The organism is Aeromonas sp. (assembly GCF_051657805.1).
GTDB lineage: Bacteria > Pseudomonadota > Gammaproteobacteria > Enterobacterales > Aeromonadaceae > Aeromonas.
On record NZ_JBOFLJ010000003.1, the window covers coordinates 225,761 to 282,857 of the forward strand.

Annotated in this window: 54 protein-coding genes and 1 tRNA gene (2 of these 55 cut by a window edge); 26 read left to right on the top strand and 29 right to left on the bottom strand. The window is 62.6% G+C overall.

Annotation, left to right across the window (positions count from 1 at the left end):
* The 18 genes from ACRCYW_RS01400 to nuoN form a co-directional block, all read left to right on the top strand.
* Positions 1-602 carry the 3' portion of a TPM domain-containing protein gene (locus ACRCYW_RS01400; RefSeq protein ID WP_438548393.1) on the top strand. Its footprint begins 16 nt before the window's first position, so the window shows 602 of its 618 coding nt (coding positions 17-618); the start codon falls outside the window, past its left edge; the stop codon is at positions 600-602.
* A 177-nt stretch (positions 603-779) separates the two neighbouring features.
* A tRNA-Ser gene (locus ACRCYW_RS01405) sits at positions 780-867 on the top strand.
* A gap of 287 nt (positions 868-1,154) precedes the next feature.
* The gene (locus ACRCYW_RS01410; protein WP_438548394.1) at positions 1,155-1,847 is read left to right on the top strand and encodes an alpha/beta hydrolase; all 693 of its coding nucleotides are present in this window, start codon (positions 1,155-1,157) and stop codon (positions 1,845-1,847) included.
* 332 nt (positions 1,848-2,179) lie between these two features.
* Positions 2,180-2,938: a flagellar motor protein gene (locus ACRCYW_RS01415; protein ID WP_438548395.1), complete on the top strand. Its 759-nt coding sequence runs from the start codon at positions 2,180-2,182 to the stop codon at positions 2,936-2,938.
* Positions 2,913-3,791 carry a flagellar motor protein MotB gene (locus ACRCYW_RS01420; protein ID WP_438548396.1) on the top strand — a complete coding sequence of 293 codons (879 nt, stop codon included), beginning with the start codon at positions 2,913-2,915 and terminating at the stop codon, positions 3,789-3,791. The genes ACRCYW_RS01415 and ACRCYW_RS01420 overlap by 26 nt, the downstream gene beginning before the upstream one ends.
* A gap of 302 nt (positions 3,792-4,093) precedes the next feature.
* Positions 4,094-4,498, top strand: coding sequence for an NADH-quinone oxidoreductase subunit A (locus ACRCYW_RS01425; RefSeq protein ID WP_438548397.1), 405 nt, complete (start codon positions 4,094-4,096; stop codon positions 4,496-4,498).
* Positions 4,499-4,527: 29 nt separating this feature from the next.
* Positions 4,528-5,202, top strand: coding sequence for a NuoB/complex I 20 kDa subunit family protein (locus tag ACRCYW_RS01430; protein ID WP_042640748.1), 675 nt, complete (start codon positions 4,528-4,530; stop codon positions 5,200-5,202).
* A 2-nt stretch (positions 5,203-5,204) separates the two neighbouring features.
* Positions 5,205-7,010 (top strand): NADH-quinone oxidoreductase subunit C/D, encoded by a 1,806-nt coding sequence (gene nuoC, locus ACRCYW_RS01435; protein WP_438548398.1) that lies wholly within the window; start codon positions 5,205-5,207, stop codon positions 7,008-7,010.
* Positions 7,011-7,071: 61 nt separating this feature from the next.
* A complete protein-coding gene (nuoE, locus tag ACRCYW_RS01440; protein ID WP_438548399.1) occupies positions 7,072-7,638 on the top strand; it encodes an NADH-quinone oxidoreductase subunit NuoE in 567 nt (188 codons plus the stop codon).
* Positions 7,635-9,020 (top strand): NADH-quinone oxidoreductase subunit NuoF, encoded by a 1,386-nt coding sequence (gene nuoF, locus ACRCYW_RS01445; RefSeq protein WP_438548400.1) that lies wholly within the window; start codon positions 7,635-7,637, stop codon positions 9,018-9,020. The genes nuoE and nuoF overlap by 4 nt, the downstream gene beginning before the upstream one ends.
* 64 nt (positions 9,021-9,084) lie before the next feature.
* Positions 9,085-11,814, top strand: coding sequence for an NADH-quinone oxidoreductase subunit NuoG (gene nuoG, locus ACRCYW_RS01450; RefSeq protein ID WP_438548401.1), 2,730 nt, complete (start codon positions 9,085-9,087; stop codon positions 11,812-11,814).
* Positions 11,811-12,776: an NADH-quinone oxidoreductase subunit NuoH gene (gene nuoH, locus ACRCYW_RS01455; RefSeq protein WP_438548402.1), complete on the top strand. Its 966-nt coding sequence runs from the start codon at positions 11,811-11,813 to the stop codon at positions 12,774-12,776. Before nuoG ends, nuoH begins: the two co-directional genes overlap by 4 nt.
* A 90-nt stretch (positions 12,777-12,866) precedes the next feature.
* Positions 12,867-13,409, top strand: a complete 543-nt coding sequence (gene nuoI, locus ACRCYW_RS01460; RefSeq protein ID WP_438548403.1) for an NADH-quinone oxidoreductase subunit NuoI — start codon at positions 12,867-12,869, stop codon at positions 13,407-13,409.
* A gap of 10 nt (positions 13,410-13,419) precedes the next feature.
* The gene (nuoJ, locus tag ACRCYW_RS01465) at positions 13,420-13,971 is read left to right on the top strand and encodes an NADH-quinone oxidoreductase subunit J (RefSeq protein ID WP_438548404.1); all 552 of its coding nucleotides are present in this window, start codon (positions 13,420-13,422) and stop codon (positions 13,969-13,971) included.
* Entirely contained in the window at positions 13,968-14,276 is a 309-nt protein-coding gene (gene nuoK, locus ACRCYW_RS01470; protein WP_010675036.1) for an NADH-quinone oxidoreductase subunit NuoK, read from the top strand. The genes nuoJ and nuoK overlap by 4 nt, the downstream gene beginning before the upstream one ends.
* Entirely contained in the window at positions 14,273-16,120 is a 1,848-nt protein-coding gene (gene nuoL, locus ACRCYW_RS01475; RefSeq protein WP_438548405.1) for an NADH-quinone oxidoreductase subunit L, read from the top strand. Before nuoK ends, nuoL begins: the two co-directional genes overlap by 4 nt.
* Before the next feature lie 82 nt (positions 16,121-16,202).
* Entirely contained in the window at positions 16,203-17,717 is a 1,515-nt protein-coding gene (gene nuoM / locus ACRCYW_RS01480) for an NADH-quinone oxidoreductase subunit M (RefSeq protein ID WP_438548406.1), read from the top strand.
* A 102-nt stretch (positions 17,718-17,819) separates the two neighbouring features.
* Positions 17,820-19,283, top strand: coding sequence for an NADH-quinone oxidoreductase subunit NuoN (gene nuoN / locus ACRCYW_RS01485; RefSeq protein WP_438548407.1), 1,464 nt, complete (start codon positions 17,820-17,822; stop codon positions 19,281-19,283).
* A 352-nt stretch (positions 19,284-19,635) separates the two neighbouring features.
* On the opposite strand, the gene purL is transcribed toward nuoN, so the two are convergent.
* Complete coding sequence (gene purL / locus ACRCYW_RS01490) at positions 19,636-23,529, bottom strand: phosphoribosylformylglycinamidine synthase (protein ID WP_438548408.1); 3,894 nt, start codon at positions 23,527-23,529, stop codon at positions 19,636-19,638.
* A 149-nt stretch (positions 23,530-23,678) separates the two neighbouring features.
* Here purL and mltF point away from each other — a divergent pair, with 149 nt between their 5' ends.
* Positions 23,679-25,190, top strand: coding sequence for a membrane-bound lytic murein transglycosylase MltF (mltF, locus tag ACRCYW_RS01495; protein WP_438548409.1), 1,512 nt, complete (start codon positions 23,679-23,681; stop codon positions 25,188-25,190).
* A gap of 166 nt (positions 25,191-25,356) precedes the next feature.
* Positions 25,357-25,500 (top strand): hypothetical protein, encoded by a 144-nt coding sequence (locus tag ACRCYW_RS01500; RefSeq protein ID WP_438548410.1) that lies wholly within the window; start codon positions 25,357-25,359, stop codon positions 25,498-25,500.
* A 29-nt stretch (positions 25,501-25,529) separates the two neighbouring features.
* Here the strand turns inward: ACRCYW_RS01500 and ACRCYW_RS01505 are convergent, their stop codons facing one another.
* The 20 genes from ACRCYW_RS01505 to trmJ form a co-directional block, all read right to left on the bottom strand.
* Positions 25,530-25,763: a zinc ribbon domain-containing protein gene (locus tag ACRCYW_RS01505; protein ID WP_438548411.1), complete on the bottom strand. Its 234-nt coding sequence runs from the start codon at positions 25,761-25,763 to the stop codon at positions 25,530-25,532.
* Between the two features lie 94 nt (positions 25,764-25,857).
* Positions 25,858-27,366, bottom strand: a complete 1,509-nt coding sequence (gene der / locus ACRCYW_RS01510) for a ribosome biogenesis GTPase Der (RefSeq protein WP_438548412.1) — start codon at positions 27,364-27,366, stop codon at positions 25,858-25,860.
* A 74-nt stretch (positions 27,367-27,440) separates the two neighbouring features.
* Positions 27,441-28,625, bottom strand: coding sequence for an outer membrane protein assembly factor BamB (gene bamB / locus ACRCYW_RS01515; RefSeq protein WP_438548413.1), 1,185 nt, complete (start codon positions 28,623-28,625; stop codon positions 27,441-27,443).
* On the bottom strand, positions 28,618-29,268 hold the full coding sequence (locus ACRCYW_RS01520) for a YfgM family protein (protein WP_438548414.1): 651 nt from the start codon (positions 29,266-29,268) through the stop codon (positions 28,618-28,620). The genes bamB and ACRCYW_RS01520 overlap by 8 nt, the downstream gene beginning before the upstream one ends.
* Before the next feature lie 3 nt (positions 29,269-29,271).
* Positions 29,272-30,549: a histidine--tRNA ligase gene (gene hisS / locus ACRCYW_RS01525; RefSeq protein WP_438548415.1), complete on the bottom strand. Its 1,278-nt coding sequence runs from the start codon at positions 30,547-30,549 to the stop codon at positions 29,272-29,274.
* A 152-nt stretch (positions 30,550-30,701) separates the two neighbouring features.
* The gene (gene ispG, locus ACRCYW_RS01530; RefSeq protein ID WP_438548416.1) at positions 30,702-31,817 is read right to left on the bottom strand and encodes a flavodoxin-dependent (E)-4-hydroxy-3-methylbut-2-enyl-diphosphate synthase; all 1,116 of its coding nucleotides are present in this window, start codon (positions 31,815-31,817) and stop codon (positions 30,702-30,704) included.
* A gap of 10 nt (positions 31,818-31,827) precedes the next feature.
* Positions 31,828-32,778, bottom strand: coding sequence for a cytoskeleton protein RodZ (gene rodZ, locus ACRCYW_RS01535; RefSeq protein WP_438548417.1), 951 nt, complete (start codon positions 32,776-32,778; stop codon positions 31,828-31,830).
* Positions 32,768-33,559: a PilW family type IVa pilus biogenesis/stability lipoprotein TapF gene (gene tapF, locus ACRCYW_RS01540; RefSeq protein ID WP_438548418.1), complete on the bottom strand. Its 792-nt coding sequence runs from the start codon at positions 33,557-33,559 to the stop codon at positions 32,768-32,770. The genes rodZ and tapF overlap by 11 nt, the downstream gene beginning before the upstream one ends.
* Positions 33,560-33,570: 11 nt before the next feature.
* Positions 33,571-34,674, bottom strand: a complete 1,104-nt coding sequence (locus ACRCYW_RS01545; RefSeq protein ID WP_349918081.1) for a bifunctional tRNA (adenosine(37)-C2)-methyltransferase TrmG/ribosomal RNA large subunit methyltransferase RlmN — start codon at positions 34,672-34,674, stop codon at positions 33,571-33,573.
* A 169-nt stretch (positions 34,675-34,843) separates the two neighbouring features.
* A complete protein-coding gene (gene ndk, locus ACRCYW_RS01550) occupies positions 34,844-35,272 on the bottom strand; it encodes a nucleoside-diphosphate kinase (RefSeq protein WP_438548419.1) in 429 nt (142 codons plus the stop codon).
* Positions 35,273-35,551: 279 nt separating this feature from the next.
* The gene (gene pepB, locus ACRCYW_RS01555) at positions 35,552-36,835 is read right to left on the bottom strand and encodes an aminopeptidase PepB (protein WP_438548420.1); all 1,284 of its coding nucleotides are present in this window, start codon (positions 36,833-36,835) and stop codon (positions 35,552-35,554) included.
* On the bottom strand, positions 36,832-38,136 hold the full coding sequence (gene pepB, locus ACRCYW_RS01560) for an aminopeptidase PepB (RefSeq protein ID WP_438548421.1): 1,305 nt from the start codon (positions 38,134-38,136) through the stop codon (positions 36,832-36,834). Before pepB (ACRCYW_RS01560) ends, pepB (ACRCYW_RS01555) begins: the two co-directional genes overlap by 4 nt.
* Before the next feature lie 166 nt (positions 38,137-38,302).
* Complete coding sequence (gene fdx, locus ACRCYW_RS01565) at positions 38,303-38,641, bottom strand: ISC system 2Fe-2S type ferredoxin (protein WP_349918088.1); 339 nt, start codon at positions 38,639-38,641, stop codon at positions 38,303-38,305.
* A gap of 1 nt (position 38,642) precedes the next feature.
* A complete protein-coding gene (gene hscA, locus ACRCYW_RS01570) occupies positions 38,643-40,490 on the bottom strand; it encodes a Fe-S protein assembly chaperone HscA (protein ID WP_438548422.1) in 1,848 nt (615 codons plus the stop codon).
* A 28-nt stretch (positions 40,491-40,518) separates the two neighbouring features.
* The gene (gene hscB, locus ACRCYW_RS01575) at positions 40,519-41,037 is read right to left on the bottom strand and encodes a co-chaperone HscB (RefSeq protein WP_438548423.1); all 519 of its coding nucleotides are present in this window, start codon (positions 41,035-41,037) and stop codon (positions 40,519-40,521) included.
* A gap of 86 nt (positions 41,038-41,123) precedes the next feature.
* Positions 41,124-41,447: an iron-sulfur cluster assembly protein IscA gene (gene iscA / locus ACRCYW_RS01580; protein ID WP_042076614.1), complete on the bottom strand. Its 324-nt coding sequence runs from the start codon at positions 41,445-41,447 to the stop codon at positions 41,124-41,126.
* 15 nt (positions 41,448-41,462) lie between these two features.
* A complete protein-coding gene (gene iscU, locus ACRCYW_RS01585) occupies positions 41,463-41,846 on the bottom strand; it encodes a Fe-S cluster assembly scaffold IscU (RefSeq protein ID WP_005299770.1) in 384 nt (127 codons plus the stop codon).
* Positions 41,847-41,899: 53 nt separating this feature from the next.
* A complete protein-coding gene (locus ACRCYW_RS01590) occupies positions 41,900-43,114 on the bottom strand; it encodes an IscS subfamily cysteine desulfurase (protein ID WP_438548424.1) in 1,215 nt (404 codons plus the stop codon).
* Positions 43,115-43,170: 56 nt separating this feature from the next.
* Positions 43,171-43,674: a Fe-S cluster assembly transcriptional regulator IscR gene (gene iscR / locus ACRCYW_RS01595; protein WP_438548425.1), complete on the bottom strand. Its 504-nt coding sequence runs from the start codon at positions 43,672-43,674 to the stop codon at positions 43,171-43,173.
* A gap of 93 nt (positions 43,675-43,767) precedes the next feature.
* Positions 43,768-44,493, bottom strand: coding sequence for a tRNA (cytosine(32)/uridine(32)-2'-O)-methyltransferase TrmJ (gene trmJ, locus ACRCYW_RS01600; protein WP_438548426.1), 726 nt, complete (start codon positions 44,491-44,493; stop codon positions 43,768-43,770).
* A 182-nt stretch (positions 44,494-44,675) separates the two neighbouring features.
* Between trmJ and ACRCYW_RS01605 the strand changes: the two genes are divergently transcribed.
* The gene (locus ACRCYW_RS01605) at positions 44,676-45,092 is read left to right on the top strand and encodes a hypothetical protein (RefSeq protein ID WP_438548427.1); all 417 of its coding nucleotides are present in this window, start codon (positions 44,676-44,678) and stop codon (positions 45,090-45,092) included.
* On the opposite strand, the gene ubiT is transcribed toward ACRCYW_RS01605, so the two are convergent.
* Positions 45,057-45,572 carry a ubiquinone anaerobic biosynthesis accessory factor UbiT gene (gene ubiT, locus ACRCYW_RS01610; protein WP_438548428.1) on the bottom strand — a complete coding sequence of 172 codons (516 nt, stop codon included), beginning with the start codon at positions 45,570-45,572 and terminating at the stop codon, positions 45,057-45,059. The two genes, ACRCYW_RS01605 and ubiT, sit on opposite strands and share 36 nt — an antisense overlap.
* Positions 45,573-45,760: 188 nt before the next feature.
* Here ubiT and ubiU point away from each other — a divergent pair, with 188 nt between their 5' ends.
* Both ubiU and ACRCYW_RS01620 read left to right on the top strand, forming a co-directional pair.
* Positions 45,761-46,756, top strand: coding sequence for a ubiquinone anaerobic biosynthesis protein UbiU (gene ubiU, locus ACRCYW_RS01615; RefSeq protein ID WP_438548429.1), 996 nt, complete (start codon positions 45,761-45,763; stop codon positions 46,754-46,756).
* A 79-nt stretch (positions 46,757-46,835) separates the two neighbouring features.
* Positions 46,836-47,708 carry a U32 family peptidase gene (locus tag ACRCYW_RS01620; protein ID WP_438548430.1) on the top strand — a complete coding sequence of 291 codons (873 nt, stop codon included), beginning with the start codon at positions 46,836-46,838 and terminating at the stop codon, positions 47,706-47,708.
* Between the two features lie 69 nt (positions 47,709-47,777).
* On the opposite strand, the gene nlpI is transcribed toward ACRCYW_RS01620, so the two are convergent.
* From nlpI to queA, 7 genes are all read right to left on the bottom strand, one after another.
* The gene (nlpI, locus tag ACRCYW_RS01625) at positions 47,778-48,719 is read right to left on the bottom strand and encodes a lipoprotein NlpI (RefSeq protein WP_438548431.1); all 942 of its coding nucleotides are present in this window, start codon (positions 48,717-48,719) and stop codon (positions 47,778-47,780) included.
* Between the two features lie 89 nt (positions 48,720-48,808).
* Positions 48,809-49,177 (bottom strand): rhodanese-like domain-containing protein, encoded by a 369-nt coding sequence (locus ACRCYW_RS01630; protein ID WP_438548432.1) that lies wholly within the window; start codon positions 49,175-49,177, stop codon positions 48,809-48,811.
* Positions 49,178-49,285: 108 nt separating this feature from the next.
* The gene (gene secF / locus ACRCYW_RS01635) at positions 49,286-50,233 is read right to left on the bottom strand and encodes a protein translocase subunit SecF (RefSeq protein ID WP_438548433.1); all 948 of its coding nucleotides are present in this window, start codon (positions 50,231-50,233) and stop codon (positions 49,286-49,288) included.
* A gap of 9 nt (positions 50,234-50,242) precedes the next feature.
* Positions 50,243-52,096 (bottom strand): protein translocase subunit SecD, encoded by a 1,854-nt coding sequence (gene secD, locus ACRCYW_RS01640; RefSeq protein WP_438548434.1) that lies wholly within the window; start codon positions 52,094-52,096, stop codon positions 50,243-50,245.
* A gap of 18 nt (positions 52,097-52,114) precedes the next feature.
* Positions 52,115-52,450, bottom strand: coding sequence for a preprotein translocase subunit YajC (yajC, locus tag ACRCYW_RS01645; protein ID WP_100858982.1), 336 nt, complete (start codon positions 52,448-52,450; stop codon positions 52,115-52,117).
* 51 nt (positions 52,451-52,501) lie between these two features.
* Positions 52,502-53,638 carry a tRNA guanosine(34) transglycosylase Tgt gene (tgt, locus tag ACRCYW_RS01650; protein ID WP_438548435.1) on the bottom strand — a complete coding sequence of 379 codons (1,137 nt, stop codon included), beginning with the start codon at positions 53,636-53,638 and terminating at the stop codon, positions 52,502-52,504.
* Between the two features lie 119 nt (positions 53,639-53,757).
* A complete protein-coding gene (gene queA / locus ACRCYW_RS01655) occupies positions 53,758-54,825 on the bottom strand; it encodes a tRNA preQ1(34) S-adenosylmethionine ribosyltransferase-isomerase QueA (RefSeq protein WP_438548436.1) in 1,068 nt (355 codons plus the stop codon).
* A gap of 212 nt (positions 54,826-55,037) precedes the next feature.
* On the opposite strand from queA, the gene ACRCYW_RS01660 reads away from it, so the two are divergent.
* From ACRCYW_RS01660 to ahpF, 3 genes are all read left to right on the top strand, one after another.
* The gene (locus tag ACRCYW_RS01660) at positions 55,038-55,484 is read left to right on the top strand and encodes a CBS domain-containing protein (RefSeq protein WP_438548437.1); all 447 of its coding nucleotides are present in this window, start codon (positions 55,038-55,040) and stop codon (positions 55,482-55,484) included.
* Positions 55,485-56,119: 635 nt separating this feature from the next.
* Entirely contained in the window at positions 56,120-56,686 is a 567-nt protein-coding gene (gene ahpC, locus ACRCYW_RS01665) for an alkyl hydroperoxide reductase subunit C (RefSeq protein ID WP_438548438.1), read from the top strand.
* A gap of 158 nt (positions 56,687-56,844) precedes the next feature.
* On the top strand, positions 56,845-57,097 hold the 5' end (the start) of the coding sequence (gene ahpF, locus ACRCYW_RS01670) for an alkyl hydroperoxide reductase subunit F (RefSeq protein ID WP_438548439.1). 1,334 nt of this gene lie beyond the right edge of the window; the window shows 253 of its 1,587 coding nt (coding positions 1-253); its start codon is at positions 56,845-56,847; the stop codon falls past the right edge of the window.

Genomic DNA, 57,097 nt, shown 5'->3' on the forward strand with positions numbered 1-57,097 from the left:
TCTATCACACCCTGCAGGCCAGGGTGCGGCAAGCCGAGCAGGCAACGGACGCGGAGCTGGTGACAGTGCTGGCCCCGGCCAGCGATGGTTATCGCTATATTCCGACCCTCTGGGCCGCCCTGCTGGCCATGCTCACCCCGCTGCTGGTGTTCCAGCTCGGCTTCTGGCTCGGCTGGTACGAGATCCTGCTGGTGCAGTGGTCGGTCTGGCTGCTGCTGAGCCTGCTGTTCCACTGGACCCCCATCAAGATGCGGCTCATTCCCAAGAAGGTGCGCCAGCATCGCGCCGCCCTGATGGCACGTCTGCAGTTTGTCGAGCAGGGGCTGCACCGCACCCGGGACCGGCTGGGGGTGCTCATCTTCGTCTCGGTGGCGGAGCATTATGTGGAGATCCTGGTGGACGACGGCATCGCCCAGCACATCGACAACGCCCAGTGGCAGGAGATCATCGACGACTTCGTGGTACGGGTGCGCAACAAGGAGGTCGAACAGGGCTTCCTCGAATGTGTGGAGCGCACCAGCGACATCCTGACCGATGCCTTCCCGGCCACCCGGGATCAGAACGAGCTGCCGGACAGTCTGATCATCCTGGACAAGCCCTGATCGGGATTAAAAAACCGGCATTCTGCTCACTGGATAGGCATTCGATAAAGATCATGAAAAATAAGGGGAAAAGTGATTGACCCAGGTCCGGCTTTCCCCTATATTACGCCCCGTTCCAGCGCAACGGCGCAACGAACCCCGTGGTGATTGAACACGTTAAACAGCAGTCGAAAATTTGGTGAGGTGTCCGAGTGGCTGAAGGAGCACGCCTGGAAAGTGTGTATACGGCAACGTATCGAGGGTTCGAATCCCTCCCTCACCGCCAAATTAGAAAAACCGACCTCAGGGTCGGTTTTTTTGCTTTCCGACTCTCTCCCGCTGACATCGGCCCCTTCCCCGGCCCTTATTCCCCTCCTCTTCCCTGCCCGCTCTCTACTTCTCTCTACCTTAGCCAACGGCCTTCCCAAGACGCCATCCGTGGCGGATCCCCTCAGGCAAGCCGATGGGGCCCCGTCCAGGAGCTATGCTTTTGGTCGCCCATGGAGGGAAGCCTTCGGCATCAGCCCGGCTGGCTCCTGGCGATCACATCTTTATTCAACAGGAGATAAAGCGATGAGCGAGCAACCCACCATAGTCCTGGTGCACGGCTTCTGGGGCGGCGCGGCGCACTGGGGCAAGGTCATAGTGGCGTTATCACGGCGGGGCTTCACCAAGTTGAAGGCTGTGGAGCTGCCCCTCACCTCCCTGGCCGACGACGCCGAGCGAACCCGCAAGATGGTGGCCCAGCAGAGCGGCCCCGTGCTGCTCGTCGGCCACTCCTACGGCGGGGCCGTCATCACGGAGGCGGGCAACCTGCCCAACGTGATCGGCCTGGTCTATGTCGCGGCCTTCGCCCCGGATGCCGGCGAAAGCCCGGGCGCCCTCACCCAGAGCCTGCCGCCCGCAGCCATGGCCAACATAGCGCCCGACAGCGACGGCTACCTCTGGATAGTGGCGGACAAGTTTCACGAGAGCTTCTGCCAGGACTTGACCCCGGAGGAGGCGCTGGTGATGGCGGTGACCCAGAAGGCGCCACTGGGGGGCACCTTTGGCAACAACATCACGGCCCCGGCCTGGAAGAAAAAACCAAGCTGGTATCAGATATCCAGCGAAGATCGCATGATCCACCCGGACAATCAGCAAAAAATGGCGTCGCGCATCGCACCGCGCAAGACGGTGACGCTGGCGGCCAGCCACGCCTCCCTCGCCTCGCGAGCGGACGAGGTGGCATCCCTCATCGCGGAGGCGGCCAGCCAGGCCGGTTGAAGGTGATCGGTGGATCCCCGCGGCGCCCCAAGGGCCCTCGGGGATCCGCTGGCACGGACAGGCTCCGCAGCCTGACCGGGTCGATCACAGGTTTTGACCTCTCCTCCCTGGCCCTATCCCCTGTTAGGGCCTCTTCCTCAATGACTGGTGTCAAACGCACACTACCACTCGCCCCATCAAGGCCCTCATGATCCCGCCATCTTGGCCGAAACAGGAGAGACGGATCCATGATTTCGAGCCGTCCGATATTGCTCATCGATTGGATTTCATTTTGAAAAACTGATAGTTAAGTGGCTACACTAGCCACATTCAACGCATAGGGACATGGACACATGAGTCTGATCGGTTTGCTGTTAGCCTTGGCAGCCATTTTGGGTGGCAACCTGATTGAGGGGGGCCATCCCAGCGCCCTGCTCGATCTGCCCGCCTTCCTCATCGTGATCGGAGGAACCGTGGGCGCCGCCCTGACCCAGTTCCCCTTCTCCGTGGTCGGCAAGACGTTCAAACGCTTCAAGTGGCTGATCAGCCCGCTACGCATCGACATGCTGGAGCAGGCCCAGTTGCTGGAGACCCTGGCGGGCAACGCGCGACGCAGCGGCATGCTCGCCCTGGAGGGCATGATCGACGACATCAAGGATCCTTTCCTGCAAAAAGGGGTGCAGATGATGGTCGACGGCTATGAGAAGACCAAGATCCACGAGGTGCTGGAGAACGAAATAGAGTTCGAGCAGGAAGATCTCGAGCAGACCGCCAAATTCTACGAAGCCATGGGGGGTTACTGCCCCACCATGGGCATAGTCGGCGCCGTGTTCGGCCTGATCCACGCCATGGGGCTGCTCGATCAGCCGGACAAGCTGGGGGGCGCCATCGCGGTGGCCTTCGTCGCCACCATCTACGGGGTCGGTGCCGCCAACCTCATCTTCCTGCCATTTGGCAACCGCTACAAAGGCTTCGCCCACCAGATCCGCCACTACAAGGAGATGACCCTGACCGGCATCCTCTGCATCGTGGACGGTGAATCCCAGCAGCGGCTGCAAGTGACCCTTGAACCCTACCTTGGAGGTCATGGTGGCCAAAAAGAAAAAGGCTGAGGCGCCGGAGAACCATGAACGCTGGCTGGTCTCCTATGCCGACTTCATGACCCTGCTGTTCGCCCTGTTCGTGGTGCTCTACTCCTTCGCCATGGCCAAACAGTCGGAGACCCGGGTGCTGATCCAGGGCTTTATCGAATCCCTTGGCAAGATCGGCCTCATCTCCATGCCCGCCGGCTCCCCGGTGATGCAGGGGGGCACCGGCATCCTGGAGCCCGAGTCCAAGACCACTCCGGGCACCTCCCAGAAGGAGCAGGTGCTGGACACCCAGACCCCGGCCGCCGCCTCGGATCCCTTCAACGAGACCATAGGTGCCTCGGAGAAGCCCACCGCGACCGAATCCTGGCCCCACAAGACCAAGGAGCAGGACTGGGCCGTCGCCACCAAGCAGAAGCTGGAACAGCAGCTCAAGAGCCAGATCGAATCCAAGGAGATCGAGGTGGAGCAGCTCGGCAGCCAGCTGGTGATCCGCATCGGTGAGCAGACCCTGTTCCCGGCAGACTCGGCCTTCCTGCAGCCCCAGTTCATCCCCCTGGTGAACAAGGTCTCGGACGTGCTGGCGGACATCCCCGGCAAGGTGGTCGTCACCGGTCATACCGACAACTCCCAGGCACCGGTGGAACTCTATCGCAACAACTGGGAGCTGTCGGTACTGCGGGCGGCCACCATAGTGCACACCCTGCTCACCAACCCCAAGCTGGACTCCCGCCGGGTGGTGGCACAGGGGGCCGCCGATACCCAGCCCCGCTATCCCAACGACACCCCGGCCCACCGTCAGGCGAACCGGCGGGTGGAGATAGTGCTCTCCCAGGGCAATGCCGCCGAGCAGTCCCTCCCCCTGCTCAAACCCTGATCAACACACGAACACCATGTGATCAGGATGTTAATATCCATAGAGTGAACAACCCCGCCATGCGGGGTTGTTCGTTTTTCCGATTAGTTTATTTTTCCGCCAAATCAACTCAATCCGCCCTCTCGCAAAAGCGATTGAAAATGATTCTCAAATGAGAAAATTGACCTCGCTAGCAAAACACGATTTTCCTCCCGCTGATTAATAATTAATCCTTTGAAATGACATGTAAATCAGTACGGAAGTGGCATAATACGTAACACCCTTGTTAAGTCACATGATTAATTCGGTTAGGGAAAACCTATATGTTTGCTGATATTGCTGTCCAGCATTGGGCCTTTGCTGTTTATGTCATTGGGGCCATCTGTATCTGCCTGACCATGATTGGTCTCGCCGCCCTGCTGGGAGGCCGCGCTTACGGCCGTGCCAAGAACAAACCCTTCGAATCCGGTGTCGACTCCGTCGGCAATGCCCGTCTGCGCTTCTCCGCCAAGTTCTATCTGGTTGCCATGTTCTTCGTCATCTTCGACGTCGAGGCACTCTATCTGTTCGCCTGGTCCGTCTCCGTACGGGAGACCGGCTGGGTCGGCTTCATCGAAGCCGCCATCTTTATCACCCTGCTGCTGGTCGGTCTCATCTACCTGTGGCGCATCGGGGCCCTCGACTGGGCACCGAAGAAACCTGTCCTGACTGACAAGAAGCCAGACTGATTTACCGATTATCCCTTTGAGGTTGCACCATGAAGTACACCCTGACCCGGATCGACCCGGATGCGCCCGTTGAGCGCTACCCCCAGGAACAGCGCCAGACCGTCGAGGATCCCCTGGCCCAAGAGGCCTCGCGGGGCATCATGATCGGGCGCCTCGAAGAGGTGCTGCAAGACACCGTCAACTGGGGTCGCAAGAACTCCCTCTGGCCCTACAACTTCGGCATCTCCTGCTGCTACGTGGAGATGTGTACCGCCTTCACCTCCCCCCACGACGTGGCCCGTTTCGGCGCCGAGGTCATCCGGGCCTCACCGCGCCAGGCGGACTTCATGGTGATCGCCGGTACCCCCTTCATCAAGATGGCCCCCGTCATCCAGCGCCTGTATGAACAGCTGCTCGAACCCAAGTGGGTCATCTCCATGGGGGCCTGCGCGAACTCCGGCGGCATGTATGACATCTACTCGGTGGTGCAGGGCGTGGACAAGTTCCTGCCGGTTGACGTCTATATCCCGGGCTGCCCGCCCCGTCCCGAGGCCTTCTTGCAGGCATTGATGCTGCTGCAGGACTCCATCGGCAAGGAACGCCGTCCCCTCTCCTGGGTGGTCGGCGATCAGGGGATCTACCGTCCCCAGATGCAGGCCGAGAAGGAGCGTAAGCGCGGCGAGCGGATCAACGTCACCAACCTGCGCACGCCGGATGAGATCTGACCATGAAACTGACTCGAGAATTCCCCAATAACTACACCATGGCCCAGTGGCAACCCTCAGATCACGCCGATGCCCAGGTGGTGGGCGAGCTGTTCGCCCACTTCGGCGCCGAGCGTTTCACCGTCCAGAGCACCCGCACCGGCGTGCCGGTGATCTGGCTCTCCCGCGAGCTGCTGCTGGACGTGATGGGCTTCCTGCGCAAGCTCCCCTCTCCCTTCGTGATGCTGTTCGATCTCAGCGCCACCGACGAGCGGATGCGCAGCCAGCGCCACGGCCTGCCCGAGAGCGACTTCACCGTCTTCTATCACCTCATCTCCATCGACCGCAACGCCGACGTGATGCTGAAGGTGCCCCTCAAGGAGGGCGATCTCAACCTGCCCACCGTCAGCCGCCACTTCCCGAACGCCAACTGGTATGAACGGGAAGTCTGGGATCTGATGGGCATCACCTTCGACGGTCACCCCCACCTGACCCGCATCATGATGCCCAAGAGCTGGCAGGGTCACCCCCTGCGCAAGGACTACCCGGCGCGGGCTACCGAGTTCGATCCCTTCATGCTCGATGCGGTCAAGCAGGATCAGGAGCAGGACAACCTGCTGTTCAAGCCCGAAGAGTGGGGCATGGCCCGGGGCAACGAGAACGAAGACTACATGTTCTTGAACCTGGGGCCGAACCACCCCTCCGCCCACGGTGCCTTCCGCCTGGTGCTGCAGCTCGACGGGGAAGAGATCCGCGATTGCGTACCCGACATCGGCTATCACCACCGCGGTGCCGAGAAGATGGGCGAGCGCCAGTCCTGGCACAGCTACATCCCCTACACCGACCGGGTCGAGTACCTGGGCGGCGTGATGAACAACCTGCCCTATGTGCTGGCGGTCGAGAAGCTGGCAGGCATCAAGGTGCCGAACCGGGTCGACATGATCCGGGTGATGCTGGCGGAGCTGTTCCGCATCCAGAGCCACCTCTTGTTCATTGGCACCTATATCCAGGACGTGGGGGCCATGACCCCGGTCTTCTTCACCTTCACCGACCGCCAGCGGATCTACACCATCATCGAGGCCATCACGGGCGCGCGCATGCACCCGGCCTGGTTCCGCATCGGCGGCGTGGCGCACGATCTGCCCCAGGGCTGGGCTCGCCTCATCCAGGACAACCTGCTGAGCTGGCTGCCCAAGCGGCTGATGGAGTATGAAAAGGCCGCCATGCGCAACAGCATTCTGCGCGGTCGCACCATAGGCGTCGCCGCCTACAATACCGAACAGGCCCTGGCTTGGGGCACCACTGGGGGCGGCTTGCGCGCCACCGGCCTCAACTTCGACGTGCGCAAGTGGCGCCCCTACTCCGGCTACGATCAGTTCGAGTTCGAGGTGCCGATCGGAGCCAACGGTGATGCCTATGATCGCGCCCTGGTGCGCATCGAGGAGATGCGCCAGAGCATGCGCATCATAGAGCAGTGCATGAAGAACATGCCGGAAGGCCCGTTCAAGGCGGATCACCCCCTCACCACGCCGCCGCCCAAAGAGCGCACCCTGCAGGACATCGAGACCCTAATCACCCACTTCCTGCAAGTGTCCTGGGGCCCGGTCATGCCGGCCGCCGAGTCCTTCCAGATGATAGAGGCGACCAAGGGGATCAACAGTTATTACCTGACCAGCGACGGCTCCACCATGAGCTACCGGACCCGGATCCGCACCCCGAGCTTCGCCCACCTGCAGCAGATCCCCTCGGTGATCCGCGGCCAGATGGTGTCGGATCTCATCGTCTACCTGGGCAGTATCGATTTCGTTATGTCGGATGTAGATCGTTAAGTCCTCGCCGTGCCCCTAGGGGGCGACGGGACAAGAAGAATAAGCGACAGAAGGTCAAGTCATGAGCCAACAATGTCAGTGCCAGAACAACTCATCCCCAGCGGGACAAGGCCAGTGCCAGGGCAAGGGAGACGGACTCGTCCCCGGGCAACAGGACGGCTTCGTCCTGAGCCAGGCCGAGCGCGAGGCCATCGAACATGAGAAACATCACTACGAAGATCCCCGTGCCGCCAGCATAGAAGCGCTCAAGATAGTGCAGCAGGCCCGCGGCTGGGTACCGGACGGTGCTATCCATGCCATCGCCACCGAGCTCGGCATCCCCGCCAGCGACGTGGAGGGGGTCGCCACTTTCTATAGCCAGATCTTCCGCCAGCCGGTGGGTCGCCACATCATTCGCGTCTGCGACAGCATGGTCTGCTACATCAACGGTCACGAGCAGTTGCTGGCCGGCCTCAAAGAGGTGATGAACCTGGCCCCGGGCCAGACCTCGGCAGATGGCCGCTTCACCCTGCTGCCGGTCTGCTGCCTCGGCAACTGCGACAAGGGGCCGGCGCTGATGATAGACGACGACACCTATGGCGGCCTCGATGCCGTCAGCCTGCTCAAGACCCTGGAGGCCTACCCATGAGCCTGCAGCCCACCAAGCGTCTCGCCTCCCTCGGCACCGCCAACCGTATCGCCCGTGCGGCCGAGACTCACCCCCTCACCTGGCGCCTGCGGGACGACGGCCAGCCGGTCTGGCTGGAGGAGTACCAGTCCAAGCAGGGCTACGAGGCCGCCCGCAAGGCACTGGGCCAGATGAGCCCTGACGAAATCGTCAGCACCGTCAAGGACGCGGGCCTCAAGGGCCGCGGCGGCGCCGGCTTCTCCACCGGGGTGAAGTGGGGCCTGATGCCCAAAGACGAGAGCATGAACATCCGTTACCTGCTCTGCAACGCCGACGAGATGGAGCCGAACACCTGGAAGGATAGGCTGCTGATGGAGCAGCTCCCCCACCTGCTGATCGAGGGGATGATCATCTCGGCCCGGGCCCTCAAGGCTTACCGGGGCTACATCTTCCTGCGCGGTGAATACGTGGACGCCGCCGCCCACCTGCGCCGAGCGGTGGAAGAGGCCAAGGCCGCGGGTCTGCTCGGCAAGAACATCCTGGGCTCGGGGTTTGACTTCGAGCTGTTCGTCCACACCGGCGCCGGCCGCTACATCTGCGGCGAGGAGACGGCCCTCATCAACTCCCTGGAAGGGCGCCGCGCCAACCCGCGCGCCAAACCCCCCTTCCCCGCCGTCTCCGGCGTCTGGGGCAAGCCCACCTGCGTCAACAACGTCGAGACCCTGTGCAACGTGCCCGCCATCATCGGCAACGGCGTGGCCTGGTATCAGGGGCTGGCGCTGCCGGGTTCTGAGGATCACGGCACCAAGCTGATGGGCTTCTCCGGCAAGGTCAACAACCCGGGACTGTGGGAACTGCCCTTTGGCATCACGGCCCGCGAATTGTTTGAAAACTACGCCGGCGGCATGAAGCCCGGCTATCGCCTGAAGGCCTGGCAGCCGGGGGGCGCCGGTACCGGCTTCCTGCTGCCCGAGCACCTGGATGCCCAGATGTATGCCGGCGGCATCGGCAAGGTCGGCACCCGCATGGGCACAGGCCTCGCCATGGCGGTGGATGACAGCATCAACATGGTCTCCCTGCTGCGCAACATGGAGGAGTTCTTCGCCCGGGAATCCTGCGGCTGGTGCACCCCCTGCCGCGACGGCCTGCCCTGGAGCGTCAAGCTGCTGCGGGCGCTGGAGCGAGGCGAGGGTCAACCCGGCGATCTCGACACCCTGGCCCAGCTGTGCAACTTCCTCGGCCCGGGCAAGACCTTCTGCGCCCATGCGCCCGGGGCTGTCGAGCCCCTTGGCAGTGCGATGAAGTATTTCAGATCCGAATTCGAGGCCGGCGTCAAAGGCCATGGGGACAATCGCAAGCTGCTCAAGGGGATCCAACCCAATCTGCTGAGCGAGCGCTGGTAACGGCCGTTACTCGGCGACGCGCATTGCGCTGCACGTTTTATCTAATTGAAGTCAGGGAAGCTGTATGGCCACCATTCATGTAGACGGTAAAGAGTACGAGGTAGACGGGGCAGACAACCTGCTGCAAGCCTGTCTGTCTTTAGGGTTGGACGTCCCCTATTTTTGCTGGCACCCGGCGCTCGGTAGCGTCGGCGCCTGCCGCCAGTGTGCGGTCAAGCAGTATCAGAATGCCGACGACAAGCGCGGCCGCCTGGTCATGTCCTGCATGACCCCCTCCACCGATGGCAGTTACATCTCCATCGAGGACGAGGAGGCGAAAGAGTTTCGCAAGTGCGTGGTGGAGTGGCAGATGACCAACCACCCCCACGACTGCCCGGTGTGTGAAGAGGGGGGCGCCTGCCACCTGCAGGACATGACGGTGATGACGGGCCACAACAGCCGTCGCTACCGCTTCACCAAGCGCACCCACCAGAACCAGGATCTGGGCCCCTTCATCAGCCACGAGATGAACCGCTGCATCGCCTGCTATCGCTGCGTCCGCTACTACAAGGACTACGCCGGCGGTGAGGATCTCGGGGTCTATGGCGCCCACGACAACGTCTACTTCGGGCGGGTCGAGGACGGCACCCTGGAGAGCGAGTTCTCCGGCAACCTGGTGGAGGTCTGCCCCACCGGCGTCTTCACCGACAAGACCCACTCCGAGCGCTACAACCGCAAGTGGGACATGCAGTTCGCCCCCAGCATCTGCCAAGGGTGCTCGGTCGGCTGCAACATCAGCCCGGGTGAGCGCTACGGCGAGCTGCGCCGCATCGAGAACCGCTACCACGGTGCCCTGAACCACTACTTCCTGTGCGATCGCGGCCGCTTCGGCTACGGTCACGTCAACCTGGCCGAGCGCCCCCGCCAGCCCCTGCTGCGGGACGGCGGTGACAGGCTCGCCATCACGGTGGACGGCGCCCTGAACCGCGCCGCCGACGCCCTGCGCACCAGCGCCGGCGTCATCGGTATCGGCTCCCCCCGCGCCTCGCTGGAGAGCAACTTCGCCCTGCGCGAACTGGTGGGCGCCGCCAACTTCTACAGCGGCGTTGAGCAGAGCGAATGGGAGTGCCTGCAGAAGATGCTGCAGATCCTGCAGCACGGCGGCGTACGCACCCCGAGCCTGCGTGACATGGAAGAGGCCGACGCCGTGCTGGTGCTCGGCGAAGACGTCACCCAGACCGCCGCCCGCATCGCCCTGGCCCTGCGCCAGGCGGTCAAGGGCAAGGCCCGCGAGATCGCCCGCAAGATGAAGGTGGATCTCTGGCAGGTCGCCGCGGTGCAGACCCTGGGTCAGAACGAGCGCTACCCGCTGCTCATCACCAGCCTGGACAGCACCCGCCTCGACGACGTGGCGAGCGGCACTCTGCACGCCCCCCACGCGGATCAAGCGCGCCTCGGCTTCGCCATCGCGCACCTGCTGGACGGCTCGGCCCCGGCCCTGACTGACCTCTCCCCCGAGCAACAGGCCCTGGCCGCCCAGTGGGCCGAGTTGCTGGGCAACGCGAAAAAACCGCTTATCATCGCAGGCTCCGGTGCCCGCTCCCAGGTCCTGCTCGAGGCGGCAAGCAACATAGCCCGCGCCCTCAAGGGTCGCGGTCAGACCGTGGAGATCGCCCTGGTGGCGCAAGAGGCCAACAGCCTGGGTCTGGCCATGCTGGCCCAGGATGCCGCCCCGCTGGAGGCCGCCCTTGCCCGTATCGAAGGGGAGGACTCCCTCTCCCTCATCGCCCTCGAGAATGATCTCTACCGTCGCGCCCCCCGCAGCCGGGTGGATGCGGCCCTCGAGCGCCTGCAACACCTGCTGGTGGTGGATCATCAGGACACCGCTACCGCCCAGAAGGCCGGTCTGGTACTGCCAGCCGCCAGCTTCGCCGAGGCGGACGGCACGCTCATCAACATGGAAGGCCGCGCCCAGCGCTTCTTCCAGGTCTATGCCCCCGCCTTCTACGATGCCGACATCCAGGTGCGCGAGGGCTGGCGCTGGCTGGCCGCCCTGCAAGGGGTGCTGGATCGCAAGCCCCTGCGCTGGAACACCTTTGACGAGGTGAGTGCGGCCTGCGCCGCCAGCGCCCTGCTGCTCAACACCATGCGCGAAGCCGCCCCCAACGCCGGCCTGCGCATCCGTGGCATGAAGCTCGCCCGCGAGCCGCACCGCTACAGCGGCCGCACCTCCATGCTGGCGGATCAGAACGTGAGCGAGCCCAGGGTCGCGCAAGATCCCGATTCGCCGTTCGCCTTCTCCATGGAAGGCTACGCCGGTGCCCGCCAACCCCTGCAACAGGTGCCCTTCGCCTGGGCGCCGGGCTGGAACTCGCCCTCTGCCTGGAACAAGTTCCAGGACGAGGTGGGTGGCAACCTGCGTGCCGGAGATCCCGGTCGCCGTCTGCTGGAGCCGGGCGAGGATAGCCTGGGCTGGTTCGATAGCATCCCCGCCCCCTTCGGCGCCCAGGCGGCCCTGCAGGTGGTGAGCTATGACCAGCTGTTTGGCGCCGAGGAGCTCTCCGCCAAGAGCCCGGTCATCCAGGCCCGCATGGCGGAATCCACCCTGGTGCTGAACCCGGCGGACGCCCACCGTCTCTCTCTCAATGCCGGCAGTCAGGTCGCCCTCTCCTGGGGTGGCAACCACTGGCGTCTGCGCCTGCACCTGAGCGACAAGCTGGCACAGGGGCTGATCGGGCTGCCACTCGGGGTGAACGGCCTGCCGACCGCCCTGCATCACGCCCTTATCGATAACCTGCAGGAGGTCATCGCATGAGCGACTCCCTGATCGATCTGCTGATTGAGATTGGCAAGGCCCTGATAGTGCTGGTGGGGATCGTGGGGGCCGGCGCCTTCATGAGCTTCATCGAGCGCCGTCTGCTGGCGCTGTGGCAGGACCGTTACGGCCCCAACCGGGTTGGCCCCTTCGGCCTGCTGCAGCTGGCGGCCGACATGGTCAAGATGTTCTTCAAGGAGGACTGGATCCCGCCCTTCGCCGATCGCCGGATCTTCGTGCTGGCCCCCATCATCGCCTTCACCGCCTTCATTCTGGCGTTTGCGGTGGTGCCCATCACCCCCACCTGGGGCGTGGCGGATCTCAACGTGGGCCTGCTCTACATCCTGGCCATCGCGGGGCTGGCGGTCTATGCCGTGCTGTTCGCCGGCTGGTCGAGCAACAACAAGTACTCCTTGCTCGGCAGCCTGCGCGCCTCGGCCCAGACCCTCTCCTATGAGGTGTTCCTCGGCCTGTCCCTCATGGGCATAGTCATCCAGACCGGCAGCTTCAACCTCCGCGACATCGTCGAGGCGCAGGCCGGCATGTGGAACGTGATCCCCCAGATCCTGGGCTTCGTCACCTTCCTGTTCGCCGGGGTTGCCGTCACCCACCGCCATCCGTTCGATCAGCCGGAAGCCGAGCAGGAACTCGCCGACGGCTACCACATCGAATACGCGGGCATGAAGTGGGGTCTGTTCTTCGTGGGCGAATACATCGGCATCGTGCTGATCTCCTCCCTCATCGTGACCCTGTTCTTCGGTGGCTGGCACGGCCCCTGGCTGCCGCCCTTCATCTGGTTCGCCCTGAAGACCGCCTGTTTCATGGTGTTCTTCATCCTGCTGCGGGCCTCCCTGCCCCGCCCACGCTTCGACCAGGTGATGTCCTTTGGCTGGAAGGTCTGCCTGCCGCTGACCCTGCTCAACATGCTGGTCACCGGCGCCGTGGTGCTGATGAATGCGTAACAAGGCCGATATGGATATGACGACTGTGAGGCCGTCTGCGACCCCGAACCGGGCAGACGCCAGTGCTGATAAATGTGCAGTGAGGCACCTATGAAGATTACGAGCATTATCAAGGGTGTTGGTACCCAGTTGCGCAGCCTGGGCATGGTGTTCTCCCATGCCTGGCGCCCCCGCGAGACCCTGAGCTACCCGGAGCAGGCCGTCTATGCGGCCCCCCGTTTTCGCGGCCGCATCATACTGACCCGGGATCCCGACGGCGACGAGCGCTGCGTGGCGTGCAACCTGTGCGCCGTGGCCTGTCCGGTCGGCTGCATCTCCCTGCAGAAGGCGGAGCGTGACGACGGCCGCTGGTATCCGGAGTTCTTCCGCATCAACTTCTCCCGCTGCATCTTCTGCGGCCTGTGCGAGGAGGCCTGCCCCACCACCGCCATCCAGCTCACCCCGGATTTCGAGATGGGGGAGTATCGTCGCCAGGATCTGGTGTACGAGAAGGAAGACCTGCTGATCAGCGGCCCCGGCAAATACCCGGACTACAACTTCTACCGCATGAGCGGGATGGCCATCGACGGCAAGCCGAAAGGGGATGCCGAGAACGAAGCCAAGCCCATCGATGTCAAGAGCCTGCTGCCCTGAGGAGTCATTCATGGAACTGGCATTCTATGCCGCGGCCCTGGTCGCCATTTACAGCACGTTGCGGGTGATCAGCACCAGCAATCCCATGCACGCGCTGCTCAACCTCATCATCTCCCTCATCGCCGTGGCCATGATCTTCTTCTGCCTGGGAGCCTCCTTCGCGGGCGCCCTGCAGGTGATCGTCTACGCCGGCGCCATCATGGTGCTGTTCGTGTTCGTGGTGATGATGCTGAACCTGGGGAGCGCCCAGGATCAGGAGAAGAAGTGGCTCACCCCCACGACTTGGGGTGGTCCCGCCCTGCTCTCCCTCATCCTGCTCGGCTTCCTGGCCCACGGCATCCTCGGGGTGACCGGCGGCGAGCTTGGGCTGACCGATGTCAGCGCCAAGGAGGTCGGCATCGCCCTGTTCGGCCCCTACGTGCTGGCGGTGGAGCTCGCCTCCATCCTGCTGTTGGCGGGTCTAGTCACCGCCTATCACCTGGGCCGTGAGGACAAGCGCGGGGAAGTGCTCTCCGTCCCGAAAACCGCCCCGCAACCGAACCAAGAAGGAGGTCAGCAATGAGTGGTATCCCTATGGAGCACGGTCTTCTACTGGCGGCCATCCTGTTCGCCATCGGTCTGTGCGGCCTGCTTATTCGTCGTAACTTGCTGTTTATCCTCATGAGTATCGAGATCATGATGAATGCGTCCGCCCTGGCGTTCGTGGTGGCTGGCAGCCGCTGGGCCCAGGCCGATGGCCAGATCATGTACATATTGGTGATTTCTCTGGCGGCAGCGGAGGCCAGCATCGGCCTCGCCCTGTTACTGCTGCTCTATCGTCGTTACCACACCCTGAACGTGGACACTGTGAGCGAGATGCGCGGATGAGCCTCCTATACCTGACTTTCCTGTTCCCGCTGCTGGGATGGCTGCTGCTGGCCTTCTCCATCGGCCGCCTCGGCGAGCGCACCTCGGCGCTCATCGGAGTCGGCAGCATAGGCCTGTCGGCCCTGACCACGATCTGGGTCGGGTTCGACTTCCTCAATCACACGCCGGAAGGCGGTGTCTACACCCAGACCCTGTGGCAGTGGATGTCGGTGGGCGAGTTCCAGCCCGCCTTCCGCCTCTCCCTGGATGGGCTGTCGCTCACCATGCTGGGGGTGGTGACCGGGGTGGGTTTCTTCATCCACCTGTTCGCCTCCTGGTACATGCGTGGGGAAGAGGGCTACTCCCGCTTCTTCACCTACACCAACCTCTTCATCGCCAGCATGCTGTTCCTGGTGCTGGCCGATGACCTGCTGTTCGTCTACCTGGGTTGGGAAGGGGTGGGGCTGTGCAGCTACCTGCTGATCGGCTTCTACTACCGCAACCCCGCCAACGGCGCGGCCGCCCTCAAGGCGTTCGTGGTGACCCGGGTCGGTGACGTCTTCCTCGCCATCGGTCTGTTCGTGCTCTATCGGGAGCTCGGCACCCTCAACATCCAGGAGCTGCTGGTGCGTGCCCCGGCCATGTTTGCCGAAGGCTCCCCTGCCCTGTCGTTCGCCTGCCTGATGCTGCTCGGCGGCGCGGTCGGCAAATCCGCCCAGCTGCCGCTGCAGACCTGGCTGGCAGACGCCATGGCGGGTCCGACCCCGGTCTCTGCGCTGATCCACGCGGCCACCATGGTGACGGCGGGGGTTTACCTGATCGCCCGTACCCACGGCCTCTTCCTGCTGGCCCCCGAGATCCTGCATCTGGTGGCCCTGGTCGGTGCCATCACGCTAGTGTTGGCGGGCTTCGCGGCCCTGGTGCAGACCGACATCAAGCGCATTTTGGCCTACTCCACCATGAGCCAGATCGGCTACATGTTCCTGGCCCTCGGCGTTGGCGCATGGGAAGGGGCCATCTTCCACCTGATGACCCACGCCTTCTTCAAGGCGCTGCTGTTCCTCTCCGCCGGTGCCGTCATCGTCGCGACCCACCACGAGCAGAACATCTTCAAGATGGGGGGCCTGCGCAAGAGCCTGCCGCTGGTCTATGCCTGCTTCCTGGTCGGGGGCTCGGCGCTGGCCGCGCTGCCGCTGGTGACCGCCGGCTTCTACAGTAAGGACGCCATCCTCTGGCAGGTGCAGGCCAGTGGCCAGAGCGCCCTGCTGTGGGCGGGTCTGGTGGGGGCCTTCCTGACCTCCCTCTACACCTTCCGCCTGATCTTCATCGCCTTCCACGGCAAGGCGCAGACCGAGGCCCACGCCGGTCACGGCCTGGCCCACCAGCTCCCCCTGCTAGTGCTGCTGGTGCTCTCCACCGCGGTCGGTGCCTGGATCACGCCCCCCCTGGCGGGTGTGCTGCCAGCCGGCCCGGGGGATCACATCGAAGAGGGGCGTCACAGCCTCGAGATCCTCTCCGGCGCCATCGCCGTGGCAGGTATCGCGCTCGCCGCCTTCCTGTTCCTCGGCGAGCGTCGTCTGGCCAAGGGCATCGCAGAGAGTGCCCCCGGCCGTCTGCTGAGCACCCTCTGGTTCAACGCCTGGGGCTTTGACTGGCTCTATGACCTGCTCTGGGTCAAGCCCTACCTGCTCATGACCCGGCTGCTCGGCAAGGATCCTCTGGATCGGGCGATGAACCTGCCCGCCGTGCTGGCCCAGGCGGGCCACCAGCTGCTGGCCTGGACCGTCTCCGGCAAGTTGCGCTGGTACGCGGCTTCCATGGGTATGGGCGCCGCTCTGATCCTGGCCCTGCTGCTGCTCGGCTGAGGGTGCGCGACATGAGACAACACTCTGCGGCAGGCCAGGTGCCTGCCCCATTAGAACTAGAACCTAGACGAGAGCTGATATCGTGACCTTACTCTGGATCTTGTTAATTCCTTTTATCGGCGGCTTGATCTGCTGGCAGATGGAGCGCCTCGGCGGGCAGTTCGTCCGCTGGGTCGCCCTGCTCTCCATGGGTGCCTGCTTGCTGCTCTCAGGTGCCATCTGGCTCGGCAGTGACTTCTCCCTGGCCAACCCCGGCCTCCCGGTCTGGGCGGCGGAGTGGCAACTCCCCTGGATCCCCCGCTTCGGCATCTCCTTGCACCTGGCGGTAGACGGTCTCTCCTTGCTGATGGTGATGCTCACCAGCTTCATCGGCGTGCTGGCCATCCTCTGTTCCTGGAAGGAGATCGTGCAACGCATCGGCTTCTTCCACCTGAATCTACTGTGGATCCTGGGTGGTGTGCTCGGCGTCTTCATGGCGGTGGACCTGTTCCTCTTCTTCTTCTTCTGGGAGATGATGCTGGTCCCCATGTACTTCCTGATCGCGCTCTGGGGTCACTCGGTCACCGACGGCAAGTCCCGCATCAACGCGGCCACCAAGTTCTTCATCTACACCCAGGCGAGCGGCCTCATCATGCTGGTCGCCATCCTGGGACTGGTGCTGACCCATCACAGCGCCACCGGCGTCTTCACCTTCAACTATCAGGATCTGTTGAGCACCCCCATGAGCATGGGCGTGCAGTGGCTGCTGATGCTGGGCTTCTTCATCGCCTTCGCGGTCAAGATGCCGTTGGTGCCGCTGCACGGCTGGCTGCCGGATGCCCATAGCCAGGCGCCGACCGCGGGTTCCGTGGACCTGGCGGGGATCCTGCTGAAGACCGCCGCCTACGGCCTGCTGCGCTTCACCCTGCCGCTCTTCCCCGACGCCTCCGCCGCCTTCGCCCCCTATGCCATGGGGCTTGGCCTGTTTGGCATCGTCTACGGCGCCCTGCTGGCGTTTGCCCAGACCGACATCAAGCGTCTGGTGGCCTACACCAGCATCTCCCACATGGGCTTCGTGATGATCGCCATCTATTCGGGCAGCGAGCTGGCCCTGCAGGGAGCGGTCGTTCAGATGATCGCCCACGGCCTCTCTGCCGCCGGCCTCTTCATTCTGTGCGGTCAGCTCTACGAGCGTCTGCACACCCGGGACCTGCGCCAGATGGGCGGCCTCTGGGGGCGTCTGCGCTACCTGCCCGGTGTCATGCTGTTCTTCTCGGTCGCCTCCCTTGGCATGCCGGGCACAGGCAACTTCATCGGCGAGTTCCTGATCCTCATCGGCAGCTTCCAGGTGGCGCCCATCATGACCATCATCGCCACCTTCGGCCTGGTGCTGGCCTCGGTCTACTCCCTTATCATGCTGCAGCGCGCCTGCTTCGGCGCCCCCAAGGATGAGAAGATCCTCAAGGGACTGGACAAGCGGGAGCTCGCCATGATGCTGACCATCGCCGGCCTGCTGGTGCTGCTCGGTCTCTATCCCCAGCCGGTGCTGGATACCGCCAGCAGCAGCCTCTTGAGCGTGCTGCACTGGTATGCGCTGCCGGCCACAGGAGCACTGTGATGATGCCTTCTCTTTCGTCGTCCTTGTCCACGTCAGGAGCACTCTCATGACGCTTATCGCCTCTCAACTGCCGTCATGGCCGCTGGCCACAGGAGCACTCTCATGACGTTCACTGCCGCGCAACTGCTGGCCCTGCTGCCGCTGCTGCTGACTACCGGGGCCATGGTGGCCCTGATGCTGGCCATCGCCTGGAAACGCTGCGATGACACCGCCTTCGTGGTGACCATCACGGGTCTGAACCTGGCCCTCTTCTCCCTGCCCATCGTGATGGCGCAAGGAGATCAGGGGGTCACTCCCCTGCTGCAGGTGGACAGCTACGCCGTCTTCTACATGGGGCTGGTACTGATCGGTGCCCTGGCCACCTGTACCTTCGGCCGCTCCTGGCTCAAGGGCTACCCGGACAACCGGGAAGAGTTCTATCTGCTGCTGCTGATCGCCACCGCCGGCGGCCTAGTGCTGGCGGGCTCCCGTCATCTGGCGTCCCTCTTCATCGGGATCGAGATGCTGACCCTGCCCATGTTCGGCCTGGTGGGTTATGCCTACCGCGAGCGTCACTCCCTTGAGGCCAGTATCAAGTACATGGTGCTCTCCGCCACCGCCACCGCCTTCCTGCTGTTTGGCATGGCGCTGCTCTACGCCCAGGCGGGGAGCCTCAGCTTCAGCGACCTCGGCCTGACCCTGGCCCAGAGCCCGGCGCACCATCCGCTGCTGATGGGCGGCTTCGGCCTGATGCTGGTGGGCTTCGCCTTCAAGCTCTCCCTGGCCCCCTTCCACCTCTGGACCCCGGACGTCTACGAAGGGGCCCCGGCACCGGTGGCGACCTTCCTGGCCACCGTCAGCAAGATCGCCGTGTTCTGCGTGCTGCTGCGCTTCTACCTGGCGGTGCCGGCCACCTCAGACCCCATGATCCACTGGTTGCTGGCAGCCATGGCGGTCATCTCCATCGTCATCGGCAACCTGCTGGCCCTGATCCAGACCAACATCAAGCGGATGATGGGCTACTCCTCCATCTCCCACTTCGGCTATCTGCTGGCGGTGGTGGTGGCGAGTCGCCTCGGCCAGATCCCGGTGGAAGCGGCGGGTGTCTATCTCTTGATGTACCTCTTCACCAGCCTGGGGGCCTTCGGCGTCATCAGCATGATGTCCAGCCCTTACCGCGGCAAGGATGCGGACTCCCTGCACAGCTACCGCGGCCTGTTCTGGAAGCGCCCCTACCTGACGGCGGTGATGACGGTGATGATGCTCTCCCTGGCGGGCATCCCCATGACCCTGGGCTTCATCGGCAAGTTCTACCTCATCGGCGTCACCGTCGAGGCGCAGCTGTGGTGGCTCTCCGGCGCCATAGTGCTCGGCAGCGCCCTGGGGCTTTACTACTACCTGCGGGTCATGGTCACCCTCTACCTGCGGGAACCCGGCATGCAACTGCGCGATGCCACCGCCGACTGGGCCTTCTCCTCCGGTGGCCTGGTGGTGTTGCTCTCCGCCATCCTGGTCGTGGCACTGGGTATCTACCCCCAGCCCGTCATCAGCCTGGTGCAGGGCTTCCAGAACGTGGTCTTGCGGTAAGCTGCGTTAAGCCTCAGACACACAACAAAAACCGGCCCCAGTGGCCGGTTTTTTTATATCCCGACAGAAGGGAACCTCACCCTGCCCACACTGGGTAGACCCACGGCTCGGTGCCTTCCCTCTCCCCTCTTCCTCATCGGCTTATCAAGCCGTCGTTTCCCAAACATTCAGTGAATACTGAAGCTGTCAGGCTATGGCTTATGCGGCAGTGAGGCACTGAGGCACTGAGGCACTGAGGCACTGAGGCACTGAGGCACTGAGGCACTGAGGCAGGATGACCCTACCCTTATCTGCGCCCATAAAAAAACCGGCCAAGAGGCCGGTTTTGATTGCTACCGAGATGAGGCTGAGATTAACCCAGACGCACGCGGGCATTTCTGAACATCCGCATCCAGGCACCATCCTCGCCCCAGTTGTCCGGGTGCCAGGAGTTCGCCACGGTACGGAACACCCGCTCAGGGTGCGGCATCATGATGGTTGCGCGGCCATCCGCCGTGGTGACGGCGCAGATGCCGTCCGGCGAGCCGTTCGGGTTGGCCGGGTACTGCTCGGTGACCTGACCACGGTTATCCACGAAGCGCAGACCCACCAGGGCGCTCTGTTGCAGCGCGTTCAGGTGAGCGCTGTCACGCACCTCCACCCGCCCTTCCCCGTGGGAGACGGCGATGGGCATGACGGAGCCCTTCATGCCGGCGAAGAAGGCGGACGGAGAGTCCTGCACTTCCACTAGGCTGAAGCGCGCCTCGAAGCGCTCGGAGCGGTTGCGCACGAAGCGTGGCCAGAGCTCCGCCCCCGGGATGAGATCCCGCAGGTTGGACATCATCTGGCAGCCGTTGCACACGCCAAGGGAGAGGGTGTCAGCGCGCTCGAAGAAGCGCTGGAACTGCTCGCGGGCGCCGTCGTTGAACAGGATGGACTTGGCCCAGCCCTCGCCCGCTCCCAGCACGTCGCCGTAGGAGAAGCCGCCACAGGCCACTAGGGTCTGGAACTCCTCCAGCTTGATCCGGCCGGAGAGAATATCGCTCATATGCACGTCGACGGCGGTGAAGCCGGCGCGGTCGAAGGCCGCGGCCATCTCCACATGGGAGTTGACCCCCTGCTCGCGCAGCACCGCCAGACGGGGGGAGACACCGCGAGCGATATAGGGGGCGGCCACATCCTCGGACGGGTTGTAGGTCAGCCTGGCCTGCAGACCCGGATCGGTCGCATCCTGACGGGCGGCGTGTTCGCTGTCCGCGCATTCCGGGTTGTCCCGCAGGCGCTGCATCTGCCAGCTGGTTTCGCCCCAGATGGTGCGAAGGGCGGTGCGGCTGGCGCGATACACATCCTGGCCTGCGCGCTGGAACAGGATGAGGTCGTCTTCCCGCACAGTGCCCAGCACGTGGGAGCAGGCGGCCAGGCCGTGACCGGCCAACAGGGTCAGCACGGCTTCCTTGTCCTCGCGGCGGATCTGGATGACGGCGCCCAGCTCCTCGTTGAACAGGGCAGGCAGCAGGTCGCCACCGATGCGGTCGAGCTGGATGTCGAGGCCGCAGTGACCGGCGAAGGCCATCTCGGTCAGGGTGACGAAGAGGCCGCCGTCGGATCTGTCGTGGTAGGCGATGAGTTTTCTGTCCGCCACCAGCGCCTGGACGGCGTTGAAGAAGCCCTTGAGCTGCACCGGATTGTCGAGATCCGGCGCGCTTTGTCCAAGCTGGCGATAGACCTGGGCCAGGGCCGAGGCGCCGAGGCGCTGTTTGCCGTTGCCAAGGTCGATGAGGATGAGGTCGGTTTCACCGAGATCGGTGCGCAGCTGCGGGGTGACGGTGTTGCGCACGTCTTCCACCCGGGCAAACGCCGAGATGAGCAGGGAGAGCGGCGAGGTGACGCTGTGATCCACCCCGTCCTGCTGCCAGCGGGTCTTCATGGACATGGAGTCCTTGCCCACCGGAATGGTGATGCCGAGGGCCGGGCAGAGCTCCTCCCCCACCGCCTTGACCGCCTCGTAGAGGCCGGCGTCTTCGCCGGGGTGACCGGCAGCGGCCATCCAGTTGGCGGAGAGCTTGACCCGCTTGAGGGAACCGATATGAGCTGGCGCCAGGTTGGTCAGGGCCTCGGCCACCGCCATACGGGCGGAGGCGGCGTGGGAGAGCAGCGCCACCGGGGTGCGTTCCCCCATGGACATGGCTTCACCGTGGTAGCCGTCATAGGTGGCGGCGGTGACGGCGCAATCCGCCACCGGGATCTGCCAGGGGCCGACCATCTGGTCGCGGTTCACCAGACCCGTGACGGTGCGATCGCCGATGGTGATGAGGAAGGACTTCTCCGCCACGGTCGGCAGGCGCAGCACCCGCTCGGCGGCCTCGCTCAGGGTGATGCCATCGAGGGCCAGCGGCTTGCCCTGAGCGGGCAGGCTGGCGACATCGCGGTGCATCTTGGGCGCCTTGCCGAGCAGCACGTCCAGCGGCAGATCGATGGGCTGGTTGTCAAAATGACTGTCCGACAGCGTGAGATGCTTCTCTTCGGTGGCGGTGCCGATGACCGCATAGGGGGCACGTTCACGCTCGCACAGGGCCTTGAACAGGGGCAGCTTCTCCTGGGCCACCGCCAGCACGTAGCGCTCCTGGGATTCGTTGCACCAGATCTCGAGCGGGCTCATGCCCGGTTCATCGCTCGCGATGGCGCGCAGATCGAACTTGCCGCCCCGCTCGCCATCGTTCACCAGCTCCGGCATGGCGTTGGAGAGGCCGCCGGCCCCCACGTCGTGGATGAAGACGATGGGGTTATCATCACCGAGCTGCCAGCAGCGGTCGATCACCTCCTGACAGCGGCGCTCCATCTCGGGGTTGTCCCGCTGCACGGAGGCGAAGTCCAGATCCTCGGCGGACTGGCCGGAGGCCATGCTCGATGCCGCGCCGCCACCCAGACCGATGTTCATGGCCGGACCACCCAGCACGATGAGGGCGGCCCCGACAGGGATCTCCCCCTTCTGGACGTGCTCGGTGCGGATGTTGCCGATACCGCCCGCCAGCATGATGGGCTTGTGATAGCCCCGCACCTCGACGCCGTTGTGGCTCGGCACCTGCTCTTCGAAGGTACGGAAGTAGCCGAGAATGGCCGGACGGCCGAACTCGTTGTTGAAGGCGGCGCCGCCGAGCGGCCCCTCCTGCATGATGTCGAAGGCGCTGACGATGCGGCTCGGTTTGCCGAAATCCTGCTCCCAGGGCTGCTCGAAGCCGGGGATGCGCAGGTTGGAGACGGAGAAGCCCACCAGGCCCGCCTTGGGCTTGGCGCCACGGCCTGTAGCACCCTCGTCGCGGATCTCGCCGCCGGAGCCGGTGGCCGCCCCCGGGAAGGGGGAGATGGCGGTCGGGTGGTTGTGGGTCTCCACCTTCATCAGGATGTCGACCCGCTCCTGGTGATACTGATACTCGCCGCTGGCGGGGCTGGGGAAGAAGCGGCCCCCTTCGCTGCCTTCCATCACGGCGGCGTTGTCTTTATAGGCAGACAGGACATGGTCTGGCGTCTGCTCGAAGGTGTTCTTGATCATCTTGAACAGCGACTTGGGCTGCTGCTCGCCGTCTATGGTCCAGTCGGCGTTGAAGATCTTGTGACGGCAGTGCTCCGAGTTCGCCTGGGCGAACATGTAGAGCTCTATGTCGTTCGGGTTGCGGCCAAGCTTGGTGAAGTTCGCCACCAGATAGTCGATCTCGTCCTCGGCCAGTGCCAGGCCGAGGGCCACGTTGGCCTCAGCCAGGGCGGCACGACCGCCTCCCAGCACGTCCACCTGGGTGAAGGGGCGCGGCTCGTGGTGGGCGAACAGGGCGGCCGCCTCGGTCAGCTCGTCAAACACCGTCTCCATCATGCGATCGTGCAGCAAGGCGGCGACCTCGTCACGCTGGGCAAGGGTCAGCTCGCCCTTGGCCTGCACGTAATAGGCGATGCCGCGCTCGAGGCGCTTGACCTGATTCAGACCGCAGTTGTGGGCGATGTCGGTTGCTTTGGAAGACCAGGGGGAGATAGTGCCGGGACGGGGGGTAACGAGGAATAAGTGACCGCTTGGGGTGTGTTCTGGGATGGTCGGGCCGTAGCGCAGGAGCTGGCCCAGGGTCGCTCGCTCGGGGGGCGACAATGGGCTCGACAGCTCGGCGAAGTGCACATATTCGGCATAGACGCTCTCTATCTCTACTCCTCTCTGCACGCAGCTTTGCAGCAGCTTGTGGACACGAAACTCAGACAGTGCAGGGGCACCACGCAAGATTTCCATATACCTTTCTCACCAAGTTTTAGAGTGTGGGGGGATTTGAGACGCGCGTATTATAGGGATCAGGCCCACCACGGACAAACGTTTTTCTCATCTCTGGCGATGTGACTCCCTCCACACTCTCTGGTATAAAGGAGCCTCTTTTTTGACAAATGCCGATTTTTTCAACAAGGGTACTCACCTACTTGCGCTGCATTTTTCGACTGTTTATCGGGATATGGTTGACCCTGGCCCTGGCCGGTTGTGACTTCTACTCCCCCTCCAGCCAGCTGGAGCAGATCCGCCAACGGGGCGAGATCCGGGTTGGCACCCTCTATGGCCCCACCTCTTATTACCAGCGAGACGACGTCGCCCAGGGCTTCGATTACGAGCTCGCCCAACACTATGCCGACTGGCTGGGGGTCAAGCTGACCATCATCCCCGCCTACAGCACCGCCGAGCTGGTGGAGATGCTGGAGAAGGGGAAACTCGATCTCGCCGCCGCCGCCATAGTAGTCACCCCGGAGCGGCGCAAGCTGTTTCGCTTCGGCCCCGGCTTCTATCAGGTCGCCCCCAAGCTGGTCTATCGCAACGGCTCCCCCAGACCCAAGGATCTCGGGGATCTCAAGGGCTCCATCGTCGTACCCGCCGGCTCCACCGGCGAGGATCTGATGAAAGAGCTCGCCAAGCAGCATCCCAATCTCGACTGGAGCATCAACCGGGATGCGGACGTGGAGGAGCTACTCAAGCAGGTGGCGGACGGCGAGGTGGACTACACAGTGGTGCAGGACACCGTCCTGGCCCGTACCCAGCGCTACTACCCCGAGCTCACCGAGGGGATGACGCTCGCCAAGAAGCAGGCGGTGGCCTGGGCCATGACCAAGCTGCCGGATGACAGCCTCTACGCCAGCATCATCGACTTCTTCGGCCAGCGTTTCATGGATGGCTCCATCGCCAAGCTGGACGAGAAGTACTTCGGCCACGTGCAGAACTTCGACTTCGTCGACACCCGCACCTTCCTGCAGCGGGCCAAGAGCCTGCTGCCCAAGTACCAGTCCCTGTTCCAGGCCCACGCCAAGGATATCGACTGGCGGCTGCTGGCGGCCATCAGCTACCAGGAGTCCCACTGGGACCCCCAGGCGCGCTCCTACACCGGGGTGCGCGGCATGATGATGCTGACCGGCCCCACCGCCAAGGCCATGGGGGTGAGCGATCGCCTGCACCCGGAGCAGAGCATCAAGGGGGGCGCCCGCTACCTGCAGGAGATGATGGAGAAGGTGCCGGACTCGGTACCGGAGGATGAGAAGGTCTGGTTTGCCCTCACCGCCTACAACATCGGCTATGGCCACATGATGGACGCCCGTCGCCTCACCAAGGAGCTCGGCAAGAATCCCGATGCCTGGAGCGACGTGAAAGAGGTGCTGCCGCTGTTGCAGCAGGCCCGCTGGCACCGCAAGGTACGCTACGGTTACGCCCGTGGCGGCGAGGCGCGCAACTACGTCAACAACGTGCGCCAGTACTACCAGAGCCTGCTCTGGCTCGACAACGAGCAGCAGAAGGCCCAGCGCCGCGAGACCCAGGGGGAGGATGACGGCAGCGAACCCACGGCGCCAACCTCACCCGTCGCCAGCGCGGAGCGTCCCACCATCATCGCCGAGGTGGTCAAGCAGATCATCACCCCCTGAGGAAGCGTCTCGGGGTGTGTTTTCCGGCGCCGTTCTCTGTTAACATTCCCACTGTAAAAGGCTTGTTAAAACCCCCTTTATCACAGCATATTCATCAGCTTGTGATATCAGAGGAATAATGGCGAGCCATGCCAGAGACGCAGGACGAGCAGACAGGAGAAACCAGATGCGAGCCCGAAAAAGATTGCTGGTCAAGAAGACCAAGTGTGCCTGGAGCCCCAGACGCAAGCTCAGACTCAATGACATGAAGCGCAAGATATGGCGCCGAAACCGCTCCTACAGTCTGCTGATTGCGGAGCACACGGAATAAACCCGGCCTTGGCCGGGTTTTTTAATGGCTCAGGCTTGCTCTGCCGGGGTCAGCTCGAACTGCACCGCCCGCTTGGAGATCAGGCTGTTGCAGTGATTGCAGAAGTAATCCACGGCGCCGCACGCCTTGAGCCGCTCCAGCTCCTGCTGGCAGGTGTGGCACAGGGCCCTGACCCGGTAGGCGGCCTGACACTGGGGACACCGGGTCTGGTGACTGCGACTGTCCAGGCCGCTGCCACAGGCCGGGCACATCAAGGGGTTCATGCTGGGCTCCTCTTCGCGATTAGGGGCATGAACAGCTCAACTGCCCTCCCCCGTTTTAAAAAAGAAACGGCTGCCAAAGGCAGCCGTTGCAGCGTTACTTCTTGGACTTGGTGCGCGCCTTGAGCAGGCGATCCCGTTGCCGCTCCTGACTCAGGGTCAGGTTGTTCTTCTTGCCCTCGAACGGGTTCACCGACTCCTGGAACTCGACCCGGATCGGGGTGCCCATGATCTTCAGGGACTTGCGGAAGTAGTTGATGAGATACCGCTTGTAGGAGTCAGGCAGATCGTTCAACTGGTTGCCGTGAATGACGATGCGCGGCGGGTTGTAGCCACCGGCGTGGGCATACTTCAGCTTGACCCGGCGACCGTTCACCATGGGGGGCTGGTGATCTTCCTGGGCCATCTGCATGATGCGGGTCAGCATGGCGGTGCTGGTGCGGCGGGTGGCGGACTGGTACGCCTCCTGGATGGATTCGAACAGGTGGCCGACACCGCTGCCGTGCAGGGCGGAGATGAAGTGCACCCGGGCGAAGTCGATGAAGCCCAGACGACGGTCCAGCTCGTTCTTCACATCTTCCTTCACCTTCTGATCCAGGCCGTCCCACTTGTTCACCACCAGCACCACGGAGCGGCCGGAGTTGAGCACGAAGCCCAGGATGCTCAAGTCCTGATCCGTGATGGTCTCGCGGGCGTCGATCACCAGCAGGCAGACGTTGGCGTCCTCGATGGCCTTGAGGGTCTTGATGACGGAGAACTTCTCCACCGTCTCGTGCACCTTGCCGCGGCGACGGACACCGGCGGTATCGATGACCACATACTTCTGCTCGTCGCGCTCCATGGGGATGTAGACGGAGTCGCGGGTGGTGCCCGGCATGTCATAGACGATGACACGGTCTTCCCCCAGCAGGCGGTTGGTCAGGGTCGACTTGCCCACGTTGGGACGCCCGACGATGGCGAACTTGATGGGCAGGTCGGCGAACGGGGTCTCCTTGGTGTCTTCCTTGGTATCCAGGTCACCCGCAGCCACCATGCGCAGCAGGGCTTCTTCGTCGAAGTCCTCGTCCAGTTCCTCCTGCGCCTCGGCATCGGTGCCAGCGGCTTTGAGCAGCTCCTCCAGATGGGGGGCCAGCGCCAGCTCCAGCAGGCTCAGCACGCCACGGCCGTGGGCGGCCGCCATCTGGTACACCTCGCCGAGGGCCAGGCCGTAGAACTCGGAGACGGCGGAATCACCGTCGATGCCGTCGGTCTTGTTGGCGACCAGGAACACCTTCTTATGGGTCTTGCGCAGGTGCTCGGCGATGGCCTGATCCGCGGCGGTCAGGCCAGCGCGCGCATCCACCATAAACAGCACCACATCGGCCTCTTCGATGGCCAGCAGGGACTGCTCGGCCATCTTCAGCTCGATCCCCTCCTCGGTGCCATCGATACCACCGGTATCGACCACGATAAATTCCAGCTCGCCCAGCTTCGCCTGGCCGTATTTGCGGTCCCGGGTCAGGCCGGGGAAGTCGGCAACCAGGGCGTCCCGGGTACGGGTCAGGCGGTTAAACAGGGTGGATTTCCCCACGTTGGGGCGGCCCACCAGGGCAACTACAGGAGTCATAAAAGCCTCATTCTCAAGACGACAAAGGCTCCGGGTCCGAAGACCAGGAGCCGGATATTCACATTGACGGGTGATCAGGGACGCTGCAAAGCGTACAACTTGCCACCACGGCTCTGCACATACAGGGTGTCACCGTCCACCAGGGGAGCGGCATAGAGACCACTGCTGTCGAGCTGCTGCATGGCCTTGATGGACCCGTCGGTACGATCCAGCCAGTACAGGTAACCTTCCACATCGCCGACCACCACATAGTCACCCAGGATGACGGGGGCGGTCACAGTGCGGTTTTCGAGCTGGGTGTTGGACCACAGCTCGAGACCGTTGCGTCTGTCCACCGCGAACAGGTGGCTGCGGCTGTCGGTCAGCACGATGGCATTGCCGGTCACCGCGAGATCGCGATAGCCGGAATACTTGCGCTTCCACACCTCGTCGCCGCTCATCAGCTTGCGGGCCATCAGCTGGCCGTTGTAGGCGATGGCATAGAGCTCATCCCCGGCGATGAGGGGGGCGGCGTCCACGTCCACCATGCGATCCAGCTCGGTCGCACCACGGGGATCCGCCACCTTGGACTGACGCACCGGCTGACCATTGCTCAGCAGGGCGATGCCCACCTTGCCATCGGCGCGGCCGTAGAGCACAGCACCGTTGGTGATGACGGGGGCACCGGCGCTGCGCAGGGTCAGCGGCGGCTGCTCTTCGGACAGGGTCCACTGCTGCTTGCCCTCGTCGGTATCGAGGGCGATCAGGCGGCCCGAGGTGGTCAGCACCACCACACGACCATCCTCGACGGCGGGGCTCGCCACCACTTCACCGGGTACATTGGTCTGCCACAGCACCTCCCCGTCCGTCTCGTTCAGGGCGTAGACCACGCCGTTCTCGGAGCCGAGGAACAGCTTGCCATAGCGGGAGACCAGACCACCGGAGAGGCGGGCGCTGCGCTTGTCGGCGTTGATGGGCAGGTCGGCCAGATCCACGCTCCACAGCACCTTGCCCGTCTTGCGATCGAAGGCGGTCACGTCACCGTCGCGGGCGGCGGCATAGATGTGATCCTCTTCCACCACAGGCTTGAGCTGGGAGTAGAAGTCACCGATGCCATCGCCGACTGAGGAGGACCACTGGGTGTCGGCGGTGAACGCGGACTCCACCACGGGCAAGGGAGCCATGGGGGTCAGGTCCTCTTCCGAACTGAACAGGGAGCACCCCTGCAGGGCCAGGGAGACAGCCGCCCCCAGCGCCAGTCGTTTGTACAGATTACGCATCCGGAGCCTCACCCGTGGTCACGGCGGGCAGCGCCAGATCGTCCATCTTCAGCTTGAGCTCGCTGCTCGCCTGCAGGCCGCCGGCATCCGCCGCCGCCTGATAGGCATCGCGCGCCTCTTCCGGCTTGCCCTGCTTGAGCAGCACGTCGCCGCGGGCCTCGGCCACCTGGGCCTTGAACGCGTCGTTGTCGATCTTGGCGAGCTGAGCCAGGGCCTCGTCGGCCTTGCCCTGCTCATTGAGCACCCGGGCCAGCCGCAGGGCGGCGATGGGACGGATGGCTTCGTCACCCTTGGTGGCGACCTCGGTCAGCTGCTCGGCAGCCAAGTCCAGCTGGTTGGCCTTGACCGCGGCAGCGGCCAGCTCCAGGGCTGCGAGATCGGCGTAGGAGTCGCCCTTGTGGGCGCTGATGAAGCTCTTCGCCTGCTCGATGGCGGCGGCATCGCCCTTGGCGAGCTGGGTGGTCATGGCGTTGTAAGCCGAGGAGGCGGCCTCCTGGTTGGCCAGCTGGTGCTCGTTGTAATAACGCCAGCCGAACAGCCCCACCAGACCGATGACGGTCCCGGCGATCACCGAGGTGCCGTTCTCTTTCCACCAGCTCTTGATGACCTCAACCTGTTGTTCTTCGGTGGTATAAACTTCCACAGCTTACTCTCCTTTAGCTGCCAGCAGGGCGATGGCGGCATCGACCTTGAGGGTCTGTTGCTCGGCCTGGCCACGCAGATACTTGATGGTGATCTCCCCGTTTTGCACCTCGGTCTCACCGAGGATCAGGGCAATGGCCGCGCCGCTCTTGTCGGCACGCTTGAGTTGTTTCTTGAAGTTGCCACCACCGCAGTGACTCATCAGGCGCAGGTCAGGCAAGGCGTCACGCAGCCGCTCGGCGAGCTGGAAGCCAGCCTGCTCGGCCTGCTCACCCACCATGGCGAGATAGACATCCACCGCCGGGCGGATGTCGCCGTTGAGCTCCAGGGTTTCGAGCATCAGTACCAGACGCTCCATCCCCATGGCAAAGCCCACCGCCGGGGTCGGTTGACCGCCGAGCTGCTCCACCAGGCCGTCGTAGCGACCACCGGCACAGACGGTGCCCTGGGCCCCCAGGCTGTTGGTGACCCACTCGAACACGGTGAGGTTGTAGTAGTCGAGACCACGCACCAGACGCTCGTTCACCTCGAACTGGATGCCGGCCGCGGTCAGCAGACGCTTGAGCCCCTCGAAGTGAGCCAGGCTCGCCTCTCCCAGGTGATCGAACAGGCGCGGCGCCCCCACCAGAATGGCCTGCACCTTCTCGTCCTTGGAGTCGAGCACCCGCAGCGGGTTGCTGTACATGCGGCGCTGGCTCTCTTCGTCCAGCTCGCTCTTGTACTGCTCCAGATAGGCCACCAGGGCATCGCGGTAGGCGGCGCGCTCGCTGCTCTGACCCAGCGTGTTGAGCTGCAGGGTCACGTGCTCGCCGATGCCGAACAACCGCCACAGGCGGTGGGTCAGCATGATGAGCTCGGCATCGATGTCCGGCCCGTTGATGCCAAACAGCTCGACCCCGAACTGGTGGAACTGGCGATAGCGGCCCTTCTGGGGACGCTCGTGACGGAACATGGGGCCCATGTACCACATCCGGCGTTCCTGGTTATACAGCAAGCCGTGCTCGATGCCGGCCCGCACGCAGCTGGCGGTGCCTTCGGGGCGCAGGCTCAGGCTGTCGCCGTTGCGATCCTCGAAGGTATACATCTCTTTTTCGACCACATCGGTCACTTCACCGATGGCGCGTTTGAACAGATGAGTCTGTTCGACGATGGGCATGCGCACTTCGCTGTAGCCATAGCTGGCCACGACCTGGCGCAGGATCTGTTCCACTTTCTGCCATACCGGGCTCTGCTCCGGCAGGCAATCATTCATACCGCGAATTGCTTGGATCTGTTTTGCCACGTTGCTACTCGAGAAAAAGACGTGAATTTGGGCCGCATTATAGGGATTTTCGACCCCGAGGTAAAATCAGGGTGCCCGGATGCGGGGTGTAAAATCAACTACCTAAAGCCGGGGCCACCCCAGGTGGCCCCACTTTGATGCAAACTGGCGAGTCAACCCTTGTCCAGCGGGATCTGGTTGGCCGGATCCAGCATGGCCGCCCGTGCACGAATGCGGCGCTCCAGCACGGGGATGAGATCCTGGTTGCTGAGCCGGTCGACCCGCTGACCACCCTCGTAGAAGGCGCTCTTGTTGGCGGCGCCCGCCAGACCCAGATCCGAGACCAGGGCCTCGCCGGGACCGTTGACCACGCAGCCGATGATGGATACATCCATGGGGGTGATGATGTCTTCCAGCCGCTCTTCCAGGGCGTTGACCGTGCCTATCACATCGAACTCCTGACGGGAGCAGGAGGGGCAGGCGATGAAGTTGATGCCGCGGGAGCGAATGCGTAGGGATTTCAGGATATCGAAGCCCACCTTCACCTCCTCCACCGGATCGGCGGCGAGCGAGATGCGCAGGGTGTCACCGATCCCTTCGCTCAGCAACATGCCGAGGCCGATGGCGGACTTGACCGCGCCGGCGCGAAAACCGCCCGCCTCCGTGATGCCAAGGTGCAGGGGTTGCTCGATCCGCTTGGCCAGCAGGCGATAGGCCCCCACGGCCAGGAAGACATCGGACGCCTTGACGCTCACCTTGAAGTTCTCGAAGTTGAGGCGATCCAGGTAGTCCACGTGACGCATGGCCGACTCGAGCAGCGCCTCCGGGGTCGGCTCGCCGTACTTCTCCTGGATGTCTTTCTCCAGAGAGCCGCCGTTCACCCCGATGCGGATCGGGATGTTGTAGTGGCGGGCGCAGTCGACCACGGCGCGCACCCGCTCCTCGTTGCCGATGTTGCCCGGGTTGATGCGCAGGCAGTCGGCACCGTATTCGGCCACCTTCAGGGCGATGCGGTAGTCGAAGTGGATGTCGGCGACGATGGGGATATTGGTCTGCTGCTTGATGAGCTTGAAGGCTTCTGCCGCTTCCATGGTGGGCACCGAGACCCGGACGATGTCGGCGCCCACCCGCTCGATCCGCTGGATCTGCTCGACGGTGGCGGCCACGTCCGTGGTCTTGGTGTTGGTCATGGTCTGCACAGTGATGGGGGCATCGCCCCCAACCGGCACCTTGCCGACCATGATCTGTCTGGATTTACGACGAATAATCGGGGATTCGTGAGCGGACATGACGGGCTGATTACTCCTGCGGCAGTGAGAAGCGAGCAGTCCGGCCGTTGTTGTAACGGCTCATGTCGAAGGACTTGCCCTTGTATTCGAGATTGACCGCCATGGGCGCGCCAATGATGAATTTGAGTGGCTCGGGTCCTTCCAGCACCAGTTCGTCGTTCGCCTTCTTCAGACCGCTGAACAGGGTCTTGCCGTTGGCATCCTTGACATCCAGCCAGCAGTCGGCGGTAAAGCTCATCTTGAGCTGGGGCGCGCTGGCGGGATCGGTCGGGGTCTCTTCGGCCGGCGCCGTGGTCGCGGCGGCGGAAACATCTGTACCCAGGGCAGCGCTGGCGCTCGGGGCGGCACTGGCCGCATCCAGCACGGGCGCCGTGGTGACGGCACCACTCACGGCAGCGACGGTTGCCTCTGTGCTCACCGCATCGGAGGCGGCGGGCAGCACTGGGGTAGCGACCTCCACGGCGGGAGCCGTGACGTTCTCGGTCTGCTCGCTGGTCGTGCCGATTTCGGCCGCGGCCAGGGCCTCTTCCCCGGCGGAGCGGCGCGCCGTGCTCTGCCACCACCAGGCGATGGAGAGGGCGATCAATACCAGGATCACCAGCCAGGTCACCACCTTGAGCCGACTGTCGTTGGCCTGCTGGCGAGAGCGGCGGGAGAAGCTCTGCATGTCGATGTTGTCCGGCGGTGTCAGACCCAGGCGCTCGTACGCCGTGAGTATGGTTTCCTCCGGGATCCCCACCAGCTTGGCATAGGCGCGCAGGTAGCCGCGAATGAAGGTGTGGGAGGTGTGCTTGTCATAGGTATCCGCCTCGATGGCGGCGATCAGGGTCAGACGAAGGTGAATGCGGGACGCAACCTGCTCTCGCGTCCAGCCGAGCTGTTCACGGGCATTGCGCAGCAGCTGGCCGGGGCCCGCTGCCTGGGAGTCGTCTTGAGAATCGTGTGGCTGTTCAGTAGTCATTGGCTAAGTAACGCTTGGCTTGTTGCGAAGTGGGATATTGCCTTACCAGCTCAGTCCCGAATTGGTGAAGTAATGCCGGTTTGTCCATGGCCTGGGCCAGCCGCAGCCGGAGCCAGAGGCTCTCCTCGTTCTCTTCTGCCACATCGGCATAGCGCACGAGGTAAGACTGCACATCAGGCAGCTTGCCATCTTTCATGGAAAGCTCGGCCATGTCCAGCAATAACCTTGGATTGCGGGGATTATACCCCAAGGCCAGACGATAGTACTCGCCGGCCTTATCATTTCTGTGATTTTGCAGTGAACAGAGCGCCGCGTTCTCGTAGGTATCGGCGATCTTGACGTAATCGGGCTGGCTGACCGCCTGCATGAAGGCCTTGTCCGCCTCGTCGAAGCGGCCACGGTTGCACAGGAAGGCGCCGTAGTTGTTCATCGCGTCAGCATTGGTCGGATCCATGGAGAGGGCTTTCTTGTAGTTCTCTTCGGCCGCCTTGAAATCCTCCACCTGCTGGTAGAAGTAGGCGAAGCCGATATAGACCTGAGGATTGCTTGGGTCGTATTGCAGGGCGCGATCGAGGTTGAACTTTGCCTGTTCTGCATTGCCCTGGCGAAGATATTGGATACCCAGATCGAGGCGGGTCTGGGCAGCCGCCTTGAGATCGGGTCCCACTTCCCGCTGGGTCGAGTTCTGACCGGCGTAAGTGGTTTCGGTAACACAGCCGGGCAGCGCACAGAGCGCTGCCACTATGATCAATGTACGGATATCCATTTCCTGACGATACAATGGCTTAGCGGTTAAACCATTTTGACGGAAATCCCATCCTGTTGCATCCGATTTTTCATGGTGCGCTTGGTGCGGTCGATCACCTCCCCCACTAGCTGGCCGCAGGCCGCATCGATGTCATCCCCGCGGGTCTTGCGCACTATGACGGTCAGGTCATATTCCATCAGCACCTTGGAGAAACGATCGATGCGGCTGTTGCTCGGTTTGCCGAAGGGGTTGCCCGGGAAGGGGTTGAAGGGGATCAGGTTGATCTTGCAGGGAGTATCCTTGAGCACCTTGGCCAGCTCGTGGGCATGCTGCATGTCGTCATTGATATGATCGAGCAGCACATATTCCACGGTCACCCGGCCACCGTTGGCGTTGGACTTCGCCAGATAACGGCGCACCCCGGCGAGGAAGTCCTCGATGTTGTACTTGTCGTTGATCGGCATGATCTCGGAGCGAAGCTTGTCATTCGGTGCGTGCAGGGAGATGGCCAGGGCCACATCGATCTGGTCACCCAGCATGTCCAGGGCGGGGACCACCCCTGAGGTAGAGAGGGTCACGCGACGCTTGGAGATGCTGAAACCGAAGTCATCCATCATCAGCTTCATGGCCGGCACCACGTTGGCCAGGTTGAGCAGCGGCTCACCCATGCCCATCATCACCACGTTGGTGATGGGACGCTTGCCGCCGACTATCTTGGCGGCGCGCCAGACCTGACCGATGATCTCGGAGACTTTCAGGTTGCGGTTGAAACCTTGCTGGGCGGTAGAACAGAAGGTACAGGCCAGGGCGCAGCCCACCTGGGAGGAGACACAGAGGGTGGCACGCTCCGCCTCGGGAATATAGACGGTCTCCACCTCCTGATCCCCCACTTGCATGGCCCACTTGATGGTGCCATCGGTGGAGCGCTGCTCGCGGCTCACCTCGGGGGCACGGATCTCGGCGATGGTCTTGAGACGCTCACGCAGCGCCTTGTTGACGTTGCTCATCTGATCGAAATCATCACAACCAAAGTGATAGATCCACTTCATTATCTGATCTGCCCGGAACGGCTTCTCGCCCAGTTCGACGAAGAAGGCACGCATGGCATCCCGATCGAGATCCAGCAGGTTGGTTTTTGTTGCGCTCATCAAGGGCCTCAGCTCACACACTTCATAAATTATTGGCTGACGATGAAGTCAGGGCGCGGCATTGTACAAATAATGGGTCTGGCTTTCCACCTGGAGAATAAGTGGATATGGCGCAAATGACCAAAAAACAAAAGGGAGCCGAGGCTCCCTTGATCATCTCGGGTGAAAATCAGCCGCGGGGGCAGATTTCCCCTTCGGAGAAGAAGTAGGCGATTTCGCGGGCGGCAGAGGCCGGGGCGTCGGAGCCGTGGACGGCGTTGCGATCGATGCTCTCGGCGTAGCAGGCACGCAGGGTACCGGCCAGGGCCTCTTTCGGGTTGGTGGCGCCCATGATCTCGCGATGACGGCGAATGGCGTCTTCCCCTTCCAGCACCTGGACCATGACGGGGCCGGAGGTCATGAAGGCGACCAGACCATCATAGAAGGGCTTGCCCTGATGTTCGGCGTAGAAACCGGCGGCCTGTTCGCTGGTCATGTGCAGCATCTTGGCGGCGACGATTTTCAGGCCGGCGCTCTCGAAGCGGCCATAGATGGCACCGATCAGGTTCTTGCTGACCGCATCCGGCTTGACGATAGAGAAGGTACGTTCGATAGCCATTGAGTTCTTTCCTTAACTACAGAGTTTTATTGTAGGAATCCATGTTCGGCGGCGATTATACGTAAACAAAAACCGAAACAACACACAAAAAAGCAACTTTTTATTAAACAAATGCACCCTTGAAACAACATGGTGGCTCATCTTGTCTCAGGGCGGCAGGAAAAAACGTGCGCTTGCGCACGATAGCTCCCTTAACCGGTTAAAACTGATGCTATCGCCTATTTTTCCGGCGCCACGGAAAAGGGCACCTCCCGGTGCCCTTGCGATACGCCATGCCGACTAGCGCGTCTCTGCCAGCAGGGTATGCGCTATGGTGCGCATTCCCAGGGTATTCGCTCCGGGAGCCCAGAGGCTGTCGCCGTTGTCGCTGAAACAGGCGGCGAGATCGACGTGCAACCAACCCTGCCCCTCGCCCGGCACGAAGCGGGAGAGGAAACCCGCCGCGTTGGAGGCCCCGCCCGGACCGCCCCCCGGCACCGGCCGGCTGTTGGCCGTGTCGGCGTAGTGGGACGGGCATTGCTGGCGGTGCCAGGGCTCGAGCGGCAGGGGCCAGGCGGGCTCCTGCTCCGCATCCGAATAGGCCATGGCCCGGCTCACCAACCCCTTGTCCAGCCCGAACAGGGCGTTGTAGCGCCCCCCCAGGGCCATCACGGCCGCCCCGGTGAGGGTAGCGGCGTCGATGATGAGGGGGGCGCCGGACTCCCCAGCGAGCTGCAGGCCGTCCGCCAGCACCAGGCGCCCCTCGGCGTCGGTGTTGACGATCTCCACCGTGGTGCCGTTCTTGTAGGTGAGGATGTCACCCAGCTTGTAGGCGTGGCCGGAGACCAGGTTCTCGGCGCAGCAGAGGATGAGCTTCACCCGCTTGTCCAGCCCCCGCAGGATGGAGAGCGCCAGGGCGCCGGTGACGATGGCGGCGCCCCCCATGTCATGCTTCATGGTCAGCATGCCCTGGGAGGTCTTCATGGAGTAGCCGCCGGAGTCGAAGGTGATACCCTTGCCCACCAGAGCCGCAGCCACCGGTGCCTTGGGATCCCGGCTCGGGTTGAAGTCCAGTTCCAGCAGCACGGGTTCGCGATCGCTGCCGCGGCCGACCTGATAGAGGCCTACCCAGCCCGCCTGTTGCAGCGCCTCCCCCTTGAGGATGCGGTGACTGACGCGATCCGGCGCCAGCTCGGTGATGAAGGCGGCCGCCTCCACCGCCAGATCCAGTGGCCCCAGCTGTTCCGGGGTGGCGTTGGTCATCTCCCGCACCCAGCGCCCGCACAGCCAGCGCGCTTCCAGCTCTTCCCTGTCCTCCTCGGACGAGGTGGCCCACTGCAGCTCCACCTCCGCCTTGGGGGTCTGCAGGCCCTGGGCGAAGGCCCACTGCTGCTCGCGATCCCAGTGGCCGCACAGGGCCACCCTCTGGATCCCCTGACTGCAGAGGCGACGGGCCGCCTGCTGGATGTCCAGCAAGGGGCTGGCGGTCACCAGATGGATCACGGCGCCGTCGGCGCGGTGAGACAGCAGGGCGCCCTCCCCCCACTCGGGGGCGGCAAATTCACGGCTCAGCCAGATGTTCATTCAGCCACCTCCTGCAACCAGCGGGCTATGGTTCGCAGGCCATGGCCCTTGGCGCCGGTGGCCCAGAGATCGTTGCCGGACTTCTGATAGGAAGCAGCCAGGTCCAGGTGCACCCAGCCCTGCCCCTCGCCGCGCACGAAGCGGGACAGGAAGGCGGCGGCCGTGGTGGCGCCGGCGGTTCCCTCGGCGGAGGCGACGTTGCCCAGATCGGCGAAGGCCGAGGTGAGCTGGCCCGCATGCCAGGATTCCAGCGGCAGGGCCCAGGCCTTCTCGTTTTCTGCACGGGCGGCGGCCAGGGCACGTACCTGCTCCGCCTCATCCAGGGCGAACACGGCGTTGTAGTCGCGACCGAGCGCCGTCTTGGCGGCGCCGGTCAGGGTGGCGGCATCCAGGATATGGGCGGCACCGCTCTCGCTCGCGGCCAGCAGACCGTCCGCCAGCACCAGGCGACCTTCCGCGTCCGTGTTCTGGATCTCCACCGAGATGCCGTTCTTGTAGGTCAGGATGTCGCCGAGCTTGAAGGCGTGGCCGGAGACCAGGTTCTCGGCGCAGCAGAGGATGAGCTTGACCCGCTTGTTCAACCCGCGGCTGATGGCGAGCGCCAGGGCACCGGTCACCATGGCGGCGCCCCCCATGTCGGACTTCATCGGCAGCATGTTGTCGGAGGACTTCATGGAGTAGCCGCCGGAATCGAAGGTGATCCCCTTGCCCACCAGGGCTGCCACCACGGGCGCCTTGCTGTCCCCGGTCGGGTTGTAGTCGAGCTCCAGCAGCACGGGTTCCCGCTCGCTGCCCCGGCCCACGGACCAGATGCCGATATGGCCGGCCTCGCGCAAGGCCTCGCCGGCGGTGATGCGTGCGGTCACCTGGTCCCCCCCCAGGCCGCGAATGAGCAGCAGGGCGGATTCCGCCAGGCTCATGGGGTAGATCTCTTCGGGGCAGCCGTTGGTGACTTCGCGCACCCAACGGGTCGCCTTGACGAGGGCATCCAGCTCGCGAGCCTCGTCGCCACCCTGTTCACCGAAGTGCAACTCACGCAAACCCTTGGCGGCATAGAATCCCTGGGCGAAGGCGTAGCGACGCTCCAGATCCCAGCCTCCGGCGGCCAGCTCGACTCGCTTGATACCGCTCGACTCCAGACGGCGGGCGGCGCGCTGGATGATGCGCAGCACCTCTCGCTCCTGGGTCTGGCTGCCCAGGTGGATCAGGGCCTCATCGCCGCTGAAACTGAGCTGAGCCCCCTCGCCCCAATGGGCGGCGCCGGCCTCGGTGGACAACACGACTTTCATCTTCTCTGCCATTTATCTTGCTTCCTTTTCTCGGCACTGTTTATTCGATACGGGTCATTCAACAAGGGAGACGCAGGCAATAAAAAGGCCGTCCCCCGAGAGGGTCGGCCTTCACCATATCACCATTGCACCGCCAGATGCTGCACGCGCAATTCACTCATGTGTAATTAACGGCGCATCAATGGCGCTCGGAGGCGAGGTTGAGGGTGTACTTGGGCAGCTCCACCACCAGATCCTCGTCCGCCAGACGGGCCTGGCAACTCAAGCGGGATTCCGGCTCAAGTCCCCATGCCTTGTCCAGCATGTCATCTTCCAGCTCGTCACTCGGCTCGAGGGAGTCGAAGCCTTCACGCACTATGCAGTGACAGGTGGTGCAGGCACAGGACTTCTCGCAGGCGTGCTCGACCTCGATGCCGTTGCGCAGCGCGATGTCGAGGATGGTCTCACCGACTTGTCCTTCGAGGGCGGCGCCCTCCGGGCAGAGTTCGGGGTGAGGCAGAATGATCACTTTTGGCATATTACACCTTGTTGACGTTTTGGCCGGTCAGCACCTTGCGAATGGAGGCATCCATGCGACGGGCCGCAAACTCGCCACTGGCGGCATCCGCCGCCTCGATGGCATCTTTGATTTGATTGGTTGTGCCTGTGGCACGCATGGCCAGCAGATGCTTGATAGCAGTATCGATCTCGGCGCGCTCGGCGACATTGAGCAGGGCCTCGCCATCGGCGGCCAGGGCCGCATTGAGGCTCTCCACCACCCGATCCGCTTCCACCTGCTGCTCCGCCAGCATGCGGGCATCCATGTCTTGCTGGGCATTGGCGATGGAGGCGCTCAGCATGCTGAGAATGTCCTCTTCCGCCAGGCCGTAGGAGGGTTTTATCTGAATTTCAGCCTGCACACCGGAAGATTTCTCCATGGCGCTGACCGAGAGCAGCCCGTCCGCATCCACCTGGAAGGTGACCCGGATGTGGGCAGCCCCCGCCGCCATGGGTGGAATGCCGGTCAGGGTGAAACGGGCAAGGGAGCGGCAATCCGCCACCAGCTCGCGCTCACCCTGCACCACGTGGATGGCCATGGCGGTCTGACCGTCCTTGAAGGTGGTAAACTCCTGGGCGCGGGCCACCGGAATGGTGGTGTTGCGCGGGATCACCTTCTCGGCGAGGCCGCCCATGGTCTCGAGACCCAGAGAGAGCGGGATCACGTCCAGCAGCAGCATCTCGGCGTCCGGCTTGTTGCCCACCAGGATGTCCGCCTGGATGGCGGCGCCGATGGCCACCACCTTGTCCGGATCTATGCTGGTGAGCGGCGTACGCTGGAAGAACTCTCCCACCTGCTCGCGCACCAGCGGCACCCGGGTGGAGCCACCGACCATCACCACCTCCAGCACGTCCACCTGCTCCAACCCCGCATCGCGCAGGGCGCGGCGGCAGGCCAGCAGGGTACGCTTGACCAACGGCAGGATGAGGGCATCAAACTGGGCGCGGGACACGGTTCCCTGCCAACCGGCGAAGGTGCAGGGGACACTGCCTGCGTCGGTCAGGCCGTGCTTGACGCTGGCGGCCACATCCAGCAACTCGCGCTGGGTGCGGGCATCCAGCTGGCCACTCAGACCGGCCTGTTCCTTGATCCAGTCCGCCAGCAGGTGATCGAAGTCATCACCGCCGAGCGCCGAGTCGCCGCCGGTGGCCATTACCTCGAACACGCCGCGATGCAGGCGCAGGATGGAGATGTCGAAGGTACCGCCGCCGAGATCATAGACGGCGATCACTCCTTCCTGACCGGAGTCGAGGCCATAGGCGATGGCGGCCGCGGTCGGTTCGTTCAGCAGTCGCAGCACGTGCAGACCGGCCAGACGGGCCGCGTCCTTGGTGCCCTGGCGCTGGGCGTCGTCGAAGTAGGCGGGCACCGTGATGACCACGCCGTCAAGCTCCCCGCCGAGGGCGGCGGCGCCGCGGGCGGCCATGGCTTTGAGGATCTCGGCCGAGACCTGCACCGGGTTGACCAGCCCCTGACGGGTCTGCAACTGGGGCATGCCATTGTCGGCGGCCACGAATTCATAGGGCTGCTGGCGAGTGTCGATGTCCGCCAGTGCCTTGCCCATCATCCGCTTGACGGAGACTATGGTGTTGTGGGGATCCTGCGCCGCTTCGCGTTTGGCGTCGAAGCCGACCCGGATGGCCGCGTCCTGGTAGTGCACCACAGAAGGCAGCAAGGCACGCCCCTGCTCGTCGCAGAGGGTGTCCGCCTGGCCGCTGCGCACGGCGGCGACCAGGGAGTTGGTGGTGCCGAGATCAATGCCAACGGCACGTTTATGCTGATGAGGGGCGGCGCTCTGGCCGGGCTCGGCGATTTGCAGTAATGCCATGGGTAATCACAATTCCAGCGTTAGGGGATCAAGACTCGAACAGCGAGTCTTCGAACCGTTCCAGCTCCTCGAGGAGCTTGTCGACAAATTTGAGTTTGCGCACGCAGTCGGCGGCGATCTGATCCTCACCCCTGGCGAGGCAGTCGGTCAGCCGCTGCATCAGTGACTGGTGATCATGCCTGATTTCGCGGCGAAAATCTTCGATGGCCCCCTCAGGATCCACATCCCCTTTCAGATCGGCCAGACGCTCGCGCCACTCCAGCTGCTGCATCAGGAAGGCGGGATCTTGCAGGGTCTGCTGCTCGCCACGGATGTCGGTCCCACGCAGGGAGAGCAGATATTCGGCGCGGCGCACCGGGGCCTTGAGGGTGGTGAAGGCATCGTTGATCTGGGCGGCGCGCTGCACGGCGGCCAGCTGCTCCCGCTCGGGGGCGGTGGCGAAACGATCGGGGTGGAACTGGGTCTGCAACTGGCGGTAGGTGTCGGCCAGTTGGCGGGGATCGAGCTCGAAGCCCTCTGCCAGCCCGAACAGCTCGAAATGATTCATTCTGTGTCCTTAGACTCGAAGGCTTGCGCCTTGCTCACCATCAACCTTGAACGACAAAGCCGGCAGCAGGCTGCCGGCTTCATCGTTTAGACGCTGAAACTCTCGCCGCAACCACACTCGCCCTTGGCGTTGGGGTTGTTGAACTGGAAGCCCTCGTTGAGGCCCTCCTTGACGAAGTCCAGCTCGGTGCCATCCAGATGGATCAGGCTCTTGGCATCGACGATGATCTTGACACCCTTCTGCTCGAAGACCTGATCTTCGGCGGCCAGCTCATCCACGAACTCAAGCACATAGGCAAGACCCGAACAGCCGGTCGTCTTGACGCCGAGGCGCAGGCCGATGCCCTTGCCCCGGTTGGTCATGAAAGAGGAAACCCGTGCCGCTGCGGCATCTGTCATGGTTATGGCCATACTGCTCTCCGAACCTTAAAGACCTTTCTTCTGCTTGTAATCGGCGATGGCGGCCTTGATGGCATCCTCCGCCAGGATGGAGCAGTGGATCTTCACCGGCGGCAGAGCCAGCTCTTCGGCGATGTCGGTGTTCTTGATGCCAGCCGCTTCGTCCAGGGTCTTGCCCTTGACCCACTCGGTCACCAGGGAGCTGGAGGCGATGGCGGAACCACAACCGTAGGTCTTGAACTTAGCGTCTTCGATGATGCCGTCGTCGCTGATCTTCAGTTGCAGTTTCATCACGTCGCCACAGGCCGGGGCGCCGACCATGCCGGTCGCGATGCTGGGATCGTTCTTGTCAAAACCACCCACGTTGCGGGGATTCTCGTAGTGGTCGATTACTTTTTCACTGTAAGCCATATCTAACTCCTGCTAATTCCGTTGTTCACTCAACCCTTGCCGCTGGCAAGGGATCAGTGATGAGCCCATTCGACCGTGTTCAGATCCACACCGTCCTTGAACATCTCCCACAGGGGGGACATCTCGCGCAGACGGCCAATGGAGTCACAGATGAGCTTGACTGCGTAGTCGATCTCTTCTTCCGTGGTGAAGCGGCCGATGCTGAACCGGATGGAGCTGTGTGCCAGCTCGTCGTTCAGGCCAAGGGCGCGCAGCACATAGGAAGGCTCCAGGCTGGCAGAGGTACAGGCAGAACCGGAAGAGACCGCCAGATCCTTCAGTGCCATGATGAGGGATTCCCCTTCCACATAGGCGAAGCTGACGTTCAGGTTGCCCGGGACGCGCTGCTCCAGATCACCGTTGATATAGACTTCTTCGATATTCTTGATGCCGTTCCACAGACGCTGGCGCAGGGCCATGATGTGCTGGCTCTCGCTCGCCATCTCTTCCTTGGCGATGCGGAAGGCTTCGCCCATGCCGACGATCTGGTGAGTCGGCAGGGTGCCGGAGCGCATGCCGCGCTCGTGGCCACCACCGTGCATCTGGGCTTCCAGACGAACGCGGGGCTTGCGGCGCACGAACAGGGCACCGATCCCTTTCGGGCCGTATACCTTGTGGGCGGACATGGAGAGCAGGTCAACCTTGAGCGCTTCTACGTCGACCGGGATCTTGCCCACGCTCTGGACAGCGTCCACGTGCAGCAGGATCTTGCGGGAGCGGCACAGCTCACCGATAGCGGCGATGTCTTGCACCACGCCGATCTCGTTGTTGACGTGCATGATGCTCACCAGGATGGTGTCATCGCGCAGGGCGCCTTCGATCTGCTCCAGGGTGAACAGGCCGTTTGGCATCGGCTCGAGGTAGGTCACCTCGTAGCCTTCACGCTCCAGCTGGCGACAGGTATCGAGTACCGCCTTGTGCTCGGTCTTGGAGGTGATGATGTGCTTGCCCTTGCCAGCATAGAAGTGGGCGATGCCCTTGATCGCCAGGTTGTTGGATTCGGTCGCGCCTGAGGTGAAGACGATCTCGCGCGGATCGGCACCGATCAGCTCTGCCACTTGATTACGGGCCAGATCGACTGCCTCTTCGGCCTGCCAGCCGAAACGGTGGGAACGGGATGCGGGGTTGCCGAACAGGCCGTCCATGGTGAGGCACTGCATCATTTTTTCTGCGACACGCGGGTCCACCGGACAGGTTGCCGAATAATCAAGGTAAATAGGCAGTTTCATGTTTTTCTCCGTTACGACGGGGTCACACAGCGACTCGTCGTGGAAAGCACGTTTGTTTATAGTTGGACTTTTAAGCTCACATCACCGCGTTCGGCCCGGTCAACTAGGGACAACACGGTCTTCATTTGTTCATCTTGCTTGCCGGCGATGCGACGCACATCGGCCTGGCCAACCAGTTCCGCCAGGGTGATGTCACCGAGGAAACTGGAGATACGCTCGCTGAGGTCGCGCCACAGGGAGTGGGTCAGACACTGGGTACCACCGTGGCAGCCCCCCTTGCCCAGACACTTGGTCGCATCCACCGACTCATCCACCGCGGTGATCACCTGACCCACCGAGATGTCGCCGGGCGCCAGGCCGAGACGGTAACCACCGCCCGGGCCGCGCACGCTGCTCACCAGGCCATGCTTGCGCAGGCGGGCAAACAGCTGTTCCAGATAGGACAAGGAGATGCCCTGGCGCTCTGAAATATCGGCAAGGGGTACGGGCCCCTGCTCTGCATGCAACGCCACGTCGAGCATGGCGGTCACTGCGTAACGTCCTTTTGAGGTCAGTCTCATATGCCTTACCGTCTTGCGAACAAATCAATATGGGCACATGGTCACATACCCGACTAATTCAGTCAAGTATATGGTTGAGTAAATCAGTCGGGATTATCCCTGCGGCCGGGATTTGTTCACCGAGGTGAGAATTCCGCGCAGTATATTCAGCTCCACCGCCTCCGGTCTGGCCCGGTTGAACAGACGGCGCAGCTTGCTCATCACGTGACCGGGGTGATCGTCGCTGATGAAGCCGGTCTTCTGCAGGGTCTGCTCCAGGTGCTGATAGAACCCCTCCAGCTGCTCGGCCGTGGGGTAGTCGAGCTCAGGATCCGCCACCACCGACCCATGCGTCGGCAACCAGTGCATGCGCACCTCGTAGCAGAGGGTCTGCACCGCCATGGCCAGATTGAGGGAGCTGTATTCGGGATTGGCCGGGATGGCCACGTGGTAATGGCACTTCTGCAGCTCGTCGTTGGTTAGGCCGGTGCGTTCACGGCCAAACACCAGGGCAACAGGGTGAGTCGCCCCCTCCTGCACCGCCTTCTCCCCCGCCTCGCGGGAATCCAGCATGGGCCAGCTCAGGGTGCGGGAGCGAGCGCTGGTACCTATGACCAGGCCGCAATCGGCGATGGCATCTTCCAGGGTCGGGACGATGCGGGCATTGGCCAGGATATCGCTGGCGCCGGCCGCCAGCGCGACGGCGTTGTCGTCTGGCATCTCCTGGGGATCCACCAGTACCAGCTGGGTCAAGCCCATGGTCTTCATGGCCCGCGCCGCGGAGCCCATGTTGCCGGTGTGAGAGGTGTTTACCAAGACGATACGAATCTGATCCAACATGCCCAGTCAATCTTCAGTCAAAAATGGCGCGCAATTGTAACATAACCAATCGCTATTTTGGCACCGCTTCTGAGCCCGGATTTCAGAACAAAAATGGCCGCTCGTATAACCAGAGAGCATGAGAGAAGGGGCGGTGCTGGCTAACCTTAAAGGGTCGAGATGGATAATCCGGAATCATCGTCATGCTCCCATCCTGGCTCTATGAGCCGCTGCCCGCCCTCTACCTGCTGGCGTCCGCCGGACTGCTGCTGCTCGCCCAGAGCCCGCTGCTCTGGCTGGCATCCGCCATGCTGTTCGTGGCGGGCGCCTTCATCTGGATGATGCGCTCCAACTACAGGCGTACCGATCTCGTCATCTTCCCCACCAGGCGCTGGTTTCAGCCCGAGTGGTTCTACGAGACCCAGCCCTTCCTCTGGCTGGCGCTGGGCTTGCTGCTGCTGCGCCTGCCTGGCACCACACCACTGCTCGCCCTGCTCCCCTGCCTCTGGGGCTGTCGCTGCCTCTGGGCCCGGCGCCTGCATCGCCACCACGCCCTGGGGCTGACGCCTCACCTGAGGCGCGCTTCAGGTCGCCGGCGCGGCCACAGGCTCCTGCACTGAGCGGGTACGCTCGATCAGGGTCGCCATGTCGATCAGCGGATACTTCATCAGGGCGGGCAGGCCGTCGAGATCCAGGCTGTCCATCAGGTTCTTCACCTCGAGGCCGAGCTCGGTGTTGCCTTCTATCTTCAGCCTGCGCTGGAAGAAGAGGGAGTCCGGATCCTCCCGGCGGCCGGCGATCAGGATGAGATCCTGGCTGCAGCCACTGAAGCAGACGTCCGCACGTTCGCAGTCACGGCTCACCACCAGCTTTCCCTCCCGCTCGCTGATGAACCAGCAGAGTTCGAGATCCGTTACCTCGACTTTCAGCCACTTGCCCGCCAGGAACGCGAAGTCGCCGTCCTGGATCGCCTCCTTGAACACTTGGGCCAGCAGGCTCTCCATCAGGTTCTGTTGCAAAGCGAAGGGCACCAGCTTGAGGGGGCGGCGCAAGAGACGGGGTGCCTGTTCGACCAGGCGACGTTGCAGTTGTTGAAACACGATAAACTCCCAGTTTTTTGCGCATTCAAGCACAGGGCAGCCAGCAGGATCCTGTTGAAAATCAAACTTGTGCCCACTTACCTCTAGAAGGGTAAAGCCACCTAAAGCTGCCTCAGGTCAAAAAGTGGGAACCCATGGGTGCATACAATCGGCCCACTTTTGCTTTTTTGCCCTCTCGGAGCGTACCGATGGAATTACTCTGCCCGGCAGGCAGCCTGCCGGCACTGAAGACAGCCGTGGATAACGGCGCCGATGCCGTCTATATCGGCTTCAAGGACGACACCAACGCCCGCCACTTCGCCGGCCTCAACTTCACCGACAGCAAGCTGGAGAAGGCGGTGGACTACGTGCACCAGCACGGTCGCAAGCTGCACATCGCCATCAATACCTTCGCCCACCCGGGCTCAGATGCGAGATGGAAACAGGCGGTGGACAGAGGAGTTGCGCTCGGTGCCGACGCCCTCATCATCGCCGATCTCGCCGTGCTCGATTACGCCAGCCGCCAGTATCCGGACATGGAGCTGCACGTCTCGGTGCAGGCCAGCGCCACCAATGCTGCCGCCATCCGCTTCTATCAGGATCACTTCAACGTCGGTCGGGTGGTGTTGCCCCGGGTGCTCTCCATGCACCAGGTCAAGCAGCTCGCCCGCGAGACAGACGTCGGCCTCGAGGTGTTCGCCTTCGGCAGCCTCTGCATCATGGCGGAGGGGCGCTGTTATCTTTCGTCCTACATGACGGGCGAGAGCCCCAATACCGTGGGGGCCTGCTCACCGGCCAAGTACGTGCGCTGGGAGGAGACCCCAAGCGGCCTCGAGTCCCGCCTGAACGAGGTGCTGATCGATCGCTACGGCCCCGGCGAAAACGCCGGCTACCCGACCCTGTGCAAGGGACGCTTCGAGGTGGATGGCCAGACCTATCACGCCCTGGAGGAACCCACCAGTCTCAACACCCTGGGCCTCTTGCCCGAGTTGTTCCAGACCGGGATCCAGTCGGTCAAGATCGAGGGGCGCCAGCGCAGCCCCGCCTATGTGGAGCAGGTGACCCGGGTCTGGCGCGCCGCCATCGACGCCTATCAGACCAATCCGGAGGCTTATCAGGTCAAGGCCGAGTGGGATGCCCAGCTCGCCCGCGTCTCCGAGGGGAGCCAGACCACCCTGGGCGCCTATCATCGCCAGTGGCAATAAGGGGAATTCCCATGTTCCATTTTCTCACGCAAGACAGGCGCACTTTGCACCGCGTTTATGACTGCAAGGAGCACAACTGATGCAATTTTCTCTCGGGCCCATTCTCTTCTACTGGCCCAAGGCCGACACCCAGGCCTTCTACGAGGCCGCCGCCCGAAGCCAGGCCGACATCGTCTATCTCGGGGAGACGGTGTGCAGCAAGCGCCGCGAGCTGAAGGTGGATGACTGGATTGCCCTGGCTAGACAGGTGGCCGCCTCCGGCAAGCAGGCGGTGCTCTCTACCCTGGCGCTCATCTCGGCGCCGTCGGAGCTCAAGGAGGTCAAGCGGCTGGTGGACAACGGTGAACTGCTCATCGAGGCCAACGATCTCGGCACAGTCCAGCTCGCCCGTGAGGCGGGTCTGCCGTTCGTGTGCGGCCCCGCCATCAACGCCTACAACGCCGACGTGCTGCGCATGCTGCTGAAAAGCGGGATGCGGCGCTGGGTGATGCCGGTGGAACTCTCCCGGGACTGGCTGGTGCAGCTCGTGCAGGATCTGGGTCCCGATCGCCAGCGCTTCGAGGTGGAGGTGTTTGCCTACGGCCACCTGCCCCTCGCCTACTCGGCGCGCTGCTTCACCGCCCGCTCCCTCGACAAGCCCAAGGACAACTGCGAGCTCGCCTGCATCCACTACCCCACCGGCCGCCTCGCCCACAGCCGGGAGGGGCAGAAGGTGTTCAACCTCAACGGCATCCAGACCCAGTCCGGCTACTGCTACAACCTCGGCAACGAGCTCAAGGGGATGGAGGGTCTGGTGGACGTGGTGCGCCTCTCCCCCGAGGGGATGGAGACCCTGGAGATGCTGGCCCGCTTCAAGGCCAACCAGCAGGGTCTGGCACCGCTGCCCCTGCAACAGGAGCACGACTGCAACGGCTACTGGCGCCAGATCCCCGGCATGAGCCTGGTGGGATAAGCCCAGCACCAAAGCGCAGACAGCAAAAAGGCCTCGTGATGAGGCCTTTTTCATGGTTTGCCACTGGATTCAGGAGGCTTGCTTGCTCTTCTGTACGCTCGGAGCTCCGGGCGGCACGGGCTTGCGCGCCATCAGCTCCAGCTCCAGCAGGGCATAGCGGTGCTCGATGAAGTCGTAGACGTTGTTGGCAAGGGCCAGCTTGAAGTAGCTGATGGCTTCCTTGCGGTTGCCCTTGGCCAGCTCAAACTTGCCGAGGTAGAAGTAGGTCTCGCACAGGCGCTCGGCGAGCTCCCGATTGTCCTTCACCCCTTTCACCACGTTGCCCATCAGCTGGGTGGCATTGATCTCGCCGGTGTAGAGGCGAACCAGATCCCAGTTCCAGGCGTCGTCATCGTACTTGTTGAGCCGATCCCGCATCCGGCTCATGGCCGCCGGGGCATCGAGCTTCTGCTCGGCCAGATAGAGCCAGATCACCCGATAGGGGTCTTCCGGCTGCGCCTCGTAGAAGCGCTTCATGTCGGCGGCCGCGAGTTCGGGACGATTGCCGTAATAGAGCGCTATGCCCCGGTTGAGATAGGCGTAGTCGTAATCCGGAGCCAGCTCCAGCGCTGAATCGAAGGCCTCATAGGCCTCGTCATAGTTCTGCTGCTGCACCAGATAGACGCCGATGAAGTTGTAGGCCTCGGCAAAATCGGGCTTCTCCCGCAGGGCGCGGTTGAAATCCAGTCTGGCCAGGGAACGCAACCCCACTCTGTCAAACACCACGGCACGCTCATAGAACAGCTCGGCCCGTTGCTCCGTCGTCAACTCCATTTCACTGAGCATCTGCCCGAGTCGCGCCAGCGCCAACTCGCTCTGGTAGGAGACCTGCAAGGGGGTCGCCAATACCAGTGAAGCGGGTTGCGGCTTGGGAACTTGAGGAGCTTCAACCTGACTGCTACTGCTGCATCCCCACATGGGGAGCAACAACAGGATACCCGTGAGGTATCCAATCCCTATCCTGACGTTCAATGAACACTCCGACGCTTACGCTTGACCCGCATATGGTAAAGGCCAACCGAGACTTTGTCATGTGGCTGAGCCCCTCTCCCTCAAATAAATCAGGATTCGACAGGGTATCCGGCGTCATGCCAACCGCGAAAGCCTCCATCGACACTGACCACCCGGGTGTAGCCCATCTTCTGCAGGTTGTCCGCCACCAGGATGGAGCGGAATCCCCCCCCACAATAGAGGTAGAGCTCGGTAGCGGGATCCGGATAGCGGGTCTCGATGTCCCGCTCTATCACCCCGCGGCCGAGATAGGTCGCCCCCGGCAGATGCCCCCTTCCCCACTCGCTCTCCTCCCGCACATCGACCAGGTGGAAGACGCGGCCCTCATCCTGCCAGCGCTTGATCTGGTGCACGTCGGTTTCTTTCACCTGCGGGCGTATGGCCTCTACCAGGGCCAGAAAACGGGGGTTGTGTTGCATGGCTTGCTCCTCGTACTCGTTGTTGCCCGAGCCTGTGGCTCAATGTTGCCGAGCATCATGACTCAGTCGGACCATAAGAGAAAGGGCGCCTTGCGGCGCCCTTGTCGATTACGGCAGGATCTCTTGCTGATCCGCGCCCTCTTTTTCCACCTGGGTCGGCAGCATGTGCTCCCGCTTGACCCCGAGGAACATGGCAGAGGCGCTCGCCACATAGATGGAGGAGTAGGTCCCGAAGGCCACCCCGATCACCATGGCGATGGCGAAACCGTGAATAAGCGGCCCGCCCTTGAGCAGCAGCGCCACCACCACCACGAAGGTCAACCCCGAGGTGATAATGGTCCGGCTCAGGGTCTCGGTCATGGAGAGATCCATGATTTCGGCGGTATCCCCCCGACGCACCTTGCGGAAGTTCTCCCGCACCCGGTCGAACACGACTATGGTGTCGTTCAGGGAGTAGCCCACCAGCGTCATCAGCGCCGCCAGCACGGTCAGGTCGAACTCGTACTGGAAGTAGGCAAAGATGCCGAGGGTGATGATGACGTCGTGGGCCAGGGAGAGGATGCCCCCCGTGGCCAGACGCCACTCGAAGCGCACCGCCACATAGATCAGGATACAGATGATGGAGGCCAGCATGGCCAGGGCACCGTCCGTCGCCAGCTCGTCACCCACGGAGGGGCCGACGAACTCGACGCGCTTGAGCACGGCATCCTGATCGATCAGCTTGGCAGCCGCCAGCACCTCGTTGCCCTGCTGCTCCACCTTGACCCCCTCTTTCGGGGCCATGCGCACCAGGACGTCGCGGCTGGAGCCGAAGAACTGCAGGGTAGCCCCTTCAATCTTCTGCTGATCCAGCGCCTCGTGCATCTTGTCCAGGCTCACCGACTGCTGGAACCCCACCTCGATGGTGGTACCACCGGTGAAATCCAGGCCCCAGTTCAGGCCGCGATCGAACAGGATGTAGAGGGCGAACACCGTCACCAGAGCAGAGAGCACCATACCCGTCTTGGCGAAACGCATGAAGGGGATGGGCTTTTCAAAATGTAGAATTTGAAACATGTCTCTTCCTTAGATCGGCAGCTTGTCGATGCGCCGTCCACCCCAGGCCAGGTTGATAATGGCGCGGGATACCGTGATGGCGGTAAACATGGAGGCGGTCAGGCCGATCCCCAGCGTCAGGGCGAAGCCCTTGATGGCGCCGGTACCGATGCCGAACAGGATCACACAGGTGATGAGCGAGGTGACGTTGGAGTCGGCGATGGTGGAGAAGGCGCGATCAAAGCCCAGATGGATGGCTTGCTGCACCCCGCGACCGTTGCGGATCTCTTCACGAATACGCTCGTAGATCAGCACGTTCGCATCCACCGCCATGCCCAGGGTCAAGACGATACCGGCGATGCCCGGCAGGGTCATGGTGGCCCCCGGGATCATCGACATGATACCGACGATGAGCACCAGGTTCATGGTCAGCGCCAGGTTGGCAACCCAACCGAAGGCACGGTAGTAGATCCCCATGAACAGCACGATCACCAGCATGGCCCAGCCGATGGCTTCCATACCGCTGTCGATGTTCTGCTGACCCAGGCTCGGGCCTATGGTGCGTTCTTCCACGATCTGGATCGGGGCGATCAGGGCACCGGCACGCAGCAGCAGCGCCAGGTTGTGGGCCTCGTTGGCGTTGTCGATGCCGGTGATGCGGAACTGGCTACCCAGACGAGACTGAATAGTCGCGACGTTGATCACCTCTTCCTGCTTGCGGAACTTGCGCTTGCCATCCGGACCCGGCTGACCCACCGGCTTGTATTCGATGAAGACGGTGGCCATGCCCTTACCGACGTTGTCCTTGGTAAAGTTGGCCATCTTGTTGCCACCCTGGCCATCGAGCTTGATGTTGACCTGGGGACGGCTGTACTCATCGAAACCGGACTGGGCGCCCACTATGTGGTCACCGGTCAGGATCACGCGCTTTTGCAGCACCACGGGACGACCGTTGCGATCGTTGTACACCTTGGAGCTCGGCGGTACCCGGCCACTGGCGGCGGCCTGGATATCGGCGGTCTCATCGACCATGTGGAATTCCAGGGTCGCGGTGGCGCCCAGGATCTCCTTGGCACGGGCGGTGTCCTGGATCCCCGGCAGTTCCACCACGATGCGCTCGGCACCCTGCTGCTGGACCAGCGGCTCGGCCACCCCCAGCTCGTTCACCCGGTTGCGGATGATGGTGATGTTCTGCTCGAGGGCGTACTTCTTCACTTCCTTGATCTTGGCTTCACTCAGGGCGGCCAGCAGGATGAAGTCATCCCCCTTCTGCTCTGTGGTGAAGGTGAGATCCGGATTCTGGCGGCGCAGGAAGGAGACGGCCTTGGACTGATCGGCCTCCTCGCGGAAGACCACCTGCACCTGATCCCCCACCCGGCGCACGCCGGAGTAGCGGATCTTCTGGGTACGCAGCTCGGAGCGGAAATCCTGCACCATCTGCTCTTGCTGCTTGGCCAGCGCCTCGGCCATGTCCACTTCCATCAGGAAGTGCACACCACCGCGCAGGTCAAGACCGAGCTTGAGGGGCGCGGCACCGATGGCTTCGAGCCAGGCAGGGGTGGACGGCGCCAGGTTCAGGGCCGTGATGAAGTTGTCGCCCAGCTTGTTGGCGACGATGTCACGGGCTTTGAGCTGATCTTCGGTGTTGTTGAAGCGGACCAGGATGAAGCCGTGTTCGAAGGCAGCTTGTTTGACCGGGATATGGGCCGCTTCAAGCGTCTCCTTCACCTGATCCAGCGTCTCGAGTTTGACTTCGGCACCGCGGCTCGCAGAAACCTGCAAGGCCGGGTCTTCGCCGTAAAGATTGGGGGCTGCATATAGAAAACCGATGGCGATCACCACGACCACCATCAGGTATTTCCACAGCGGATAGCGATTTAACACGCTGTGCTCCTCGGGAGATTAGAGGGACTGGATAGAACCCTTGGGCAGAACGGCAGAGACGAAGTCACGCTTGATGGTGACCTGGGTCTGATCGTTCAGGGCCAGCACGATGTATTCGCTGTCGGCGGAGACCTTGGCGATCTTGCCGACCAGACCACCTGAGGTGAGCACTTCGTCACCCTTGGCCAGGGAGCTCATCAGATCGCGATGGGTCTTGGCGCGCTTGGCCTGGGGGCGGTAGATCATGAAATAGAAGATGAGACCGAAGACGGCCAGCATGATGATCATTTCCATGCCACCACCCTGTGCACCCGGAGCCGCGCCTTCTGCATATGCCTTGGAGATAATGCTCATTTAACAACCTCTTGTTTGATGTAGATTTGATGACTAGCTGATAACTCGTTGTTATTTCGTGTCGTTTTCAGCCAATGGAGGCACAGGCTTCCCTTGCCGACGGTAGAACTCAGTTACAAAGTCGTCTAATTTACCCTGCTCGATCGCGTCCCGCAAACCCTGCATCACCCGCTGGTAATAACGCAGGTTATGAATGGTATTCAGACGGGCGCCGAGGATCTCGTTGCACTTGTCCAGATGGTACAGATAGCTGCGGGTGTAGTTCTTGCAGGTGTAGCAATCGCAGTCCGCATCCAGGGTGCTGGTGTCTTCGCGATACTTGGCGTTGCGGATCTTGACCACACCGTCCGTGGTGAACAGATGGCCGTTGCGGGCGTTGCGGGTCGGCATCACGCAGTCGAACATGTCGATGCCGCGGCGCACCCCTTCCACCAGATCCTCCGGCTTGCCGACGCCCATCAGGTAGCGTGGCTTGTCCGCCGGGATCTTCGGGCAGACGTGATCGAGGATGCGATGCATGTCTTCCTTGGGCTCACCCACGGCGAGGCCGCCGACCGCATAGCCGTCGAAGCCGATTTCCAGCAGGCCGTCTAGGGACACATCCCGCAGCGGCTCGTAGACGGAACCCTGGATGATGCCGAACAGGGCGTTCTTGTTGCCGAGCGCATTGAACTTCTCCCGGGAACGCTTGGCCCAGCGCAGGGACATCTCCATGGACTTGCGCGCTTCTTCGTAAGTGGCCGGGTACGGGGTGCACTCGTCGAAGATCATCACGATGTCGGAGCCCAGGTCGTACTGGATCTCCATGGACTTCTCGGGGTCGAGGAAGATCTTCTCGCCGTTGATGGGATGACGGAAGTGCACCCCCTCCTCGGTGATCTTGCGGATGTGGCCGAGGCTGAACACCTGGAAGCCGCCGGAGTCTGTCAGGATGGGCCCCTGCCAGTTCATGAAGTCGTGCAGATCCCCGTGGGCACGCATCACCGCCTGCCCCGGCCGCAGCCAGAGGTGGAAGGTGTTGCCGAGCAGGATCTGGGCGCCAGTCTCGCGGACCTCTTCCGGGGTCATCCCCTTGACGGTGCCGTAGGTGCCGACCGGCATAAAGGCCGGGGTCTGCACGGTGCCGCGCTCGAATACCAGCTGGCCGCGACGGGCGCGGCCATCGGTGGTTTTCAGTTCAAATTTCATTGCTACCTCGATGCAGTCAGAGAAACAGTCTGACAGTTGAGGACCCGTGAGGGCCCATATATAAGAAGCTGCGCGATCTTACTCGACGATCGTGAACAGGTTCTGAAGGCAGAGGCTTTTTAAGCCTCGGCCCGGCGACGGGTGACGAACATGGCGTCCCCGTAGCTGAAGAAACGGTACTGCCCGGTCACCGCCGCCTGATAGGCCGCCATCACGTGATCGTACCCGGCGAAGGCGCTGACCAGCATGATCAGGGTCGACTCCGGCAGGTGGAAGTTGGTGATCATGGCATCGACTATCTGGAACTCATAGCCCGGGAAGATGAAGATGTCGGTGTCGCTGAAAAACGGCGCGAGCGGCTTGCCCTGGGCCAGGGTCACCTTGGCGGCGCTCTCGAGGGATCGCACCGAGGTGGTGCCCACGGCGATGACGCGGCCGCCCCGGGCGCGGGTCGCCGCGATGGCGTCCACCACCTCCTGCGGCACCTCGGCATATTCCGAGTGCATGTGGTGATCTTCAATCTTGTCCACCCGTACCGGCTGGAAGGTGCCCGCCCCCACGTGCAGGGTGACGAAGGCCAGCTCCACCCCCTTGGCCTTGATCCGCTCGAGCAGCGGCTCGTCGAAGTGCAGGCCGGCGGTGGGCGCCGCCACGGCACCGGGCTTCTGGTTGTAGACGGTCTGGTAGCGCTCCTTGTCCGCGTCCTCGTCGGGACGGTCGATATAGGGGGGCAACGGCATGTGGCCGATGGCCTCCAGGATCGCCAGCACGGGGCGGGGGTCAAGGAAATGGATCTCGAACAGGGCATCGTGACGGGCCCGCATCTCGGCTTCGACTTTGTCGCCGTCGGGGCCACCGTCCAGGATGAGACGGGTGCCAGGCTTGGGGGACTTGGAGGAGCGCACATGGGCCAGCACGCTGTGCTCGTCCAGGATACGCTCCACCAGCACCTCCAGCTTGCCGCCGCTGGCCTTCTGGCCAAACATGCGCGCCGGGATGACCCGGGTGTTGTTGAACACCAGCAGATCGCCGGGATTGAGCCGGTCCAACACATCCACAAATTGACCGTGGCGCAGGGCGCCAGTTTGACCATCGAGCTGCAACAGACGGCTGGCGGTGCGCTGCGTCATGGGATAGCGGGCAATCAGCTCGTCTGGCAGATCAAAATGAAAATCGGATACTTGCATCTTTCACCTCGGGGGGAATCGGCGGCTAGTCTAGTTATCCCCTTAGTTCAAGGCAACCCAAAAGACCAAAAACCCAAGGCAGACAAGGGATAGCGGGCGTTTTTGTGACCGCTTGCGCGTTAACGGTTCTTTAACGACCTGTATTGACCCCGATCATGTTCTGGTACCTGAGGCTGGGCTAGGGTGGAGGCAGAGACACAAGGAGGCCCACCATGATGACACTGTCCGAAATCATGACCGAACATCCCTTCACTTTGGGTCCACAGAACAGCGTCAAGCAGGCGATGGATCTGATGCAGCAGGAGCGGATCCGCCACATCCCCATCGTCGACGATCACCATCATCTGCTGGGACTGGTCACCCTCTCCGATATCCTGGCCACCCGGGAATCCAAGCTGCTGCTCATCAACCCGGAGCGGGAGGCGGAGTTCACCGACAGCGTCCAGCTCGACGAGATCATGACCCGTCAGGTGGCGACCGTGGATCCCCGCGCCGGCATCAAGGAGGCGGCCCTCTACCTGCAGCGCCACAAATATGGCTGCCTGCCGGTCATCAAGGGGCGCAAGCTGGTGGGCATAGTCACGGAGTCGGATTTCATCGCGGTGGCCATCAACCTGCTGGAGTTGCTCGAAGAACAGGAGCCTCTCTCGGACTTTTGATCATAAAATCTCGTAATAAAATTACATTAAAAGCGTTTTCAGGCGATTAAATCGGCCATAAAACTGAAACCCTTTCATTTTGAATGGAAAGTTACATCACAAACTTGCTTTGTGATCGCCATCACACTATCATACCTCCCATGCAATGTTTGCCGAGGGGGAGATGAGGATTGTGCACCCGTACTCTTCCCTTCATATGTCTGCAAGTTTGCACACCCCGTAGTAAGTCTTTGCTGTAAAGCATTTTTATATATCGCCATTCCTTGTTTGATGACCCGGCCTCCTCTTGCGATGACGCCGGGATTTTTTTGTCTGTCTGCCGCCCTCCCCCGACGATCCTTCATATTTCCCTGCTTTCATCTCCTGGATAAAACAAGATCCCATCCGGGACTTGAAAATGTGACCTGCAGGACAGAAATTGAACTTCGACAATGAGTTATCTCTCAAGGCCTGAGATATTCATGTTAGGTACAGTTGCGATGGGTTATCTAATAAATAGATTTAAGTGATTCAAAATTGTGGCTTTGACCGATTAGCGAAAAGCCCTATGATGCCTCCATCGAAAGTTAAACGCCTCGGCTGGCCAGATTCGTCGCAACCAGACAGGCATATGTACATCACCAAGGAGCTAATACATGTCTACCTATATCAACACTGAAATCAAGCCGTTCAACGCTACCGCTTACCACAATGGCAAATTCGTTCAGGTGTCTGACGCTGATCTGAAAGGCAAGTGGTCCGTGGTGTTCTTCTACCCGGCTGACTTCACCTTCGTTTGCCCGACCGAGCTGGGCGACCTGGCAGACAACTACGCAGCATTCAAGAAGCTGGGCGTCGAGATCTATGCCGTCTCCACCGACACCCACTTCACTCACAAGGCCTGGCACGACACTTCTGACACCATCAAGAAGATCCAGTACCCGATGATCGGTGACCCCACCGGTACCATCACCCGCAACTTCGGCGTGATGATCGAAGAAGCTGGTCTGGCTGACCGTGGTACCTTCGTGATCGACCCGCAAGGCGTCATCCAGATCGTCGAGATCAACGCCGGTGGTATCGGCCGTGACGCCCTGGAACTGCTGCGCAAGGTCAAGGCTGCCCAGTACGTTGCCGCTCACCCGGGTGAAGTCTGCCCGGCCAAGTGGAAAGAAGGCGAAGCCACTCTGGCCCCGTCCCTGGATCTGGTAGGCAAAATCTAAGCCTCCCCGCTCTAAAGACCGGCCCGTTTCAGGGCCGGTCTGCTTTCCGGCCCACGTCAGGGGTGCCGGTCTGTTTTGTGGCCCTGTATTCTCTGTATTCAGTGCTCTCTGTATCCAGTCATAGCGCCGACCCGCATTCAGCAAGAAGGAATTCGACCATGTTAGATACCAACCTCAAACAACAACTCAACGGTTACTTGCAGTACATCGTCAATCCCATCGAGATCAGCGTGTCCGGCAATGACAGCGACAAATCCGCCGAACTCCTGGCCCTGGCCACCGAGATCAGCGAGATGTCCCCCAAGATTTCCATGACCGATGGCACTGCCGCCCGCAAGCCTTCCATGAGCATCGCGGCCCAGGGCCAGGCCCCCCGCGTGCACTTTGCCGGCATCCCCATGGGTCATGAAT

Bases quoted from the DNA above. Each gene is read 5' to 3' on its own strand.
- ACRCYW_RS01410 (WP_438548394.1), top strand. From the start codon at position 1,155: ATGAGCGAGCAACCCACCATAGTCCTGGTGCACGGCTTCTGGGGCGGC.
- ACRCYW_RS01415 (WP_438548395.1), top strand. From the start codon at position 2,180: ATGAGTCTGATCGGTTTGCTGTTAGCCTTGGCAGCCATTTTGGGTGGC.
- ACRCYW_RS01420 (WP_438548396.1), top strand. From the start codon at position 2,913: ATGGTGGCCAAAAAGAAAAAGGCTGAGGCGCCGGAGAACCATGAACGC.
- ACRCYW_RS01425 (WP_438548397.1), top strand. From the start codon at position 4,094: ATGTTTGCTGATATTGCTGTCCAGCATTGGGCCTTTGCTGTTTATGTC.
- ACRCYW_RS01430 (WP_042640748.1), top strand. From the start codon at position 4,528: ATGAAGTACACCCTGACCCGGATCGACCCGGATGCGCCCGTTGAGCGC.
- nuoC (WP_438548398.1), top strand. From the start codon at position 5,205: ATGAAACTGACTCGAGAATTCCCCAATAACTACACCATGGCCCAGTGG.
- nuoE (WP_438548399.1), top strand. From the start codon at position 7,072: ATGAGCCAACAATGTCAGTGCCAGAACAACTCATCCCCAGCGGGACAA.
- nuoF (WP_438548400.1), top strand. From the start codon at position 7,635: ATGAGCCTGCAGCCCACCAAGCGTCTCGCCTCCCTCGGCACCGCCAAC.
- nuoG (WP_438548401.1), top strand. From the start codon at position 9,085: ATGGCCACCATTCATGTAGACGGTAAAGAGTACGAGGTAGACGGGGCA.
- nuoH (WP_438548402.1), top strand. From the start codon at position 11,811: ATGAGCGACTCCCTGATCGATCTGCTGATTGAGATTGGCAAGGCCCTG.
- nuoI (WP_438548403.1), top strand. From the start codon at position 12,867: ATGAAGATTACGAGCATTATCAAGGGTGTTGGTACCCAGTTGCGCAGC.
- nuoJ (WP_438548404.1), top strand. From the start codon at position 13,420: ATGGAACTGGCATTCTATGCCGCGGCCCTGGTCGCCATTTACAGCACG.
- nuoK (WP_010675036.1), top strand. From the start codon at position 13,968: ATGAGTGGTATCCCTATGGAGCACGGTCTTCTACTGGCGGCCATCCTG.
- nuoL (WP_438548405.1), top strand. From the start codon at position 14,273: ATGAGCCTCCTATACCTGACTTTCCTGTTCCCGCTGCTGGGATGGCTG.
- nuoN (WP_438548407.1), top strand. From the start codon at position 17,820: ATGACGTTCACTGCCGCGCAACTGCTGGCCCTGCTGCCGCTGCTGCTG.
- purL (WP_438548408.1), bottom strand. From the start codon at position 23,529: ATGGAAATCTTGCGTGGTGCCCCTGCACTGTCTGAGTTTCGTGTCCAC.
- mltF (WP_438548409.1), top strand. From the start codon at position 23,679: ATGCCGATTTTTTCAACAAGGGTACTCACCTACTTGCGCTGCATTTTT.
- ACRCYW_RS01500 (WP_438548410.1), top strand. From the start codon at position 25,357: ATGCGAGCCCGAAAAAGATTGCTGGTCAAGAAGACCAAGTGTGCCTGG.
- ACRCYW_RS01505 (WP_438548411.1), bottom strand. From the start codon at position 25,763: ATGAACCCCTTGATGTGCCCGGCCTGTGGCAGCGGCCTGGACAGTCGC.
- der (WP_438548412.1), bottom strand. From the start codon at position 27,366: ATGACTCCTGTAGTTGCCCTGGTGGGCCGCCCCAACGTGGGGAAATCC.
- bamB (WP_438548413.1), bottom strand. From the start codon at position 28,625: ATGCGTAATCTGTACAAACGACTGGCGCTGGGGGCGGCTGTCTCCCTG.
- ispG (WP_438548416.1), bottom strand. From the start codon at position 31,817: ATGTCCGCTCACGAATCCCCGATTATTCGTCGTAAATCCAGACAGATC.
- rodZ (WP_438548417.1), bottom strand. From the start codon at position 32,778: ATGACTACTGAACAGCCACACGATTCTCAAGACGACTCCCAGGCAGCG.
- ACRCYW_RS01545 (WP_349918081.1), bottom strand. From the start codon at position 34,674: ATGAGCGCAACAAAAACCAACCTGCTGGATCTCGATCGGGATGCCATG.
- ndk (WP_438548419.1), bottom strand. From the start codon at position 35,272: ATGGCTATCGAACGTACCTTCTCTATCGTCAAGCCGGATGCGGTCAGC.
- pepB (WP_438548420.1), bottom strand. From the start codon at position 36,835: ATGAACATCTGGCTGAGCCGTGAATTTGCCGCCCCCGAGTGGGGGGAG.
- pepB (WP_438548421.1), bottom strand. From the start codon at position 38,136: ATGGCAGAGAAGATGAAAGTCGTGTTGTCCACCGAGGCCGGCGCCGCC.
- fdx (WP_349918088.1), bottom strand. From the start codon at position 38,641: ATGCCAAAAGTGATCATTCTGCCTCACCCCGAACTCTGCCCGGAGGGC.
- hscA (WP_438548422.1), bottom strand. From the start codon at position 40,490: ATGGCATTACTGCAAATCGCCGAGCCCGGCCAGAGCGCCGCCCCTCAT.
- hscB (WP_438548423.1), bottom strand. From the start codon at position 41,037: ATGAATCATTTCGAGCTGTTCGGGCTGGCAGAGGGCTTCGAGCTCGAT.
- iscA (WP_042076614.1), bottom strand. From the start codon at position 41,447: ATGGCCATAACCATGACAGATGCCGCAGCGGCACGGGTTTCCTCTTTC.
- iscU (WP_005299770.1), bottom strand. From the start codon at position 41,846: ATGGCTTACAGTGAAAAAGTAATCGACCACTACGAGAATCCCCGCAAC.
- ACRCYW_RS01590 (WP_438548424.1), bottom strand. From the start codon at position 43,114: ATGAAACTGCCTATTTACCTTGATTATTCGGCAACCTGTCCGGTGGAC.
- iscR (WP_438548425.1), bottom strand. From the start codon at position 43,674: ATGAGACTGACCTCAAAAGGACGTTACGCAGTGACCGCCATGCTCGAC.
- trmJ (WP_438548426.1), bottom strand. From the start codon at position 44,493: ATGTTGGATCAGATTCGTATCGTCTTGGTAAACACCTCTCACACCGGC.
- ACRCYW_RS01605 (WP_438548427.1), top strand. From the start codon at position 44,676: ATGCTCCCATCCTGGCTCTATGAGCCGCTGCCCGCCCTCTACCTGCTG.
- ubiU (WP_438548429.1), top strand. From the start codon at position 45,761: ATGGAATTACTCTGCCCGGCAGGCAGCCTGCCGGCACTGAAGACAGCC.
- ACRCYW_RS01620 (WP_438548430.1), top strand. From the start codon at position 46,836: ATGCAATTTTCTCTCGGGCCCATTCTCTTCTACTGGCCCAAGGCCGAC.
- ACRCYW_RS01630 (WP_438548432.1), bottom strand. From the start codon at position 49,177: ATGCAACACAACCCCCGTTTTCTGGCCCTGGTAGAGGCCATACGCCCG.
- secF (WP_438548433.1), bottom strand. From the start codon at position 50,233: ATGTTTCAAATTCTACATTTTGAAAAGCCCATCCCCTTCATGCGTTTC.
- yajC (WP_100858982.1), bottom strand. From the start codon at position 52,450: ATGAGCATTATCTCCAAGGCATATGCAGAAGGCGCGGCTCCGGGTGCA.
- tgt (WP_438548435.1), bottom strand. From the start codon at position 53,638: ATGAAATTTGAACTGAAAACCACCGATGGCCGCGCCCGTCGCGGCCAG.
- queA (WP_438548436.1), bottom strand. From the start codon at position 54,825: ATGCAAGTATCCGATTTTCATTTTGATCTGCCAGACGAGCTGATTGCC.
- ACRCYW_RS01660 (WP_438548437.1), top strand. From the start codon at position 55,038: ATGATGACACTGTCCGAAATCATGACCGAACATCCCTTCACTTTGGGT.
- ahpC (WP_438548438.1), top strand. From the start codon at position 56,120: ATGTCTACCTATATCAACACTGAAATCAAGCCGTTCAACGCTACCGCT.